Below are 57,671 nucleotides of genomic sequence, written 5' to 3'. Positions count from 1 at the left end.
TGGATTGGAAAGTAACGGACGAACAGAATCTATTCTTATGAGTTTACCACCTGAAGCCAATTGGGTATATGACTATCAAGCAAAGTCAGGATCAAGAGAAGAAGAAACATTATCCTTATTGAAAAAAGGAGTGGATTGGTATAAAGGTTGAAATTTAAACAAATGTGATTGTTGTTTAATTAACTTTAATTAAAGGTGACATTTCCCATCGCTTAATATAACATTGCAGACCTGTATTAATAACTCGTCATTGTGAAATTTAATTTGTTATAGAAAGCGATGGATATTATCACCTTTACTGACAAAAAACATAGTCTACTTTTATTGTTCTTATTGCTGTCTACGATTGTTTTTGGTTTACCTTCAAATGATCCAATCATTATAGATCAGCCTAGAGTTGATGAAGATACTACATACAAACATGAAACAATCATAATAACAGCAGAGCAATTTACAGTATCCTCACATCTTAAGTTTGAAAGTTGTGATGTTACTGTTGAATCCTCTTTATTGATTTCTGAGGATGGAGCTCACTTAGAATTTAATGGAGGAGCGTTACAAGCCAATAATAGTATTTGGCAATTAGATGGTCATGTCGATTTTGATCAACATGGTCAAGATAAATTATATGTTACATTTAATAGTGTAAGTATTTTCGAATATAGTAATCAGATTCACTATAAAGGTCCTAATAAGGTAGTTTGGGATGTTACTGGTGAAAGTTGTATTTCTTCAGCCAGTGATGCAGTCTTAGCAAAAGGTGGGAATGACCACCGTCCTGAAGACGTTCCCGAATGTGATGAATCTCCTAACCCACCCAATGGGGATACTATATTTTACACAGGTGAAGAGGCTAGAATTTCTTCAGATACAAAACACAAAGATAAAGTCGTTATCATTTCAGCAAATAACTTCTATGTCGACGGAAAGTTTGAACTAGAAGATTGTGAGACGATCATTACATCGATGTACCTGACTTCTAATAAACACCTTAAGTTTAAAGGTGGTTCGTTAGAAATTACAAGTAGTGATTGGACTGTTAATGAACATACTGACTTTGAATCGGATAAGAAAGACGATCCGATGCAAGTAGTTGCAGATAATTGGGCATTGAGAATAAATACCGATAAAATGCATTTTAAGGAAGATGTAAATTGGGTTTATAATCAAGAAAATTCTTGTATGGATGGTGTTGAAAGAATAGAAGATAAATACCATGAACATATGCCTATTGATATCACTCAAATTAAGGATTGTGATAATTGGGATTTACCTGTAGAACTTATCTATTTCGAAGCTGAAGCATACAAAGATGGAGCTTCCTTGTTTTGGGCTACCGCTTCAGAAATCAATAGTGATTATTTTGATGTTCAATTTTCAAAAGATGGTAGAAATTGGGAGTCTTTAGAAAAAGTACCTGCAGCAGGTAATAGTAATGTTCAAATTGAATACCAATATGATGATTATACTGTACGTACAGGTGTAGGATATTATAGATTACATCAGGTGGATTTTGATGGACAATCTGAAATATTTGGACCTGTAGTAGTAGAGTTTTCAACTTCTAATATTGAGTTGGAAGGGGAAATATACCCAGTGCCTCAGTCTGCAGGTAGCACTGTGCACTTGTCTGTGAATAATAACCTGCCATACGATATTCAGATCTTTAATCATTTGGGTCAATTAGTATTTTACTCAGAAGATAATGTGAACAGTATTCATCTAGAAACACCTTGGGGTAGGGGTATTTTTATTGTTCATATTGTTCAAGGTGCAGATAAGGAAATTGTGAAATTCCAATTGAACTAAACTTTCTGGAATAAAGTAGAAAACATCATTTTTGAAAAAGCTTTATACGCTATTTTCTGTTGAAAATGATTTCCATTTCGAATCATTTCTTCATAATCATAAAGCTTGCTGTTTTGAAGGTTTACAGTGATCTTAAAGAATAAAACCATGCACTTATGCAGTGTTTGATGAAACACCTTTTTAAGTGGATGTGGATCAATACGGAAATCTGTAACGATCCATTGTCCATTTTGATTTAATAATTCATGCGATGTATTGATGAACGCTGTAAGTTTTTCGTAGGTTAGAATATCTAAGAAAAAATTGGTGATCAATACATCGTATTTATTTTTATCAGGATTTATGACCTCATAACTGTCTTGGATAAAATTTATAGAGCAACTGACTTTTTTGTCTTTCGCTAATTCTATCATCTCTGAAGAAAGCTCAACATAAGTAATGTCGTTTGGCTTAATCTGTTGATCAATAAACGGTAGTATTTTACCACTGCCACCACCTAAAATTAATACTTTTCCTCCCATTTTTACTTTCTCAAATGTTTGATGTTGGATATCTATTATAGAATTTCCAAAGACTATTTTAGCAAGCCTATCATAAACTTTCGCAATAGGATTAAAGTGATCTTTTTTCATGAAATAAACAGATATATAGCGGGAAACAGAAAAACAAAGTCTCCAAAAATTCTAAAGTAATCATCTTTAGAAAAGAAATTCGATTTGATATAGATCAGGCCTAAACAGCTTCCCATCAACAAAAGAACAATCAAAGCAGAATATAATTCAGTAGGCAGAATATAAAATGAGATTCCCATTAGCAGTATAAATAGAAAGGATAGAATGTTGATTCTGTATTTCATGTTGTTATATCCTAGCTTTCTAGTGCCAGAAAGTTGTCCATCTTTTGTGTCTGTTTCAAAATCAAATAAGGCAAATTCCAATAGGTTGATAGATGCCAATGTGAAGAAAATTCCGGTAAATAAATACAGCTGAGGAGTAGCTTCAGTGCTGAGGCTAAACACAGGTAAAGAAATACCTGCAGTGTAAATAATAGCAACAGTAAACTCTTTAAACGTTGCAAAAGGAAGTACTTTTAGATTGATGATAACTAAGTACAAAGAGACGATACTAGTGAGTATCAATCCATGGTAAAATAAAGAAATAGGTAAGTAGAGGAAAGTATTGGCAATTCCAATAAAGCCAAAGCAGAGACAGAATATTCCCAAAGTCTTTTTATTCCGTTGGTGAAAAGCATGTCTAAATGTATGTGCTGTATGCTGTATTGAGTGGGCATCTAAAAGGTGATCTAAAGTGTAGATGACCCAAACAGCAGTTCCCAATGAAATAAATACAGATATAGGAAGCACAATGCCATTAATTACTGCAAGAAATTTACAGCAAATAATGGCACCGATGGCTACGTCCAAACTTAATGCTTGAATGTAATGATATAAATTTTTTAAGTACTTACTCACTAGGGTGTTAGTAATTTCTTATATACTTGAGATCTTGTCGGGTCTAATTCTAATAACAGCTTACCTACTTGATCGGCTTGTTCTTTTGTTGCTTTTGCAAAAAGGTTGGTAATTTCAGCTCCTTTTGCAGCAAAAAATACATCCATTGTAACAGAAATAGGAATAGCTTTTCTAACGCCTTTTAATTCATTTAACCCTGCCAATATATTTTCTCTAGCTTGGTTTGGATCATCACTGAAAATATCTAAACCTTGTCTATGATAGGTATATAGAAACTTCCTGAAATTTTCGAATTGAGGATCCATGAAATCTCTTGCGATATAGTATCTATCTCTTTTGTCGCCAAATGCACTCCATCCCGGACGCCCATTTTGCTCAGAATAGTTCGCAATTTCTAGCGCTTTCTCATAATACTGAGATCCTCCATTTAATCCGAAAGAGTCATAATCCATTCCTAAGCAGATATAAGCATAAAAACTTAATAGCGAGACGATTTCAGAAGTGTATACCCCTCGGGTGTAAACCAATCGATCGGAATCATTATAAGAGAATTGCCATTTGTTATCTAAGAAGTTTAGAATTGAGCTTTCGAATGAAGTGCCATATACAGGACGAATGGATTGAATTTGAACATCTGCAGAATAAGATTGTGCAGTGACATCCGACGTATTGGCTAAAGTAATCTGTATGTTCAGTTTTATTTTCTCATTATCTTCAAAACGATCGTCTGTCCATTCCTGATTCTGCATAAACTGTTGTAATGCATTTTGTAAATCAGTAAAGATTTGTGTCTCATTGGTTTGAACACGTTCTCCATTGACAGTGATGGTTGGTTGGAACTCTTGGGACCATCCACAAAAAGAAAATAATATAAGACTAAAAAATACGACTACTCGTTTCATTCGGTATGGATTCAAATTATAGATGACAAATTAACCTTTTCTCTGAATAATTTCATCAACAATATGTTCAGCAACTTTCTTTTTGGATAAAAGAGGAAGTTCTACTACTTGCTCAGTAGATACAATATATACTTTATTCGTATCGTGACCAAAACCTGCTCCTTTCTCTTTTAAGCTGTTTAATACCACAAAATCTACATTTTTCTTTTGTAGTTTTCCTTTGGCATTATCTAGCTCATTATCTGTTTCTAATGCAAAACCTACAGTAATTTGTTGAGAAGTTTTCTTCTCACCCATAGTTTTAGCAATATCAATTGTTCTTTTCATTTCAATTCCCATATCTCCATCTTTCTTTTTAATTTTTGATGAAGAAACTTGAGAAGGAGTATAGTCTGCTACTGCAGCCGTGAAAACACAGATATCAGTAGACTCAAAACGTTCGTTTACAGCTTCAAACATATCTTGAGCTGATTCAATATCTACAATGGTTACTTGTTTTTGTGATGTGGAAACGTTGACAGGACCAGAAATAATAGTGACTTCAGCTCCTTGTTTAGCTAATTCGTCTGCAATGGCATATCCCATTTTACCTGTCGAGCCGTTGGTAATAAATCGAACGGGGTCTATACGCTCTTTAGTTGGCCCTGCAGTTACTAAAGCTTTTTTACCTTTTAATGGAAGATGTTCTGTTTTCCCGAAGAAAGTTTCTACTGCATCAATAATATGTTCAGGTTCGGCCATTCTGCCTTTCCCTACCAAACCAGAAGCTAATTCGCCTTCTTCTGCATCTACTATAATATGCCCATAACTCTCCAATGTATTGATATTTCTAGTCGTCGAAGGATGAATAAACATATCTAAATCCATAGCAGGAGCAATCATCACAGGGCACCTTGCAGATAAATAAGTGGCCATTAATAAGTTATCGCATAAGCCATTGGCCATTTTAGCCATTGTATTTGCTGTTGCAGGAGCGATAATCATAAGATCAGCCCATAAACCTAATTTAACATGTGAATTCCATTCTCCTGTTTCCTCATTTGCATATTGAGATAATACTGGGTTTTCGGATAATGTAGATAAAGTAACTGGAGTAATAAATTGTTTGGAAGCCTCAGTCATAATTAGCTGAACTTCTGCCTTTTGCTTTTTGAGTAATCTCACTAATAAAGCAATTTTATATGCGGCGATGCCTCCTGTAACGCCTATCAATATCTTTTTACCTTCTAGGATCGGGTTCATTTGTATTTGTTCGGTTTATGATCGAGAAGTAAAAATAAAAAAAAACTTCCTAATCTACATTCAGTAAATTAGGAAGCTTGTCTCACTTGAGTTGATTTATGGCTTAGTAAGCGTCGTCAACTTTTGTGAAAAAGATTTTGTCTTCGATCAACTCCTCTGTTGCAAGAGTTGTTGGCTTTGGCATACGCTCATAGAAACGTGAAATTTCAATTTGCTCACGGTTCTCCTGTACTTCTTCTAAGTTATCTACAGTTGTAGCAAACTCTGATAACTTAGCGTTCAACTCATCTTTCAAACGAGAAGAGATTTGTCTTGAACGTTTTCCTGTAATTACGATTGACTCATAGATGTTTTTAGTCTCTTTCGTCAAATCTGTTAAATCACGAGTGATTAAAGATGCGTTCGGCATTGATCTATATAAAATTTGTAATCGAATACTTTATTATAAGCTCGCTAATATATGGGATAAAAACATAATCCCCAAGAATAATATTAGTAATCATCTCATTTCTTGAAAAATAGCATTTCATTATTAAATGAGTGTGAATTAAAGGATCCCTATAGAAAAAATATTACTTAAAATTTGGAATTATGAAATCATTGAATTAATGTTGTAGTGTAATAGTTAAATAGTACACTAAAAACATAATCATGATCAATATTAATAATCTAACTTTCGGGTATTCAAAGAGGCATATATTGTATGATGCTCTTGATTTAGAGCTGAAAGAAGGAAATATATACGGGTTACTTGGTGAGAATGGTGCTGGTAAATCAACTCTTCTAATGTTAATCGCAGGTTTAAAGAAACCATTCGATGGTACAGTGAACGTGGGTGGTTTTTTTGCTGATAATTCTTCGCCAGAGTTTCTTCAAGAGGTTTTCTTTATTCCTGAAGAAATGACTTTTCCCAATGTTACTATTGATCAATACCAAGGTGTACTAGCCCCGTTCTATCCTAAATTTAATAAGTCAACTTTCTATGAAATGCTGACTGAATTTGGTTTGAATGGGCAGTTGAAAATGAATAATATGTCTTACGGCCAGAAGAAGAAGGCATTGATTTCATTGGGATTAGCTTCAAATACTAGATTATTATTGATGGATGAGCCTACCAACGGCTTGGATATTCCTTCTAAGAGTCAGTTTAGAAAAATGGTAGCGAAACATATGAGTGATGATAGAGTATTTCTTATTTCAACTCACCAAGTACGCGACCTTGAAAGCTTAATTGATCCTATCGTCATTGTAGATAATGGTAAAGTAGTGTTTAATGAAACTTTAGAAAATATTAGCGATAAGTTATTATTTACAACAGCAGAGAAAGTGGAAAACTCAGATGTTATCTATACAGAAAATGGTGTAGCAGAAGATAAAGTAGTGGCTTTTAATCATTCTGGAATACCAAGTAGAATCAACCTTGAATTACTCTTTAATGCTGTTTTAACAGAGAAAGAGAAGATGAATCAAGCATTACCAACTCATTTTATCAAATAACTAGTGTCATGGAATCTAAATTTAATATCAATAGAATATCAAACTTATTTAAATACGAATTAGTATTGCTGCAACAGCCACTTTTACTCTCAGTAGTAGGTTTTGCGTTGTTTATTATTGCTATTTGTGCATTGTCTAGTACACTGGAGCCTAGAGGTGTAGTTACTCATCAAACATTAGGAACAATATATGGTTTGGCAATTGGATTGGGAGGACCTATTATTTCATCCTTTTCATTCCATCGTATAGCTACTAAAGGAGGAGCATTAAATTACTTGTCATTGCCTGCATCTAGGGAGGAAAAGTTTTTTGTAACGTTCCTTTCCACAGCATTTTTCTATCCTATCACAGTTACGTTAGTGTTTCTAGTCGTAGAATTAGGAGCCAAATTGGTTTGGTCATTATTTGGAGGTAGTATTTTCTTATTTACTGTCAATGATATGATCAGTGCTGAAGGTTTGTTAGGGTTTACAATGAGTTACTTGTTTGTACACTCTTTCTACTTCTTGGGTTCGTCGTTGTTTAGAAGATATGCTTTCCTTAAAACAACAGTGATTGGTTTTGGATTATTTGTTGGTTTTTGGGTAGTAGGAGTGATTGTCTTCTTATTATTCTTTAGTAATGGACAGTTCGAAAACATGGATTACAGTCTTCAATTAGACGAAGAAACACTACAAGGGACGATCAAGTATGTGTTTCAAGTGGGAGTCAGTTTCACAATTCTAGCATTGTGGATACTATCCTTCTTAAAATTTAAAAGAGCAGAAGTTTAAATATGGAATTTTCAAATAATAAAGCCATTTACCTTCAAATCATGGACCTTATTCAAGAAAAGGTTCTGAAAGAAGTTTGGGTAGAAGGAGATAAAATTCCTTCGGTCCGACAAATGGCCATAGAATTAGAGGTAAACCCAAATACTGTAGCCAGGTCTTATGCTGCACTACAGGATGATGGGGTGATCTTTAATAAAAGAGGAATTGGCTACTTTATCTCAGAAGATGCTACTGTAATGGTAAAGCAATTAGAGAAATCGGAATTTATGAAAAAGGATCTACCGAATTTCTTTAAAAAGCTTCAGTTACTTGGAGTGTCTTGGGACGAGCTAACAGAAATATATAAAGAACAGAGTAAATAGTTTTCTACTAGTGTCAAATTAAATAAAAGTAGAGTAAGTAAGAGCAAACTTACCGATAATGGTGTCAGATTAAATAACAACAACTAGCCCTTTCATAGGTATTGCCTATCGAAAGGGTTTTTTATTGCCTATTAATGAGCTGGTAATAGGAGGCAATTGATTAGAAATAAAAGCCCCTCTAAAAGATAATTTATCTAATAGAGGGGTGTATTATTTATATCCGATAATCAAAACCTAGTTTTGTTCTGACTTCATTGCTTCTGTTTGTTTCATGATCATTTCAATGATTTGATCTACTGAGAAAGAAGCCGCTTTCTGTTTTGGAGGATACTCCATTAACGAAGACATAAACTGACCAACTTTATCTTGTGCCATATATAAGTAAGGAACATGGTCGAAGTACCAATCCCAATATGCGTTTGAATCAATATCCGCTCTCTCATAAGGATCGCGACGTAAGTTGAAGATTTTTGGTAATCTTAATGGTACAAATGGTTCAGACCATACGGCCATTTGATGTGCTCTTTGCTCCATAAATACTACTTTCCAATCGTCCATACGGATAGCCGTTAGCTGTGCATCGTCATTGAAGTATAAGAATTCATGACGAGGTGACTCAACTTTACCTTCACTTTCTAAGTGAGCAACTAAATCATAACCGTCTAAGTGTGCTTTAAATTCTTTACCGTTTGCTTTCACACCACCTTTTAATAGGTCTTCTTTGATGTGATCGTTACCTGCATAGTGAAGAATTGTAGGTACCCAGTCTAAGTGAGAAACCATACCATTAGATACTTGTCCTGCTGGAATGTGACCAGGGTATTTTACCATACAAGGAACTCTGTATGCACCTTCCCAGTTTGTGTTTTTCTCACCACGGAATGGAGTTACCGCAGCATCAGGCCAAGAGTTGTAGTGCGGACCGTTATCTGTAGAATACATCACAAAAGTATTTTCTTCTACTCCTAACTTCTCAATGAAATCTAACATCTGACCGATTACTTGGTCATGAGAAACCATAGCGTCTGCATAGATACCTTGTCCTTTAGATAACCCTTGTTCTTCTTCCGAAATATGTGTTCTAAAGTGCATACGAGTAGTATTGAACCACACAAAGAAAGGAGTATCTGAATCGACTTGCTTCTTGATAAATTCTTGAGCTACACCCATTACTTCATTGTCGATTGTCTCCATACGTTTCTTAGTTAAAGGACCCGTATCAGAAACTCTACCATCTGCATAAGAATGGATCACACCTCTTGGACCGAATTTCTTTTTGAATTCAGGGTCTTTAGGGTAGTCTGGTAATTCTGGCTCTTCTTCTGCATTTAAATGGTACAGATTACCGAAGAACTCATCAAAACCATGGTTTGTAGGAAGGTCAACATCTCGGTCTCCAAAATGGTTTTTACCAAATTGACCTGTAGCATACCCTTCTGCTTTCATTAATTCAGCTAGGGTAGGAGTGTCATCAGTTAAACCCTTTTCAGCACCTGGAAGACCTACTTTGGTCATACCTGTACGGATACCCGATTGTCCAGTAATAAATGATGATCGACCCGCAGTACAAGACTGTTCTGCCATGTAGTCGGTAAATGCGATCCCCTCTTCGGCAATTCTATCGATGTTAGGCGTTTTGTAACCCATCATTCCTCGGTTCCAGAATGATAAATTATACATTCCGATATCATCCCCCCAAAGGATTAGGAAGTTTGGTTTTTTAGGATCTTTTTTCGCAAAAGCTTGCGTACTAGCAAAGCCCATCACAAGGGCTGCAACTGTAAGTAAAATCTTTTTCATATCAATTTATAAATGTTGGTCAGTGTGTCAGTAATTCTTTTGTAAACTGTATTTTTACTAATCACATTTCGAAATACGTAGTTTAATATCAAACAAGTTATATTGTTTAACTGTTTTAAGTCAAACAAAAGTAAATTGATATGTTATTTTGTATATTTTAAGATATGAAACGATTTTTATTGTCTTTTGTCAATTTTTTATTATTGATTGATGTGTGATAATTTAGTTAGTTTTTATACAAAAAAGTCTTCATCTAAGACCTTAAACTTAAATGAAGACAATTGTCGCTCGAAGAATTTTTTTATTTTTTATGGGCTACATAAGAGATTTTCTTTTCTTTCACATGGTTGGTAAATGGGTTGATATCAGAGGCTAATTTCATTGCAAAAAGGATAACAAATAGAATCAATAACTTTTTCATGTTTTTAAATTTAATAGTGAAGAAGAAAAGGCCGCAATAGTAAAACGACCTTTTACTAGTACTCGCTTATGAATTTTAATCTTAATTTCTAACAATAAATCTTTCTACTTTTTTCAAACCATTAGCTGTTGTGATACTTAAGAAGTAGATACCATCTGTTAATGACGAGATATCAATATTATCTAAATGATCAGCTTCTAGTAACATAGATGTAAAACCATTTACATTATAGATTACAGCTACACTATTTTCTAACACTTCTTCATGATTAATTCTGGCAGTAATATGACCATGTGCTGGTACTGGAAATACATTAATATCTAAATCAAAGCTCTGTGCAGTATTTTCGATAACAACAACATCTGAATATTCAAAAGCACCGTCGAAATCAATTTGTCTTAATCTAAAGATGTTATATTGAGCGGCTTCTTGTGCTACTACTTCAAAATCATATTCAATACTAACATTAGAATTACCGTTACCTTCAACAGTTCCAATAACTTGGTAATCTCTACCATTTGATGAAGCTTCAATTTCGAAGTGACTATTATTGATTTCTGTTGCAGTTTCCCAATACAGACTTACTGAACCATCCTCGTTTCGCTCACCTTCAAAATAAGTTAACTCAACAGGCAAATCGTGGTTGTTTGAACCTCCCAATGTAAAAGGAGAAAAACTTGAAGCTGGACTTGATGCTAAAACACCAACATTTGAACCTACAGTGTTATACACTTGAGCACCTTGTGATTCCCAATGCGAACCGTCGTAGTGCATTACTTTTACATCAGAGATATGTGTATTTTGGATACCACTATTTGCATCATAAGATAAAGTAACTGCTGCTGAAGCTGAACCACTAATTCTGTCTACATCCCAATATTCAGTTGAACTTACTGCGTCTACACCTGCCATAGGATCTACTGTTCTATAGAAAGTATGTGGGTTATTGTGGTACTCTACTCTAAAAACTGTACTTGAACTTGCTGTCGGTTGACCTACACCTGCCTCTCTTAACGTACCGCCTTTACCAACTGGCATCATTAAGAAGAAATTAGAACCTACAATACTGAAATGTGATTTTAAAGCAGATGTAAAGTTGATCGTTTTTTGAATAGGACCATTAATATGTGAAGCATCTGAACCACCTGAAGCATGACCTGTCCAAGTATATACTGCATTGTTTACAAAAGAGAATTCATTCAGATTTAAAATATTAGTAGTCGTTGTATTTAAAATTCCATTTGTTAAGATCAATGCACTAGAGTTATAAGTACTATTCACAATGTTGATAGGCTCACCTAAAGTAACTGAACCTCCAGTCGTATTCATTGTCAAAGATCTTACAACATTATTTGATGCTTGTAAACTGAATGTACCTGCTGCATTACCTGCAAATGCTAAATCTACAGTAGGAGAAGTTTCCGAAGCTAAATCAGCATATATTTTTACATCAGTAGTAATTGAATCTGCAATAATTAAGTCATTACCTTGTGTGTAGATACTAACGCCAGTATTGGCAAGGTTTGCAGTTAAAGCTGTGTTACCATTTAAAACAATTGAATTAATATTATTAGGGATAGCATCTACAGTACCTTGAGCAACTGTTTTTGGGTTGTTACCTGGTAAAGCATTAATCTGTGCTAATGTAATAAGGTTATTAGAAGCACCACCTGTAGAAAGTGTAACGTTATCTTCTACTGTAATTGCTCCAGACCAGTTTAATCCACTATATCCATTAGAACCAACACTTGGTACAGCAAACTCAGCACCTTCTTCTAAAACAATATCTTGAACATTTACATATAAACGACCACCCGAATGGTTGTCAGCATTAAAGTTACCAGAACCTGAAACGATTACTGTACCAAAATGACATGTAGTTCTATAAGCTGTATTATTTAATGTCCCATCTACGAATAACGTATCGATCACTACGTCAGGATCAAAAGAATTATTTCCAATATATACGTTTTTTCCACTTTGTATTCTAACGTTATATCCACCTGTCCAAGAAGGTAAGCTATTTCCATCTTCATCAACAAAATCTGATAAGCTACCTCTTGTACCTATATATATAAAGCCAGATGCAGAACTTGATACTGAGTAAGTTTGAGCACTAATAGTTAATTTTGTAATAAAAATTAGGAATAACAGGAATAAAATCTTTTTCATCTTTCGAGCGAGTTAAATAGTAATTAGGTTTGCATTTATTTACGGTAACTTATCTCAAAAGGATGGAAATGTCATGAGTAATGTATGTACTCAGACTATTAGTTTCAGGGGGTAAAATGACGTTGTTAAATTTTCTTACATGCTAAATTTGAAATATTTTAAGAATAAAAGTCTGAATATTAGTGTTTTATGTGATTTTTGTTGTAATAACGGTTTTTGTGTACATATGTATGATAATCAATGTTTTGTGAATAAAAATCTATTTTTTGACTCAATTTTACAGGAAAATACATTATTAAAAATTGTACTATTCTAATAAAACTATTTCAGAATACTAAGCTGTTTTAATGATGCAAAAGTGGAAATATTAAGTATGTAGTGTTTTTGATAAAAAATAAAATAACATATTAAGCGTGATGTGTTTAAATAATTTCGTTAGCTATCATTGAATTTATTATAATTAGTTTCAAGTAAACAGAGAATAGAGATTGATGATGCTTTTGGAAGTAGTTGTCAATGAGTATTTTATTCATTTTGTGATATTTAGAGGAATGCTAGTGATTTTCATATAATCACTTTTTTTCTATGCTGAAGGTGGTTATTTTCATAGTATTATTTAACCCAAACTATTAATGATGTTTTCTATTTACTATTACCAATGGGATAGTAGAGCATTAAAAATATTCCTTATGCTCCTACTGTCTATGGCTTTTCGATTCACACTAGCTCAGCCATATGTTATCAATACCAATTCTTCTGGAGGTATACAAAATTCTGGAGGTATTTCTGTTTATAATCTAAGTGCACCAGCGGGTACAGCACCAGAGTTTTATGATCATGGAGAATCCTTTACAGGACAACCCGGAGACTTTAGTTCGTTAGTATTAGCTTCTGATGGATATATTTATGGTCACACAGAAGGAGGCGGAGAGCATTACAGCGGTACTTTCTTCAGAATAGATCCATCAACTAATACTGTAACTCAACTGTTTTCATTTGATTACAATGAACATTATCCTATATATAATATGGTGGAACATAACCAGATTCTTTATGGTATTATGAGACGCCGTAGTAGTGAAGATGTAGTATTTGCTATTAAACTTAGTGATCCAACCCACTTGATTCCACTTACTAACCTTACAAGTATTTTTAAGATTAAAAGAATGGGGGGAGGCTTTTATAAGCTTAATAATAAATTATATGCCACCATTTTTGATGGACTGGATGGATCAAGTGTTGTTGGCGGTGGTGTTTATGAATACGATTTAGCGACAGGTAATGATAGAATATTATGTAGTAATCCTTATGGCTACTCATTAGCATCTGGTGCACTTGCTCATCGAAATGTGCAAGGAAGAGATAGATTAGTTGTAGCGAACTCTGCATCACCTTTTGGAGGTGGAGGCTTTTATGAAGTCGACGCCGAAAGTGGATTTATTCACGAGATAAAAGTAGTAAGAGATCGACAATTCTTGGGAGATAAATTTTCAGGAGTATTCAGAAACTCATCGGGTACTTTGTACTCTAGATCTTTTGCAGGAGGTTCAGCTGGAGTAGGTACTTTAGTAAGTATAGATCCGGATGATAAATCTGTTACCAAAGAATTTACATTTGGTAATGCAAACGGTACAGCTATATCAGGATTAGTACCACATGGTCATAACCTTATTGGTATGACACAACCTGCAACAATCACTTTTTCAGGACCAGATAGGGGAGTTATTTACCAATATGACCGTCACGGTAATTACAAAGAACTTTATCACTTCAAGGATTCATCATACCCGACAGAATTTTTTATTATCACAGATGATGATGGAGGAACGATGTGGGGCATCACAGAATTCGGTGGAAAAAGTAACCAAGGAGCAATTTTTAAATATCAATTAGCAACCAATAAAATGGAAGTAATTGCCAGTTTTGGGTCAGATACCGGTTTTATTCCTGAGACAAGGTTAACTCCGTATAAAGACGGAAAATTTACTTTTTCAAATCGAGATGGAGGTATTAATAATTATGGTACATTAGCTTCTTTTGATCCTTCTTCAGGCAATATTGGTCATCTATATTCAACAGGAAATAATTCGTTGGCCAAGCAAGGATATTCCAATGGAGCTTTTTTAGCATCCAACGGAAAATATTACGCAATTGAAAGAACAGGAGCAACAGCATATGATGTTTATAAAGACTCCTTATTCTATAGAGACCGCTTGGTTGAGTTTAATGATGAGTTGGATTCTGTGATAATATTGTCCGGAAGGTTTAAAAACAGACTTTTCGAAGCGACAGAAAAAGCACCATACAATATCATTGGTGAAATAATTGAGATACAAGGCAAATTAGTGTTTACATATACCAATTTCCTTTATACTTATGATTTATCTACAGGTCAGTTTACAGAGTTAATAGATCTTAGAAGTAAGAGAAATGTAGATAACAATGATGCAGCATGGGATTGGGGTTTCTTATTTTCTTCTTCAGTTACTAAAAAAGACGACGATACGTATTATTACTCTACACAAGGTTCTGGAGAGAATGTAATAGCAACACACGGAGGAACCATACTGAAGTTGGATGTGTCAAGTTCACCATGGGTGATCACACATGAATATACAATTGATGTATTTGTTAGTGATTCAAGAGAACGAACAAAAATTGAGTTAAGAGCATCAGGAAAAGGAGAGCCAGGCATAAAAGGTAAAATGTTGATTTTACCAGGGTCAGGAGGTGATCCAGATACATTAGTTGCAGCATCTGAATACAATAGTCCAACTACCATGGGTTGTATTCTTGCTTATCCAATGGGTGAGAATGGAAATCGAATAGGTGCATCACATATCATTAAACAATTTCCTGAGACAGGCTTTGATACGGAGTTAAATTCAGTAGCCAATGATAGTACACATGGTTGGTTCCCAATGTCAGACTTGGCTTATCATGATAACAAAATATATGGTTTTACTAAAGGGGGCGAAACAGGAAATTATGTAGGGTCCGACCATCGAGGTACTGAAAGAGGAACTCCTGCATTCCAAGGAACATTCTGGAGTATAGATAGAGGAAATAGTGATGCATTTGAATTGTTATATACTTTGGATCAAGCAACGGGAACAAATCCTTTACAGACTAGTGTAAATATTGTTCAGTTATCACCTATCACTGGACAAAGGCTCAATGCAGATACCTTAGGCTGTGATATTTCTACAAGAACATTTAAGGTATATGGACATGATAGAGGTGACCTGCAATGGTGGTCTTCTAATCCAAATGTAACTTTAGTAGCGGGACAGACCAATGGAGATAGTGCCACTTTCGATTTTAGTGCATTAACTTCCAACTTAGAGCAAACCACTACAATTAGTGTTTCAGCTTATAATGCCAATGCAGCAAGTGGATATCAATATGGAGATACTGCTTCATGGGATGTTCATCAATTTGTTCAGCCTTCAATTGGAGATATACAGCCATCGGTAGATTTACATTGTCCTACACAACATGCTAGACTTACTTTATCTAGTTATGCTCATGTAGACTCTTTCTATTGGGAATTACCAACGGATATCATAGCATTGACAAGTCTCCATGGTGATGAACTTCAGGTTGATTTGAGTAGAGAAGGTTTTGGTACACACAGAATTGTTTGTCATGCATTTAATGGTTGTGGGCAACAAGTTTCTGATACATTAACTTTTGATGTTTACGATCCTAATGCAGTACCGACTATCACAAATACTGATTTAAATGTATGTATTGGAGGAACGATTAATTTCACAGCCACAGCTAGTAACCCATCCCATGAATTCAATTGGACATTACCAACAGGGGCAGTTCTTGCCAGCGGAGCTCAAGCAAATGCGGCTACCGTTGAAGTAGATTTCACTGGGGTACAAGAAGGTACTTATCCAGTATTAGTTAGTGCAAAAAGTACTTGTGGATTAGGTACAGCAGATACCGCCTATGTTCATGTATCTAAAGCACCTTTAATCTCTGAATTAATTGCCAATAAGACATTGTCTTGTGGAGATGCAGAAGTAACGATTGTTGCAAGACATTTATTTGCCAATGGATTTAGTTGGACCATTCCAGATGGAGCAGTTGTGGTCGGAGATGAAACTACTGATATTCTAACCTTAAATGTAGAAAATGTAGACTCTGATTCTATCAATATCTCTGTTACAGCAACAAATGCATGTGCTGGAACTAACTCCAGTAATTCATTGAAAATTGCGATTCCAGCCTCACCAAGTATAGGAGGTATTACGGTTTCTTCAACAGAATATTCCGTAGCAGATACCGTTCAGCTTACAGCCTCAAATGTTACCGGGGGCGGAAATTACAATTGGAATATACCAGAAGGATGTGATGTTATTGGTAATGATAATGAACAGACCATAATGTTTACAGTTAGGGAAGCTAATGTAGGAGACCATACGGTGTCAGTACAGGCATCGAATGATTGTGGTGCTTCTAATCAAGAAACGGCAACTATTAGACTTACTTCTGTAAACTCTTTGGAAAATGAGTTGTCTTCTAATGTTTTAGCTTATCCTAACCCTTCTAATGGCACCTTCTCACTACAAGGTTTAGATGCAAATGAAATTAGTATCGTTATTAGAAATACGAGTGGACAAGTAGTTGAAAGCTATACAGGAATACCAAAAGAAATGAAGTTTAGACGTTTACAAAATGGGCAATATTTTGTGAATGTATATACTAAAGATTTGGATTACGGTACAATACCTGTCATTATTAATAAGTAATATTGATTAGAAGAATAAGTGATAGTACTCTCAATTAATTATTGGGAGTACTATTTTTTTATGTCAAAACTTCGTAGTTTCAATAAGAATTTTTCAATCTGTTTATCTGAAATATGTATACTAATCGGAATATTAACTACAAACTTTTCTTAGGTAGATCATTAACACCCATATTAGCATTGGCAGGGTATGCCTTAGTGGTAGTCGTTCTTTATGAATATATTGGGTTTATCTACTTTAAGTTACCATGGTCAATTCTATCTGTTGTAGGTACTGCGGTAGCATTTTATGTTGGTTTCAAAAACAACTCTGCTTATGCTAGAACATGGGAAGCCCGTAAAATTTGGGGTGCTATTGTAAACAGTAGTCGTACTTGGGGTATAATGGCCAGAGACTACACCACAAATATTTTTGTAAGTGATCAGAACCCATTGTCCAAAGAGGAATTACAAGCCATTCATAAAAGATTAATCTATCGACATATTGCATGGGTGTACCGCCTGAGAAGGCAATTATGGAAATCTCAACCTTGGGAGCATAATCATCCAATGACTACAGATATCAGAAAAAAATTAGGTGATAATTTCGCAAGCTTAAGTGAGGAAGAAGAGCTAAGAAAATTCTTACCAGACCATGAGGTTGATGCCTTACTTAAAAAGAAAAACATCTGTACTCAAATAATAAGTAATCAGTCAAAAGATATTTTAAAACTTAGAGAGTTAGGGTTAGTAGATGACTTTAGACATGTTGAATTTCAGAAGCTATTACAAGATTTCTATGTTCAGCAAGGAAAATGTGAGCGTATTAAGAACTTCCCTTTACCAAGGCAATATGCAAACACGTCAATGGTACTAACTGTATTATTTGTGACTTTACTTCCTTTTGGAATGGTAGCTCAGTTCTCGGCTTTAGGAAATGGTGCAGTTTGGATGACAGTTCCTTTTACAGCTTTAATTGGTTCTATCTATATCCTAATGGAACTTGTAGGAGATTTTGCTGAAAACCCTTTCGAAGGATTAGCATTTGATACTCCAATGACGAGTTTATGTAATACGATTGAGATCGATATGAAGGAGATGATTGATGATCCAAAAATCCCTGAGAAATTGAAGCCAAAAGATAATGTCCTTCTATAAAAAAAGAACGATATCAATTGATTTGATATCGTTCTTTTTTGGTTTAGACTTTGTCTTTACCCATAGTGATTAACGCGTAAGCAATAGCACCGATTAGTGGTGGAACCATAAAGCCCATTGCAGCGATTTCTAAATATGTAATTGCTTCCATCGTAGTTGGAGGTTAAGTAATTTCAATATTTTTCGGCACAATAATAATGAATTGTTAACCGTAATCCAACCAGAAAGCTGATTTTAATCACCCAATTTTAGGAAAGATCTTTTAACTGTTGGAACAGTTCTTTTTGCTCATCAGTAAGCCCTGTTGGAACTTTCACATTATAAGTGATATACAAATCACCAAACGATCCATCCTTTTTGTAGATAGGAAAACCTTTACCTCTAAGTTTTACTTTTGTTCCGTTTTGAGTTTCAGGTTTCAAGTTCAGTTTTACCTTTCCATCGAAAGTATCAACCATCAATTCACCACCTAAAACTGCACTGTAAAGATCAACATCTACTGTTTTGTAAAGATCATTTCCTTTTCTCTCAAATCCGGTATTATTTGTAATGTGGAAAGTCATTAGAAGATCTCCTTTCTCTCCGCCATTAATACCATCTTTGCCATGTCCCTTAATCTTAATAGTTTGTCCATCCTCAAGCCCTGCAGGTACAGTTACTCTGATGTTTTTACCATTAATTTTATAAGTTTTCTTCTGTGTCTCGTAAACATCTCTTAGTTCTAAGTTGATATTTACCTTGAAGTCTCCACCTTTTTTAGGTCTTGGCTGACGACGGCCACCACCGCCAAACATAGAGTTAAAGAAGTCAGAAAAGTCTCCACCCCCTTCAAAACCACCAAAGCCACCGCTGCCTTGTCCAAAACCACCGAATCCACCGCCGGTACCCTGGCCAAATCCTCCGCCAAAGCCACCACCACCGAATCCTTGTGACTCGAATTGATCAGCATGTTCCCAGTCTTTACCGTATTTATCGTATTTCTTTCGTTTATCTGGATCGCTTAACACCTCATTAGCTTCATTTATTTCCTGAAACTTTTTATGTGCGACTTCATCATCAGGGTTTTTATCTGGATGGTATTGTCTTGCTAATTTTCTATATGCCTTTTTTATTTCGCTTTGGTCTGCACTTTTATCTACACCCAAAACTTTATAATAATCTATATATGCCATTTTATTTTATTCAAATTTATCGTTGTAAGTACAAAAATAACGTTTTTGTCTAATTAAAAACATTACCACTCTTATTTATACGTCTAAGTGTGCAGAATGTTCGCACAGTAAGACCGGAAATAGGAAAATAGATAGTTTTTATTATAATTTAGTTAGTTTTTTATATAAAAATAGCTGATACATCATCAATAAATGTATCAGCTATTTTTCATGAAAATATGTATTTTCTATTTATATAATCTTCCTTGATAGGTGTCTCTTTCCTTTAATCTCTTTTCGATCATGAGTTGAATTTGGTTAGGACGTATTCCCCAATTTGGTGCTATTCGTAAATTTTGAGGGGTATCACTACTGAATCTCTGTATAGCCATATCAGGTCTTAATTGCTCAAGAAAATCAACCATAAAGTCTACATATTCATCGGGTTGAAATAAAGGGAACTGATCAGGGTTTTCTTTATACTGTTTGGCCATAATTGTTCCTTTTACAATCTGTAGCTGATGGAATTTTACAGAACCTAAAGGTAAATCAGAAATGATCTTAGCTTGAGCTAATGTTTCTTCTCTAGATTCTCCAGGTAAACCAAATAACATATGCCCTGCCACAGGTAAACCTCGATCAACCACTTTTTGAATAGCCTCTACAGAATCTTCAAAGGAATGACCTCTGTTGACTTTATCTAGAGTCTTGTTGTAACAAGATTCAATACCAAACTCAATAAAAATTAGATACTTTTCGGCAAGTTCGCTTAAATAATCTAATTGTTCATCAGATAAACAATCGGGGCGTGTACCAATTACAAGTCCATCGATTTTATCATGTTTGAGTGCTTCAGAATAAATTTCCTTTAGTTTTTCCACTGTACCATAGGTATTGGAGTAGGCTTGGAAATAGCCAACAAAAGCCTTGGCACTATGGTATCTTCCTGGTAGGAATTCCATTCCATGATCAATCTGTTCAGTTATAGTTTTCATACCATCATGAAGATAGTTGGGCACAAAACTATCATTGTTGCAAAATGTACATCCGCCGAATCCTAAAGAGCCATCTCTATTGGGACATGTAAAGTCTGCATGAATAGAAACTTTTTGGATTCTACCACCGTATTGTTGTTTCAAATAATCGGAATAGGGGAAATACCTTCTGCTACTTAAATTCATTTTTGATTGATCATGTTGTATACACAAATTTACTGATTATGAGATTACTGTAGCTCGTTTTGCCTTACGAGATTTGTAGTCACTTATTTTACTAAATAACGTTACCCCAAACATTGTTGCTATAACACTGATGTATCCCAAATAATTGTAATGTTCTAAAGATGAATCGATAGGATTTGTGGTGATAATTAATCCTGCTGCAAAAGATGCTAAACCTTGTGAAAGATTCTGAACAGAGGATCTGATACTCATAAAACTACCTCTTTTTGCAGGGTCAGTTGTATTTATTAATAATGCATTAGCAGGAATTGATCGCGCTCCACAGATAAACATTAAAGTTGAAAATACTAAAATGGCAGGGATACTCATTCCTTCTGCATGTGTTAATACTAAGGCTGGGATTAATGTGATAAATGAGATGATCACAAATACCAAGTACTTACCATACTTATCAGACCATTGTCCAATCTTTGGAGAAAAATATAAAGTCGCCAATCCACCTGAAAAATAGATCCAAGTTAACTGTTGGTCCTCAAACCCTATGTTATTTACTAAGTAAGGAGAAAGGAAGGGTATCAAAATAAAATGTCCAAAGAATACTAGACTCAAAGCTGTTAATCCCTGTACTTGCTTTTTGTTGAATAATACTGAAAGTAAGGGGTGTAAAAATTCCTTAATACAGCGAGGTTTCTTTACGTTACTTAAGTGAGCATCTATTTTAGGTAATTGTTTATAACATAATACCCAAAGTACAGAAGCAATGACAGCAATGATAATAAACGGTGCATGCCAGTCTATCTTTACTCCAAGATATAACCCAATAGGGACACCAATAGTTGATGACACAGCAAAGCCTGTCATTAAAATCCCAATACCTGAACCTCTTTTTTCTTCAGGTAACATATCTCCTACAATAGTAAATAAGGCAGCGTTAATTAATCCACCAAATACTCCTGTAAATGTTCTTGCTAATAAAAGAAACTGATAGGTGGTGGCTAACCCACATAAAATAGTTCCTATGGTAAAGAAGAAATATATAGTGAGAAACATCTTTTTCCTTTCGAACCTGTCGATAATGAAAATCGATACAACACCTGAAATAGCAGCAGCTAATGTATAAGATGAAACAACCGCACTCCATTCAAGTGGAGTCATTTCAAATACTTCTTGCAATGTATGTCCTAGGGGCATTAATACAACGAAGTCTAAAATATTAGTAAAACTTACCGCTGCTAGGAGATATAGTGTCAGTTTCTCATGTTTAGTTAAAATCATTTTAGTTTGGTTAATTGTTAGTAGAAATTGATAGTTTCTTACCAATGCTCTTTGTAGTGATAATGAAAATCTAAAACAAAGGTAGTGGTAAGTTAAACAATCCTACTTGTTGCTTACATTTTATTATGATCGTGTTAAAAGTTTGTGTTTAAACAAAATTTGATGATTTTTGCCATATATCCAATTTAAGATACATTTGATAACAATATTTTTCTTGATAAAATATTATGTTAGATAGTAAACAACTGTAATTAACATAGAAAAGCCTGTGATTTAGGTATAATCACAGGCTTTTATTTTCAATATTTCTCTGTATTTAAGCTTTTACCTTAATGGTTTTCACTGAAACAACTTCCTCTTCCTCATATTCATTAAGGTGTTCCATTGCCTCTTTTACCATCTTTGGAGATCCGACATAAAACGGTGTTCTCTCATGGAAATGTTCTGGTTTTATCTCTAGAATTCTTTGGTAACCATCTGTAGCCATACCACCAGATTGCTCAGCTAAGAAAGCTAAGGCGTTGCATTCATAAAGTAGCCTTAATTTGCCCTTTTTATATTTAGAAGTAGACGGGTAGATATAGATACCACCTTTTAGTAGATTTCTATGAAAATCACCCACTAATGATCCAATATAACGAGCAGAAAACTCTCTCTCTTTACAAGTACTTAGATAAGACTTCAATCCTTCAGGGAAAGTATTATACCCACCTTCATTGATAGAGTAGATACTTCCATCCTCTTTACACTTCATATTTGGGTGTGATAAGAAGTATTCACCCAAAGATGGTTCGTAAGTAAAACCATTTACCCCATAACCAGTAGAATAAACTAACATGGTAGAAGAGCCATACAGGACATAGCCTGCTGCGATTTGCTCAGTTCCTTGTTGAAGCATATCTTCTTTGGTAGGAGGGCGGCCAATAGGAGACCTTCTTCTGTAGATTGAAAAAATGGTACCTACTAATACATTAACATCAATATTAGATGATCCATCAAGAGGGTCTATTGCCACAACGTATTTTGCATGGTGATTGCCAGTGTCAATGATACCATCTATTTCTTCTGAAATGATACCACAAGTTTCTCCACCTTTAGAAAGTGCTCTTGTAAAGCGGATGTCAGCAATCATATCCAATTTTTGCTGGGCTTCTCCCTGGACATTATCACTTCCTACACCACCTTCAATACCGGCCAGTCCGGCTCTATTGATTTCGCGGTTAATAATTTTAGCAGCAAGGGCAATGTCTCGTAATAGTTGTGATAGCTCACCGGTTGCATAAGGGAACTGCTCCTGCTTTTGTTGAATAAAGCGGTCTAAAGCAGTACCTACAGATGCTGTAAGTTTATCCATCATAAGGTGAATAATTTAATATGTGTTTAATAGGTGTGTTTTATTGGTTCTGTAAAAATAATGATTTTTATCAAGTATTTGCAATCGGTTGTGTACTAAAGGGCAAAAAAAGACCGACACTACCATACATTGTACAGAAGTGTCGGCCACACACATCACAAAAGTACCAGAAAGACTAAGCTTCTGACGCTTCTGAAGACGCAGGTTTTTCTTCTTCTTTTGAAGGAGCTTTAGCAGCTTGTGCTTCTAATGCTTCAATTCTAGCCTTCAAAATTTCTACCTCTTCAGAATCACCTCCCTTGAACATTGATTTGATTGAATCCAAATCAAAATTCACAGATGAAGTAAATTTGTCTACAAGTGTTTTTACTTGAGACTCAAATTCGTCTTTTTTAGCTTCTGTGTTGGCAACTAATTCGTCTACAATCTTCTTACCTTCTTCTTCAGTAATTTTTTCTTCAGCAATAAGTTTGTCGACTACCTCGTTAACTTTTTCAATTGTGTAAGCTGTAATACCAACACCTGTGTAAACGATTTTTTTTAGTAATTCTTCCATCTTGTTTTGTGTTATTATGTGATTTGTCCGAATTGCAACACAGTTTGTAAACTGCTTGCACAAAGATACTTAAAAATAAATGAATGAACAATCATTTTATGTTCCGATATTACATTTATTTGATATTTTAATTTACGAAACTTTTAAGTGTTTGTTTAGATATTCACATACTTTATTTATAGCATCCTCAGATTCAGGAATAAATCTCCAAAACAATTGCCACCAATGCATAAGGTCATCCCATTTTTGGAAAGTAACATCGACTCCTGCGGCTTTCATTTTCTCTTGAAGCCTAAAACTATCACTGTACAATACTTCATTGGTAGAAGCTTGTATTAAGATAGGAGGAAAGCCATCAAACTCCCCATACAAAGGGGATACCATCGGGTCTTCTAATGATTTCGATCCTGCATATACCTCTGCCCATCGTTGCATTTCTTTCACTTTTACGAAAGGGTCAGAAAACTTATTTTCTTCTGCAGATTTGCCCGTATGTTTCAAATCTGTCCATGGAGATAGACATACACCACATTTTGGGAAAGGTACATTTTTCTCTTTCAAGTAAAATAAGAGTGAACACACTAGGCCACCACCAGCAGAATCTCCAGCAATAGCAATCTCATTTGGAGCAAAACCATTATCTAATAGATATTGATACCCCTGAAAAGCATCTTCAATGGCCGCAGGACAAGGGTAAGTTGGTATTTTTCTATAGTTGACTAATAATGCAGTGGTTCTAGTTTCATCAACAATTTTACCCACTAAAGATCTATGTGTTTGAGACGAACCGATAGCATACCCTCCGCCATGTAGATATAGTAAAGCTCTTTTGGTTTTTGTAGGTCGTACTGGTTCGATCACTTCTGCAGAAAGTCCATTTAACTCAAACTTTTTAGCTTTAACTCCCCAAGGTAATAGTGAAAATATGGCAATAAATTCCGTTGTTTCCCTGAGCATTGTAAGATTGATGTTCTGACTAGGAAAAGCTATTGCACTAAGATTTAATGTTAATTTAAGTAATCTGTGTTGTATAGAGGTCATTCTATTTATTTATGATTTATCTGCTATCCATAATTATTAGATAGTTAGTATTAAAATGAGTGGCATACCCATTTTAATACTTCAAGAGATCATTACGATCTTTTATTTATTTTACTAACTCAACTTTTATCGAGTCTTTTATTTCTTTCGGTCTTTGAGATTTAATATCAAAAGAAACTAAAGTGACTTCAGCTGCTAATGCTTTTTTATCAGTTCCTTTGATAAAAATTTCATGTTCAAAGGTTAAGCTTTTTGTTCCAATTTTGGCAACTCTAGTCTTAATCTCCAATACCTGATTCATAGTGGCAGGGTAGAGGTAGTTGATATTATAATTAGCAATCACAAAGGCAGTTTCTTCTTGAGAAGCTACTTCTAAGGAAGCATTGTTTTCAAAATGAGACCATCTGGCTTCCTCAAGAAATTCCATATATCTCATATTATTTACATGTTGGTAGCTATCAATGTGATAGTTTCTGACTTTAATTTCTTTTGTACTAACTCTGCAGTCCATTAGTTGTAAGTTTAAGCATTGAATGATTTGTATATCAATCGTTTCATTTTAAATGAATGAATATACAATTATTTTATGAATAACCTAAATAGGAAGATTTTGTTTGCTTAACAGCTGAGTCATCATGGTATGAATGTAATTCATTACTTTTTTTTCATACTCTACAGGAGCAGTTGTGATAGACCTTGCATGTTCGGCTTTATCGACGAACCATATGAACTTAGCCCCTTGAGATTTTGCATCATATAATTCCTGAGACATTTCCATGGGAATATAGGTGTCTGCTTTTCCATGGATGAATAGAACAGGCACTTTAGATTGTCGAATTCCTTTTATTGGAGATGCATCAGCGAAGTAAAAACCTGCTCTTATTTTAGCCAAAAGGCTGGTGGTGTCTACAAATCCAATATTAGGCATTCCAAAATCTTCTTTTGCTCGCAACACTAAAAGATTTTTAGTATCTGAAAATGCACAGTCGGAGATATAGAAATTGACAGAATGGGTGGTTTCATTAATGCCAGAATGGGAACAAACAGTTGCGGCTCCAAGAGATTCGCCATGTGCTGCTATAATATCAGATGGTTTTTTCTGTTTCGTCCATTGGACAATTTTTTCTAGATCTCTACTCTCAAAGTAACTGAAAGAGACTTCATTTCCTCCAGATAGACCATGTTTTCTGTGATCATACAGAACGACATCAATACCATTCTTTAAATAGATTTGAGCATAGCGCATCATTCTCCAACGGTCATGCGTAACGCCGTGGACCATAATCACAGTTAGAGGAAATTGTTCGTTGGATACTTTTAAGTAAGAACCTTTTAATTGGTACCCATAGTCAGAATCAACGGTAAAGTCTTCTCTGTTGACTTCGGCTAATAATGTGGTATCAAAAGACCCATTTTGTTTTTCTTCTTCTAGATGACTTTCACCTTGGTAAGTTTTTATTAATACAGACTGATTGTAAGAAAAAAATGATACAACGATGTAGATTAAAATAATAGAGAGTGAAACACCACCAATAATTTTCTTATTTCTCGAGGATAACGGGATCATTATGAATGTTCTTGAATGATAAATTTAATGTTGTTATACAATTTAAAGAATCTTTGAAGAAACCGATTATTTATAAGATATTTATAAGTGATAAACACATTTATTTATTGAAATTAGAATAGTGAGAAACCATTTTTTTATCTATATCCTTCTTGTCGCTTTTGTATTTACTGCTTGTTCAGAAGAGGAAGTGCAACAAGAACAGATTGATCAAAAACAACTACCTAAAAAGGATCTCAATTGGGAAACGGTATTTGAAACTTCCGATGGCACCAAGACAGTGACCTATCAGGAAGGGATTGCCTATTATAAAAAATTAGCGAAGCACTTTGATCAGTTCCATTTGTTGAATTTTGGTACTACTGATGCAGGCAAACCGCTTCATCTGGGTGTTTTGTCACCAGAAGGATCCTATTTACCTTCTAATTTCAAAACCAAAAATGTTTTATTGATCAATAATGCCATTCATCCTGGAGAACCTGATGGGGTAGAAGCTTCTATGATGTTAGTTAGAGACATTCTTGAGAAGAAAGTAGATTTTGAGTTGAAGAATACCATCATAGCCATTATTCCTTTTTATAATATTGGTGGTGCATTAAATAGAAATACAGGTACAAGGGCCAATCAAGATGGACCAGAAGAATATGGTTTTAGAGGCAATGCCCAAAATTTGGATCTCAATAGAGATTTTATAAAAATGGATTCAAAAAATATGTGGGCCTTTGCAGAAATTTTCCGCCTTACTAAACCAGATTTATTTATTGATACCCATGTGAGTAATGGAGCTGATTATCAGTATACACTCACCTATTTGGCTTCTCATGAAGATAAATTGGGTGTTGTGGGAGAATTTGTAAGAGATAAAATGAATCCCTACATGGAACAAGCGATGGATAAAGACGGTTATCCTATTGTTCCTTATGTAAATGTTTGGGGAACAACGCCTGATAAAGGATATGTTCAATTCTTTGATTCACCAAGATATTCATCAGGATATGCAGCCTTGTTTAATGTACCGAGTTATGTGGTAGAAACTCATATGCTCAAACCGTATAAAGAACGAACTCTAGCCACTTATGGTTTCTTAAAGCATGCGGTGAAATTCCTTGAAAGTAATGGTGAAGCCTTAAATTTAGCGAAGAAACAACAATTTTCTTTAGATAGTATGGCTACAGCATTGCCTGTCAATTGGGAAGCTGATATGACACAAGCAGATACTTTATTATTTAAAGGTTATGAGGGCGTTATGAAAAAGAGTGAGGTGAGTGGTTTTTCAAGATTATTTTATGATCGTACAAAACCATATGAGAAAGCTATTCCTTATTATAATGCTTTAAAAGTTACTGAGGTTGCTACAATCCCAAATTATTATGTAATCCCTATGGGATGGTCAAAAATTGTTGATTATCTAAAACAGAATAATATTAAAGTAAAGCAATTCAAAAGAGATCAAGCATTAAAAGTAAAGGTGACCTATATCGATGAATATGAAACGGTGAAAACTCCATATGAATCCCATTATCTACATTATAATATTAAGACTTCTACTAGGGAAGAAGAAGTTAAGGTACGTAAAGGAGATTACATTGTGAAAACGAATCAGCCGTTTGTTCGTTTTATAATAGAGACACTTACGCCATCAGCAAAGGATTCTTATTTTGCTTGGAACTTCTTTGATGCGATTTTACAGCAGAAGGAACATTTCTCGGCGTATGTTTTTGAAGACAAAGCGAAGCAATATTTGGACGAAGATCCTGAATTAAAAAAAGCTTTTGATGAAGCTTTGAAGAAAGATGCTTCTCTAAGAAAAAATGGATACAAACAGTTAGAATTCATTTATGACCAAACCAACCATAAAGAAAAGTCATTTATGAGGTATCCAATTTACAGTGTATATACAGAAAAATAATAAATCATGGAATATCAACACTTAAGACCTACGGAATTAGCCTTCTTAACACACCTTTCCAATGCAGAAGGAAAAGTGTTGATGAGATTTACCATAATTAATTTGGTCATGGAAGGAGTGTTAGAAGGAAAGGTAAAACACACTGAAAATGGTACCGTGACTAAATTAAGTAAAGGAGAACAGTTTTATAGCTTTACACCAAGAGCCTATGAGAAGATTTTCCTGTCATATTTTAAAGATGATCAGGAAGATATTTATACAATCAAGACTTTATTACAAAAAGTAAAGGAAGATATCTCACCAAAGGATTTCTTAAATAAGTACATAAAACAAGAGCCTTCGATACAAAAATATCTTGGAAAAGGATTTCTAAATCAACTTTCGTCTACAGTAAAACTATCTTTAGAAGGGAAGAAGATGGTCAGTAACCTATTAGCGTATTTAAAAGAAAGAAACAATACCTACAAGTATACCATGTCAGAAAGTAGAAAGTTGGCTGTCCTCCAAGAAATGGGGTCGTTAGCTTTACTATTACCTTCTTTTGATCAAGAGATTTTACCTCAGTTTAAACTGCTTATCAAATCTAAGATACAAACCGCCGGAGATGAGAAAATAGATGATTTTGAAAATTACTTTGATGAAGCCCCACTATTTTTAGGATCTCTACAGCTTATTTATAAAATAGGAGGGATTGATGAAAGTGGAGATACCGATAGTCAAGACGATGGTGGAGAAGGAGCATAAACAATTAACAAATGAAGAAAATGAAAATAAAAGATATTGATACTAAGAAATATGTAAAAGGCTTTCAGGAGAACCAATTTCTTGAAAAACTAATCAACATAGCTAAAAAAGCTGGAGAAAAGGTCGTATATATTGGTTTGGTGTTGTTCTTTATGTACATCGATACAGAGACACCCAAAAAGGCAAAAGTAGCAATTGCAGGGGCATTAGGGTACTTACTGATACCTTTCGATTTAATCCCCGATTTCATTCCTATTGTAGGTTACTCAGATGATTTTTCTGTAGTATTAGCCGCAGCAAGTTATGTGGCAGTTTGTTTAAAGGAAGAACATTTAAACCTTGCAGTAAAGAAAATGGAAGAATGGTTCGATGATTTCGAAGCTTCAGAGGTAGAAGGACTTAATGCAATGATTTATAAAAAAGAAAAATAATACAGACTTCTGAGAAGTGTTATAGCCCTAGTTCTTGAACATAGGGCTTTGTTATGTCTTTTACTTCCGCCCAAGTTAATGTTACCTGTTCTGGACAGTGCTTACTTTTGCATTTGTTGCTATCGAGTGGAAATGTAATTCCTTTTGTGTCTATACAGAAATTAGAAGTAACGCCTTTCTTAAGTTTAATATCAGAGTATTTGTGTTTGAGTTTATTGAAAATGGCGTTTTTATAATCAATTTCATCATCAAATAAGTCTTTGAGACGGATGACTTTATTTTTCTGAGAATCAAAGTTGTAAGTCATTTTGATGATTTTAATTCCATCAAAACCATTGAAATAAGTATCTTTTTTAAAAGAGATACTCAGAATACCATTATTGTTGTGATGTACTTGATAATCAAGGTTTAAATAACTTAATCCCATAGCCCCTTTTTCTGATTTTACATCAATAATCTTTGCTCTGAAATTATTGATTGCCATAATCATGATTCTTTGAATATCGAGGTTGATTTGATGCTCAATGTCTAGCTTCTTTGAACAGATAACTTTTGGGTAGGAGATATTCAATTCATAGTGCATCGATGAATTCAGTTTATTAAACCCCTGTTTCTCTATTTCCATGGCATAGAAACTCAGGGCGCTGTTCAACACTGAAATTTGCTTGAATGATGTGTTGAAAAAAAGTACTATGAATAAGATTACAAATCTCATAAAAATTGTAGGCCTCGCTAAATGTAAAACAAATTAAAGGCCGAAATATTGTATTTGGGTCAAGATATTTAATCTAATGAAGGAAGCTGTAGCTTATTAAAGGCACTTTCTTCTTTCATCAGTTGCTCAATTTCATCAGTAGTCCTTGGGGCTCTTGCAGATAAATTTACAGGTCCTTCTTTAGTAATCAAAATATCATCTTCAATTCTTATCCCAATTCCCCACCATTTTGGATCACATTCACTATTTATAGGGATATAGATTCCAGGCTCAACAGTGACCACCATTCCTTCTTTTAAAGTGGTGTAATGTCCTTTATCATGTACATCTAATCCAATATGATGCATCAATCCGTGAGGGAAATATTCATTATAAGCTTCTGGGTATTCGATGATCTTTAATTTGGTTAATGCTTTACCAATAATTTTAGATGACAACTCATAGATCTCATTGAAAGAGGCTCCCTCTTTACATGCTTGAATACATTCGTTTTGTGCTTTTAATACGATATCATAAAGTATCTTCTGCTCTTTTGAGAATGTTCCATTTACAGGAATTGTTCTAGTCACATCAGCTGTATACCCTCTATACTCAGCACCACAATCCATAAGAATGAGTTCGCCATCTTCTACATGTTGCTTATTATTAGCAATGTAATGTAGCATACACCCATTTTCTCCCGCACCAACAATACTTGGATAACCTTCATATTCGGCTCCATATTTTTTATAGATAAACTCATGAATACCCTGGATCTCTGTTTCCGACATTCCTGGTTTCATCGCTTTCATAACTTCTATCTGAGCAATGCATGAAATGTCGATAGCCTTTTCTAGAAGTTGTATTTCTTCCTCTTTTTTTATTTCTCTTAGATCTGCCATCAGACTGTCGAGTAACATAAGAGAAATATTAGTGGTTGGTAATAGCTCGGCAATTTTGACTCTTTCTTCTGGAGATTGGGCAGAAACGAAATCAATAATAGTAGGATCTAATCTTAGTATCATCGCATCTCTAAGTTCCATACCTACAAATTGAGCCACATTTGCTTGATTTTGAAGTGTAGTACCTCTCATCATATTGTAAATATGTTCACTAGCTGGATGGAGAAATGCAGGGTAATTTGCTTGTTTTTTGAAGGTGGAAATTAAATCAAATAGATCATATGGATCATAAATATTATTTTTTACATCTCTTGGAGGATCGAAGGTCAGTACCTTTTCAAAAGTAGAAAAATCGATTTCCATTCTTTTGAGTTGATGATTTGAAAAAACACATGAAACATCAAGAGCTTGGTGTACGCCTTCTACACCTAACCTTGTGCCATTCCATTTTTCATCATATTTATCTTTAGGTTGAACAAAGAACAGTTCATTACACTTGGTTCCATCAGATAAGGTATACGGCTCAGAGAAGATAAATAATACTGCATTTGGTTCTCTATATCCAGTAAGGTAGAATAGATTAGGGTCTTGATGGTACACATAATTTACATCATTGGCTCTATTCCGTATCGGGTTGGCAAAAAATACGGCAACACTTTTAGGAGGCATTTTTTGTCTAAGTGATTCTCTTCTCTCTACATGAAAGTCTGATGACGTATAATCTTTTGGAGCATACTTGTATTGTGCTTCCGTAATGATGGGTAAGAAGAATAAAAAGGTGATGTAAAAAAATCTATTCATTAAAAATTACTATTTGGACATTAACCTAAACCAAGATAATCATTGTAAAAAGAAAAGTGAATGACTTTTATAATTAATTGAAAAGTCATTCACTTTCTTAGTAGTATTAGTCAATGGATACTACAAAGGTATATTACCATGTTTTTTTCTTGGAATCTTATCCACCTTGTTTCTTAGCATATCAAATGCAGCAATAAGCCTTTCTCGAGTATTTTCTGGTTTAATTACTTCATCGATATAACCTCTATAGGCGGCTCTATATGGATTGGCAAACTCTTCGGTATACTCTTCAATTTTTTCTTGGAGTTTTGCTTCAGGATCATCTGCAGCTTTAATTTCTTTTCGGAATATTATTTCTGCAGCACCTTGTGCACCCATTACTGCAATTTCAGCTGTTGGCCAAGCATAATTAAGGTCTGCTCCAATGTGTTTAGAGTTCATTACATCATAGGCTCCACCATAGGCTTTTCGCGTAATCACAGTAATTCTTGGAACGGTTGCTTCACAGAAGGCATACAAGAGTTTCGCTCCATTGGAAATGATACCATTCCATTCTTGATCCGTACCTGGTAAAAAGCCAGGAACATCTTCGAATACAAGTAGTGGTATATTAAACGCATCACAGAAGCGAACAAAACGAGCCGCTTTTTTTGAAGCATCATTATCTAATACTCCAGCGAGTACAGCAGGTTGGTTGCCGACTACCCCAATACTTTTTCCTCCCATACGAGCAAAACCAACGACAATATTTTCGGCATAAGCTTCATGTACTTCAAAGAAAGTATCTTCATCAATGCAGCCTAGAATGACTTCTCTAATATCGTATGGTTGATTGGGGTTGTCTGGGACAATATCTGCCAACTGTTTTCTAACTTCAGATTCTTTTGTCTTATAATCATATCTAGGGGAGTCCATCTCACAGTTTTGTGGAAGATATGATAAAAGTGTTCTAATATTTTGGATAGCTACTGCTTCGTTGGCTGCAGTGAAGTGAGTAACACCACTTTTGATGGAATGAGCAGATGCCCCACCAAGTTCTTCAGAAGTGACTTCTTCATGTGTAACTGTTTTTACTACGTTAGGTCCTGTTACAAACATGTAAGATGTATTCTCTACCATCATGATAAAATCTGTGATTGCAGGAGAGTATACAGCTCCACCGGCACAAGGCCCCATAATACAGGAGATCTGAGGAACTACACCAGAGGCTTGTGTATTTTTATAAAAAATATCAGCATATCCACCTAATGATTTTACTCCTTCTTGGATTCTAGCTCCTCCAGAATCATTTAAACCAATAATTGGAGCACCGTTTTTCATCGCCATATCCATGATTTTGCAAATCTTTTCTGCATGCGACTCCGAAAGGGATCCTCCAAATACTGTGAAATCTTGAGAGTAGACATAAACAAGTCGACCGGAAATCTTACCGTACCCTGTGACTACACCATCTCCAAGGTAGTGTTCTTTGTCTAATCCAAATTGCACTTCACGGTGTCTTACAAACTTTCCTACTTCATGGAAAGTATTGTGGTCAAGTAGCAATTCTATACGTTCTCTTGCAGTTAGTTTACCTTTTTTATGTTGTGCTTCTATACGTTTTTCACCACCGCCTAACTCAGCAAGACGGTTCATTTCCTCCAAAGTTTGAAGCTTATCTTTCATATGTGTTGTTTTTGTGTGTTCTGTTTGATGTGTTTATAAGCTAGTGAAACTTAGAGAAAAAATATTAAAAATCAGAAACAAAGGAGAAATATTCTTCATGAAAATAAAAAAAGCTATCCATTACAGATAGCTTTTTGATGAATATAAGAGGAGAACTTATTCTTTAAGTTCAGTGTAGTTTTTTACGCTACCCAATCCATTTGCTGAAATTTTACAAGTATTATAGGCATTCACTTTCATGTTTCCGATACCATTACATTCAGCGACCATATCACGGACAACGAGATCTCTTGCGTCTACGCTGCCTACACCGTTAGCCTCTAAATTAGCTGTAATTGCATTTCCACTTAGTTTTAATTTACCTACACCTGTAAATTCAAGATTTAATTCTTTACAGTTAATTTTAAGATCAGTAGTTCCTACTCCTGTATTTTCAAAAGTAAGTGTATTAAACTTTAATTCATTTTCGTTGGTAATTTCACCAACCAATGTAGTTTCTAGTTTTTCTAGATCTTCAAATTGAATAAAAACGACCAAGTCTTTCTTGTTGGTTTTACCATTTTTGTCGTCGTCTTTGGAATTGCTAATTCTTAATTTCTTTCCGTCTTGAATGGTTTTAAACTCGGCAACATCTTTTTCTTTCCCCTCAATAAATACTTTACAAGTAGAACCTTGTTTGAAGACAACATCAAATGCCCCTTCTAATTCTAATGTATTGAAGTCATTAACGGAGATCGGTTTTGTAACTTTATTATTACCCTGAGCGAATAAGTTGAATGAGAATAATAGAAAAGCGAAAAGTAAGGAAGTAAAAGATTTCATTAGTATTTGATTTAAATTTTAATTTAAAGACAACCTATGAAGAAGAAGGTTGCATGAGAAGTTTAGATTTGATAAATAATTGAAGTATTAAATAATTTAATTTACGACAGGAAGTTATAAAAAATTATGTATGATGGGATAAAAAAAGGATCACAAATTTCTCTGTGACCCTTTATTTCATTTAAATTTTTTATTCGTCTCCTCCAAAATGAAGTACTCCACTCAACCCTAAAGTAGAAAGGTGAGCATCACTACTAAGGTCCATCGCTTCCCATTCTAATCTAACTTCAAACATTCCAAGCATTACACCTGCACCTACACCCCAAAGGAATTTTGTTTCATTATCGCTATCCGATGCAGTTTGTCCACCAGAAACAGAGTTGTCATACTTTGCAAAGAAAGCACCCGCTTTTGCGAAGCCGAATATTGGACCGATTTGCAGTTTACCTCTTGCTGCTACATCCCAACCTGTAACTTTGGACTCATAGGTATTTCCACTACTAGAATCTTTTACTTTACCTAACGATCGGTAGCCGCCTTCAATACCAAGGAACTTATTACCAACGCCTGCAAATACTTTCCAGGCAAGAGCATTGTCATTTACTTTAAAGTCATCACCAGAAATATCAGTGAGTTTATGCTCTGCGAAAGTGTTACCAACACCGCCTCCAATTCTAAAAGATTGTGCTGATGTAACATTGATTAAAGTGAGTGAGCATAAAAATGCGAATAGAAATGAAAATAGTAGTTTTTTCATGAGTTATTAAAATTGATAATTATTGAAGAGTTACTATCCAATAGACAGTTAATTGATTTAAGTTGACAAAATATTCAATTGATTTTTAATTGGTTACACAATCAATAAACTAAAAATAGCTTCAAATAGTATCATTTATGATTACATTTTTAAAACTTATAAGTTCAAAACAAATTCTTATTGAAAAAGTATTATATGTCACTTAGAAAAACACTGAAATATATTTCATTTTCTATCCTTTCTGTTCTTGCTTTTATTGTGATAGTTGGGCTATTATTTATCACTTTAAGTCCACAGTTTGGAGGGACACATACAGAAGAAGATATTAAAAGATATACAGCCTCAGGGCATTATGATGATGGTGAATTTATCAATTTGACAACGACTACCATGGATATGAATATGGATAGTATTTGGTCAACATTAAGAGAGTTCATGGCAGGTGTACCTAATGATAGACCTGCAAGAAACATCGAAGTGTTATCAATGGAAGTGGGTGATGTAGTGAACAATGATACGCTAACTAGAGTAACATGGTTTGGTCATTCTGCTTTCTTGGTAGAAATGGCAGGGAAAAAGATCTTATTAGATCCAATGTTAGGAGATGTTCCGGCTCCACATCCATGGTTAGGTCAATCGAGATATTCTAAAGAATTACCAATATCTATCGAAGATATGCCACATATCGATGCTGTTTTTATATCTCATGACCATTATGATCATTTAGATTATGAGAGTATCGAAAAGTTGAAAGGAAAAGTAGATCAATACTATCTGCCATTAGGTGTTGGTGCTCATTTTAGAGCATGGGGTATTCCAGAGGAGAAAATCCATGAATTAAATTGGTGGGACGAGGCTGAGTTAGGTAACATCAAATTAGCATTTACTCCATCAAGACACTTTTCTGGAAGAGGACTTACAGATAGGAATGCGACATTATGGGGGTCTTGGGTATTGATGTCAGAAAAAGATAGATTATACTTTAGTGGTGATGGTGGGTATGGAACTCACTTTAAAGAGATTGGTGAAAAGTATGGTCCGTTTGATTTAGGTATGATGGAATGTGGTCAATACAATGTGAAATGGGCACAGATACATATGTTACCAGAAGAGTCTGCTCAGGCTGCAGTAGATATTAATGCTAAACTAATGATGCCTATACATTGGGGAGCATTTACTTTAGCACTACATTCCTGGACTGACCCTGTGGTAAGAGTGAAGAAAAAAGCAGATGAATTAAATATGCCAATTTCAACTCCAAGAATAGGAGAACCTATAGTTTTACATCAGGAAAAATATCCTATTTCTTCTTGGTGGGAAAACTACTTGTAGATATAAAAATAAAGGGATTCCAATGTTAGGAATCCCTTTTTTGGGTAATAAAGAATTAGTCACACGTCTATTGCTTTACTTTGTATGGCGTCTGATTAATAGCATCAATGATTTCTTTTTCAGAAGCCTTGCTGTTATCAAACCATACAGTTACCGAGGAGCTTTCTAAATTGGGTTGCATTCCAAGATATCCATCTACTTCTTTAAGAGAGTAGTTTACAATCCCCGTACAACAACTTGATTTAAAGCCTTTCAGTTGATATGTTTTTTCTGTTTGCTTTACCGTAATGGATGATACTTTTTCAGTTGTATTCCCATTAGATGTACTACAACTACTGATAAAAAGTAATCCAACGATAGTGATGATGATGTTGATTAGTTTCATTTTATATTAGGTTTAAATAAGGAAGTATTAGAATAAAGATATTTAAGAAGGCGATGCCCCATAAAAATCTTTTAGATTGGAAAAAATGGAATGCTCTTTTTTCTGATAGTGCTAACTCTTCATATTCTATATTACTAGTGCAACAGCTCTCTTTCTTGTTTGGAAAATAGGCTTTGTACAAATTATAAATTGTTAGCATTAAACTACTTCCAATTAATAATGGCTTGATACTTATCAGCCAAGTTAATGTTGATGCAGAAACCCCCATTAGTCCTACAATAGCTAACAAGGGCCCTACACAACAGGTAGAAGCAAGTAAGGCGGTAAATACCGCCAAACCTGATTTTAAAATATTTTGCATTAGCTAAACATTATATTGAAGAAATAACCTGCAAGGATCATCCCTAAGCCAATGGTACTGAAGAAAGTGATAATTAATTGCTTCTTCATTACTTTCTTTAGAAGTAAAGCTTCTGGTAAGGATAAGCCAACGGCTCCCATCATAAAGGCGATTGCTGTTCCCATAGGTACTCCCTTAGCAATCAATGAGTCAATGACAGGTAAGATACCTACGGCGTCAATGTATAATGGTATTGCTGTTAAAACCGCAATTGGTACAGCAAATGGATTGTCAGCATTAATGTATTTTTCAAAGAAAGATTGAGGAACAAATCCATGAATAAATGAACCGATAGCCAAACCAACTAAGATATATGGAATCAGTTTCTTTAATGTCTGAACTGTTTCAGCATGAATTTCAGGTAATCTCTCACCGAACGATCTTTCGTCATTATCCTCTACAGCATGTGTCTCCGCTAAGTTTTTTACCCAGTCAGCCACATATTTTGCCATACCGATTTTATCTAAGATGATACCACCTACAACACCAAGTAGAATTCCGAAAAGCACATAGATAATGGTAAACTTCCATCCATAAGAAACAATAAACATTGCAATAGCCACTTCATTTACCAAAGGTGAAGTAATCAGGAAAGAAAGTGCAATACCTAAAGGAATTCTTGATTGCATCATCCCCACAAAAAGAGGAATAGATGAACACGAACAGAATGGTGTTACAGCGCCTAAAGAGGAAGCAAGAAGGTTACCAATACCAAACTTTTTATTTTTCTCTAAGTAGGCTCTTATCTTATTTAATGGAAGATAACTTTGAACGATCCCCATGATATAAGTAATAATTATTACTAAGAGAATGATATGAGTAGTTCCTACAAGAAAGTAATGTAAGGCACTACCAAAAGTTGATTCAGGTGCTAAACCTATTAATTGATAAACTAAATAATCTGCTGCTTTTATTAATAAACTTTCCATGATACTATGCATTTAAGATTTTCAATAATTCTTCATCTGAATGATGTTTTTTATAACTGTAAACTTTATCGTTTACCACAACTGCAGGAAATTCTGAAGTGCCATACATCATTACTTGTTCTAATTCTCTGAGGTCTTCTACTTGTACAGCGATATTATTTTTCTCTGCAACTTTTTCGACTCTCTTCTTTATGATCGGATTAATCATACAGCAATCCTGATGAAGAATTTTGATAATCTTTTCCATGACTTGTTTCTATTAGAGTGAATGAGAAATTTTAGAGGAGAGCTATTATGCAAGCATAGCTGCTACATCCTCATCTGTATTTTTTTGGCGGTAGTTGAATACTTTTCCATCAATTACCAAAGAAGGAAACTCTGTAGTACCGAACTGCATTGTTTCAATCATATCAGTTACATCTTGAATAGCTACTTCAACATTTTTTTCTGCAGCCACTTTTTCAATTTGTTTTCTGATTCTTGGGTTAACACCGCAGCATGATTGATGTAAAATTTTGATCGTTTTCATAGGAATTTATTTTTTAAATTTTGATTGTTTTAAACTGTTTTCACCTATGAAGTATGGGAAGGAGTTGAAAAGACACACATTTTAGAAAAAAAATAAAAAAAAACTTCAATCAGTTTGTTAACTAATTGAAGTTTAGTGTTTTGTGGTTTTTTTCTATTCTTTATAAATCTTCTAATAATAGATTTTTTCTTGTTGTGATAAATTGGACAGCACCAGGCACAATTTCAATGTCAAGTTCTGTGATGTCTCCAATTACTTCTCCATCTAATTGGAGAAGTTGAGGGTTTTTAAATTTAATCTTTGCTTTTTCAGCAGAATAAACGTTGCCATTAGCATCTTCTAAAAAGCTCTCATCAAATTTTGAAAGACCTACGATAATAAGATCTTCAAAATTCATTTCTGGTATGGCTACCAATTCAAATTTACCATCAAAAGGATTACTAATACTATTTAGAGGGACACCTGTTCCAAATTTTCTAGCATTACATATCGCCATCATAATACCTGTTTCGTCATACTCTTCACCGTCAATCTCTATGGTGTAATCGAATATGTTTGTCTCTCTAAGTTGTTCTAGGAAATACTTAAAGTAGGTAGTCATACCTCTATTGGGATCTTTAGAATACCCATTAACAATCTGAGCATTTACCCCAATATCACCTATATGAAGACAATAATGTTCGTTGTTGACTTTTAATAAATCAAGCCCTACAGATATTTTAGACATCAGAATATCTTTTAGGGCTGACATTGGATCCGGATCAACAAACAACTCTACAGCCATTCCATTTGCAGAACCTAAAGGAATAATGCCCAAAGGAATTTCACTATCTAATAATGCTGTAGACGTAAATAAAGTTGTGCCGTCACCACCTACAGATGCCACTCGACTGGGTTGGTAATGGTCTATCTCTTTTTTGAGATTTTCTAAATCATCCTTACCCGTAGTCCTAAAGATATGGTAATGAATATCATATACATCTAATAGGGCTGTAGCTTCCTTAAGGAAAGGTTCTTTATCGATATCACCAGAAATAGGGTTGACAACAAATAATAGTCTCATATTTAATAGTTTGACGTTAATCGGTCGAGGTAAATTTAAATAGTTAATTTAATGAACTTTCATTAAAGTTGATCTTTATTCTTCACTTTAATCAATTCTAAACTATCTAAATTTAAACAAGATAGATAACCATGATATTTTCTTTGTTCTGTAGTTGGTGTTTTCAAATATGCACAGCCTGAATCTAGATTGATAATCTTTCTTTTTTCTTTGACCATCTTTTCTACTTCATAAATAAATTTAGGCGTATGCCCATGAACTAATCGTTTCTTCTTCAAAACTTCATTAATACGTTCAATAGGAGGCAAAGGCTTTCTAATGGTTAACATTGCGTCAAAGTCTTTTTTAGGCTTTTCGGCACTAAAATTAAATCCAGCATGCACAAAGTGATAATCTTCAATAATGATATGATAAGGCAGTTCATTGAAGAATTCTTTATGGTGCCAATATAAAACGCCATCCTCACTTAGAATACTCTTTCTAGGTTTTGTGAAAATCCTTGTGATGAAACGTAAAAATTTAGGCTTATAAGTTTTCTGCTTGTCAATCAGGTTCTGCTCATGGTTCCCTCTGATTGTATATATATGATAACCGTCTTTTTGTAAATCGAGAATATAATCGATCACTTCTTTGCTGTAAGGACCTTTATGGATATAGTCTCCGAGTAAAACAATAAAGTCGTTAGTAGTAATTTTTAATTCGTCTTCTAATAAATATTTCAAGGTGTGGTAACAACCATGAATATCACCAATCGCAAATCTTCTGACGTATTTGTCCGTCTTTAATTTTAACTTTTTCAAAATAATGATCTAATATCTTTTTTCTTATTGGATTCAAAGGTATAATTTTGAGCCGTGATCACATAGAAAAATATCGAGATCTAAGAATAATTATATTGTAAGTGATTGATTATTAGATGTTATTCACAGACTATAAACACTAATTCAGATAAAATTGTTGATAACTATTGTATTATAAAGCATTGATCTTGTATAATTTCAAGTAAATCAATGACTTATCAACAGGTATGTAAATGAATCTGAATAACAATGTTGATAATTCACCGTTTTGTTGATAAGTGTATATAAACTAATAAATACAACTTTTAGTGCATGAAGAATCCTATTACAGCCCTATCCTTATTAAGAAACTACAAGGTTTCTAATATTTCTGGTGATGCCGCGGCGGGTTTCGCGACTGGAATTATGTTAATTCCTCAAGGGATGGCATACGCTGTTATTGCAGGATTACCTGTACAATATGGATTATATGCCTCATTGATTGCTCCAATTTGCTATTTCCTTTTTGGCACAACACAAAAGTTGGTAGTAGGACCTGCTGCTTTAGATTCTATGCTATTAGCTTCAGGTATTGCTTCTTTAGGAGTGGTAATGTCTAGTGAGGAATATGTGGCTAATGTGATAGTAGTTGTCTTTTTTGCAGGCATTTTACAAGTAATTGCAGGCCTATTGAAGTTTGGATTTATTGCTAATTTCTTTTCTCAGCCCTTATTAAAAGGGTTTACGACTGCAGCAGCTTTACTTATAGCCTTTAGTCAGGTAACCCATTTATTCGGGTTGGAGAAGGTAGAGGCATCATATTTTCATCAGGAGTTGTATTATATGATTTCTGAAGCTTCTCATATGCATTTTCCTATATTAATCGTTGGTTTCGGTACTCTATTGGTCATTTTCTTAGCCAAAAAAGTGAATCTACAAAAGATATCTACACCTTTAATCGTAGTGATTAGTATACTGTTGAGCATGTATATGGATTTTGAAGGGATGGGAGTAGGCGTAGTAGGGAATATACCAAGTGGTTTGCCTCAACTTATTCTTCCATCTTTTGAACAAGTCAACCTTAAAGAATTATTACCTATTTCTGTGATTGTCGCTATTATCGGTTTCACTGTATCCAATAGTATCATTAAAAGCGTTGAGGAAGGGAATAGTAAGATTAATATCAATAGGGAATTCATTGCTTTAGGATTGTCTAACAGTATTGGTACTTTGTTTGGCGGATATCAGGCAAGTTCAAGCTTTTCTAGAACAGCGATTAACCAAGAGGCAGGAGCAAAAACTAGAGCTTCAAATATAATCTCTAGTGTGATGATCGCCATTGTACTTCTTTTCTTTACAGACATCTTTTACTACTTACCGAAAGCAGTACTCGCTGCAGTAATTATTGCAGCAACGCCTTCTTTGTTTAGTTTTAGTTACTTCAAAGAAATTTATTTCCTTAGAAAAAGAGAATTTGTAGTCAGTATCCTAACTTTTATATTAACGATAGAATTTGGAGTTATTGTAGGATTAAGTAGTGGAGTAATTGCTTCACTAGGGGTATTTATGTATCAAACTTTAAAACCACATTTGGCTGTTTTAGGGAAAATAGAAGACACTAGAATTTATAAGAATATCCTAAGGTTTGATGGTGCAAAAGAAGAAAATCATATTATTATTTTTAGAGTAGATGCTCCATTGTATTTCAGTAATATCAGGTTTGTATTAGATGAAATGAAACGGGAATTATCAAAAAGAACTGATATTCATGCTATTGTAATAAAATCGGAAAGTATTAACTCTATTGATATCACCGCTTTAAATGAATTGAAGCAATTTATCCATCAACAAAAAAGAAAAGGAATAGAACTATATATGTGCTCTGTAGTTGGCCCAGTGAGAGATTTGCTTTATAAAGGAGAGGTTGTTGAACAGATGGGGGGCAACCAATTATTTCTATACTTAAATGATGTGATAAAATATATCAAAGACAAAGAGGCATATAATTTCAAGAATAAAAAAATAGCTAACCAAAGTAGTAAAGAGTAAACTATTCTTTGATTAGCTATTATTAAAAATATATAGAAACCTATTGATTTAACTTCGCTTTTGGTTTGTATTTGTCTACGCTAAACCCAAATATTGCTCCACAGATACCTCCCATTAAATGTGCCATCTGAGAGATATTATCAGCACTAAACGCATTAACTACTTCTTGCCCTAAGAATAAGATTACAATAAGGATGAATGTTAGTGGAATTGCTCCTTTTTGAACATTCACAACAGAACTCAAAAGAATAAACATAAATACAATGCCACTGGCACCTAGTAAACCACTGGATAAGAAGATGGCGTTGATTAAACCTGTTACTAGTGCCGTAATAGACATCATGGTCAGTAACTGTTTACTACCGTATTTTTCTTCGAGTATAGGTCCTAATAATAGGATATATGTGAAATTACCAAAGTAGTGATCCCATCCTCCATGTCCAATCACATGACTGAAAAGTCTGAAATAGGTTAATGGGTTGGAAAAGCTCATGGAACTAAAAGTGCCTACACTAAAAATAGGTGTGAGATCAAATCCAATATTTTTTAATATCATAAAAGCAGCACAGATAAATGTAAAAGTCAATGTTACCGGTGCATTATATTGTATGCGCATTTTTTTCTATTTATTTAGTTTACCCTCCACAGCCAATAATCTTATTAAATGAAGGCATTTCTTGAGTATCGATTAATTGATCTTTTTCTTTATTTAGATCTTGTTCTTGATTGACAAAAATATGATGTATTACTCCTCCACAATTGTCTTGTGATGCAGCTGTTACACTCTTAAGACAGTTATTTTCTCTGTTTAGACGTAGACAACCTAAAAAGGCAAAAAGTAAGGCTTCTTTGTGTGTTATTATTTTTTCTGATGGAAGAACTACTTCAACAGTGGTACAATAGGAGCGAATACGATCTATCAGATAGTCATTATAAGCACCTCCACCTGTAATCAGTAATTTTGGTTTTCCGAAGTGTATTTTTGATAAGTTATTCGCATTCTGTATTACCTGATTGACTTGATAGGCAGTATGTTCTATACTGGTAGCTAAACGGTCCTCTAAACGATCAATCTGATTTAAGATAGGTAAGTAGTGTTCTTCTACCCATTCTTTTCCCAATGATTTTGCTCCAAATGAAGAATAGAAGTCTAGCTTATTTAATGCATCAAAAATATTTTTCTGAACATTACCTCTTCTTGCCATTCCTCCTTTATCATCATATTCTTTTCCTATTGAACGCATATAGACATTTAGAGGCATGTTGGCAGGGCAAGTATCAAAAGCGATGGTTTCATTATCGACTTCATAAGATATATTCCCGATTCCTCCCAGATTTAAACGATAATGGTATTCATTAAACAGTAATCGGTCGCCTATCGGTACCAATGGAGCTCCCTGACCGCCTAATGCAACATCAGCAACTCTAAAATCATTGATCACATTGTGTTGAGATGCAGCAGCTATTTCAGGGCCGCCGCCAATCTGTGAAGTAATACCTATTTCAGTCTGATGGAAAATCGTATGACCATGGCTACAAACGTAGTCTACCTTTAATTGATGCTCATCAATGAAACATTTTGCCAATTGTCCTAGTTTCTTCCCAAGATCACGGTCTAATTTTATATATTCAAATGCAGAAAGATGTTCGGCAGTATTTAGGCGTTGTTTCCACTCCTCATTCCAATCATGGCTTGAGGTATAGGGCATATAGTAACGCCATTGTTTTTGTCTGTCTTTCCAAAATTCGGCATAACAAAGGTCAACACCGTCGAGGCTTGTACCTGACATTATACCTATCATACGAAATTTGTTCTTACTGCTCATTATTTGTCAAATTAGATCCTTTAATTTCGTAACTCTAAATTTATTTTGAAAACAAAAGAGACATGAATACACATACTTACGTAGAAATTATTACAATCGGGGATGAAATCCTCTATGGACAGATCACAGATACCAATTCTCAATGGATGGGAACGGAGTTAAATAAAATCGGGTTTAAGGTTATCCGTAAAACTTCAATAGGTGATACAAGAGAAGAGATACTCAATATCCTAGATGAAGCTCAGAAAAGAGCAGATGTGATTCTAATAACTGGAGGTTTAGGACCAACAAAGGATGATATTACAAAAAAAACAATAGCAGATTATTTTGGAGTGGATATGACTTTTCATCAAGAAGTCTACGACAATATTGCAGAGCTATTTAGAAATAGAAATAGAGAATTAACGGAACTGAACCGTTTACAGGCAGAGGTGCCAAGCAATGGAAAGGTACTGATGAATGAAGTGGGTACTGCTCCGGGTATGTGGTTTGATTCTGGAAATAAAACATTTGTTTCGATGCCAGGGGTGCCAAGAGAAATGAAGTTTCTGATGACTAATCATGTATTGCCACAGCTTCAGAAGAAATATGAGACTCCACATATTGTGCATAAGATGCTTAGAACAATGGGTATCCCAGAATCGGTTTTAGCACAGACCATTGAAGACTGGGAAAATAACCTTCCTGAGTTTATCAAACTGGCATATTTACCAAGATTTGGTCAAGTGAGGTTAAGACTAACAGCTGTGGGAGAGGATAAAACAGAATTGGATTATGCAATTAACGAACAAGTAGAACTATTAAAACCTTTGTTAGGTGACAAGCTATTTGCAGAGGAAGATGTAGAAATTGAAAAAGTAATCATGGACAAGATGATTACCAAAGGATTAAAATTAGCAACAGCCGAATCATGTACAGGTGGTTTACTTGCTCACCGAATTACCAAAATGGCAGGATGTTCTGCATTTTATAACGGAGGCATAGTATCATATAGTAATGACGTTAAGCATTCTCAATTGGGAGTATTGAAAGAAACATTAGAAAGTTATGGTGCGGTAAGTGAACAAACAGCTTTACAAATGGCAGAAAATGTCAAAGAAAAGTACAATTCTGATTTTGGGATTGCAACTACAGGAATCGCCGGACCTGACGGAGGAACGGAAGAAAAACCTGTCGGTACCGTTTGGATAGCTATTTCAACACCAACAGAAACAAAAGCTAAGTTATTACAATTGACAAAACAGAGAGAAGTGAATATCACTGCAACTACAAATAATGTACTTCAATGGCTCAATGATCACTTATAATAAGGTGTCATTTTGTGAAAAATTATAAATTTTCAAAGTCCAATTCTTATTTAAATTAAGAGTTGGACTTTATTTTTTTAGTATTGATTATTTGTTAAAATAGTAAATGTAGTATTATTAAGTAATTGATATATAGTTAGTTAAAAATGTTTGTCGTAATAATGTAGTATTAAAAGTGTAAAAAAGTGACTTATTATTTTTTTGATTTATTATGATTATCTCGATTGTTGTATCATGACGTTTAGCTAACCGACATAAAATTAATTTACTAATGAAATGAAATCGAAACTATGAAACTATAAGAACTATTATTTTCCACTATTATATAGAAAGAATCGTCCTTATTCATCTTAAAAAAACATCTATCTATTATGCTCTATTATTAAGGATGGTGCTATTTTCTAATTTACAAAGAAGTGCTATACATACTCTCTGAAAGCACTTATGCTCTATTTTTTTAAAATATATTCATTGACTGAAATGCTAAAAGTACAAATTTTTAAGCGGCTACAGCTTTTAATGACTACCTTAGTTATTATGCTTGTAGGCTTGAGCTCTGCGTATGCTCAAGATAAAATAGTAAAAGGAACAATTATCGGAGGTGATACAGATACACCACTTCCGGGTGTGAATATCACTATTAAGGGAACAACAACTGGTACAATTACAGATTTTGATGGTAATTTCAAATTAAGCGTACCTCCAACAGCTCAATCTTTAGTGTTTACTTTTGTTGGTTATAAGACAAAAGAAATGGCTATCGGTACTCAAACAGAATTCAACTTAACGCTTGAAGTTGACCAAGAACAACTTGAAGAAGTTGTAGTTGTAGGTTATGGTGTACAGAAAAAATCATTAGTAACAGGTGCAATTGCAAGTGTTGATGCTGACGATATTGTAAGTTCAGCAGTAACAGCAGAGCAAGCATTACAAGGTAAGGCAGCGGGTGTTACGGTAACTCCTCAATCGGGTTCTCCAGGTAACGGAATTAAGATTCGTATTAGAGGTGCAAGTTCAAATGGTAATAGTGATCCATTATATATCGTAGATGGTATGAAAACAGGAAACATCAGTTTCTTAGCTCCATCAGATATTGCTTCAATGGAAGTACTAAAAGATGCAGCTTCATCAGCAATTTATGGTTCAGAAGGTGCAAACGGTGTAGTAATCATCACTACAAAATCAGGTGATAAGAGTGGTCGTTCAAGTATTGATTACTCATTCCAATATGGTATCCAAAGCATTGGTTATAAGCCTAACATGATGAATGCAAAACAATATGCTCAGTTTATGCAAGAAGCTCATGATGGTCAGGATTATTATATTCCAAATCCAGATGATTTCAATGAAGGAACGAATTGGGTAAATGAAGCGACGGAACAAACTCCAATGGTAAATCACAACTTATCATTCTCAGGTGGATCAGATAAAGGGTCATATTTATTGAGTGCTGGTTATACTTCTCAAGATGGTATTATCGGTGGCGATAAAGCAAGTTATGAAAGAATCAATGGTCGTTTGAATGTAAACAGAGATGTAAAAGAGTGGTTAGATGTGTCAGCAAATGTTGCATTTACTAGTTTCTCAAGATCATCAATTACAGAGGACGATGGCTTTAATGGTATTGTAAATAGCGCGTTAATGATGGACCCAACTGGCCAAGCTAGATATGCTCCAAATGCACTGACTCCTTATATGCAGGATAAACTATCTGAAGGAAGGATTTTAACAAGAGACTCTAATGGTAACTACTATGGTCTTTCTAACAATGACTTCTTGAAAGGAGAGATTTATAACCCGTTAATCCGTTTGGAAAATGAGAAAGGTATTTACTCTGAGAACAAAATCTTAACAACTGGTTTGGTGAATCTTAAGCCTGTAAAAGGTTTAAAAATTAGTTCTCGTATCGGTGTAGATGCAGCATATGGTAGCTTCAACTCTTGGAATCCATCTTACTGGGCTAACTCTAACTCAGAAAGCAACGCGCCTACAGTAACAGCAAATGAGCAAGTTTGGTCTACATGGTTATGGGAAAACTTTGCTACTTACACTAAGAAGTTTGGAAAGAACTCATTCACTGGTTTAGTGGGTATGTCAGCACAAGAAAACAACTATAGAAACCTAGATACTAAATCAGGTAATATGGTGAAGGAGAATGACTTATTCAGATACCCTGATTATGTTACTACTAGAGATAATGATAGAGTAACTGGTCGTAAGGAAGTAAAAAGAATGAACTCTTATTTTGCAAGATTATCGTATGATTATGATAACAGATATATCTTAGAAGCAACTTTCCGTAGAGATGGTTCATCATTATTCGGACCAGAAAATAAGTGGGGTAACTTCCCTTCAATCTCATTGGGTTGGAACGTATCAAATGAAGCATTCTGGAACATCGATAAAATTGATTACTTAAAAGTAAGAGGTAGCTGGGGTCAAAATGGTAGTTTATCAAACTTAGGCGTAGATCAATATCGTTCGTTGATTACAACTACTAATATTGCGTACCCAGATGCAAACGGTTTGTTACTAACAGGTGCTGAGCCAGCATTATTGGCTAACCCTAACTTAAAGTGGGAAACTTCTGAGCAAACAAACATAGGTGTTGATTTAAGAGCTTTTGATAGCAAATTATACTTCACTGCAGATTACTATAAGAAACTAACTAAAGATCTATTAACTCCATCTACTCCAGCTTTATCATATGGTAACAATGCTCCATATGCGAATGCAGGTACTGTTTCTAACGAAGGTTTTGAAATGATCTTAGGTTATAGAAACAGTGAGAAGGAATTTACATATGATGTAAGCTTCAACGGTGCGTTTAACAAGAACGAAGTGGTAGAAGTAGCAGATGGTTTAACAAGAATTGAAGGTGCTTCATTACCTACAATAGGTCCAGTTACTTATTTTGAAGCAGGTCAACCAGTATGGTACTATAGAGGATATCAAAATGATGGTATATTCAGAGATCAAGCACATATTTCTAGCTGGCTTGAAGAGAATAATATTACAGACGATCCAAGTAATTTCAGTCCAGGTGATCCAATCATCAAGGATGTAAATGGTGATGGTTCAATTAATGATCAAGATTTAACGAATATTGGTTCTCCACACCCTACGTTTATCTATGGTGCTAACATAACTGCAGGTTACAAAGGGTTTGATTTAAACATTTTCCTTCAAGGAGCAACAGGTCATCAAAACTTTATTGGATTTATGAGAGCAGATAATAATGCTGTAAATAGATTGAACAGCGTGACTGAAGATCGTTGGGTAAATGATGGAGATGTAGCGACATATCCAAGAGCAGGTTATAATAATGATACTTACTTCAAGAGTGATTTATTAGTACAAAATGCTAGCTATTTAAAGATCAGACAAATTCAATTAGGATATACTTTACCTTCATCGATTGCTAAGAAAGCATTCATGACTAGAGCTAGGGTTTATGTATCGTTAAACGACTTCTTCACATTCACAAACTACGAAGGAATGGACCCAGAAGTGGGTAGTAACAACAACAACGCTCAAGGTATTGACTTTGGTACTTATCCAGTTTCAAGAAAAGTATTATTCGGTCTTTCTGTATCATTCTAATAACTTAAGATTTAACTAATAATGAAAATATATAGCTTCAAGAAGTTACTTGCGGTATTAAGTGCTTCTGCAATGCTCACAGCATGTTCTTCCGACTTCTTAGATGTAGAACCTTACGGTAAATCAGATACATCGACGTATTATCAAACTGATGATGAAATAGATTTAGCACTTACAGCTTCATATGATATGTTATCATCAGATCAGCTGCAAGGATGGTCAAGTTGTTATGTCATTAAAAACTTACCTGCTGATGATGTGAATTGTGGAGGAGGTGGAGCTTCCGATCAGGCTCAATATCAAGAAATTGATGACTTTGAGTGGCATGCTGAAAATGCAGGTATTAGAGCATTCTACCATATTAATTATTATGGTATTTACAGAGTTAATCAAATTATCACAAATGCTCCTACTGAGGGCAGAAGTGATTTGATGAATAGAATGATTGCTGAAGCAAAATTCTTAAGAGCATATTTTTACTTTGAGTTGGTAACAGCTTTCGGTGATGTTCCATTATGGTTAGAGCCACCTGTTGAGTTAACTGAGGGTAAAGAAAGAACGCCAAAGGCTGAAGTATATGCTCAGATTGAACAAGATTTAACAGAAGCTGCTGAAGTATTACCAAATAAATCAGTTTTTGATGGTACTGGCGATGCATTCAGAGCTAACAAACAAGCTGCATTAGGGTTATTGGGTAAAGTGCGTGTATTTCAAGGGGACTTTGCCGGTGCAATTGCTCCTCTTGAAAGCGTTCTCCAAGTAGAAGGTTCGGAAGTAGCGTTAGAGTCAGACTTTTCACAGTTGACATTGAAGTCTACTGAGTTTGGTAAGGAATCATTATTTGAAGCTTCTTTTATTTCGAATCTTGATACTTGGGGTACAACTCAATGGAATAGAGATGCTCATGATAACCGTCATATTCAGTTATCTGGACCTAGACAGTTAGATGATATTGAAGGTGCGACACCTATCAAGTCAGATAAACTTAGATCTGGATGGGGATTTTTGCCTCCTACACAATCATTATTTGATTCATTTGAAGCAACAGATGGTAGAAGAGATGCGACAATCTTAGATGATGAAGGTTTAGCAAGACTTTATGGTCAGGTATTCACAGACGGTTGGGATACTGAAGGTTTAGTTAGAACAAAATACACAACTTTTGATTCTGAAACTACAGACGAAGGTGGTGCAACTCCTGAGTTGAATTATACGACAAACTGGAGATTATTACGTTTTGCAGATGTGATTTTATTAGCGGCTGAAGCTTATTACGAACAAGGTAACGAGTCGGATGCAAGAGCTATGTTGAATAAACTTAGACAAAGAGCTGGAGGTTTAGCAGATTATGATGCAACGGTAACTGGCGACGCATTATTTAATGCTATTATGAATGAAAGAAGAGTAGAATTAGCTTATGAAGGTTCTCGCTTCTGGGATTTAGTTCGTTGGGGTTTAGCTGACGAGAAACTAAAAGACAGAGGTTTCCAAAAAGGTAAGCATGAACTTTTCCCTATTCCATTAGCAGAGATAGTGGGTAATCCAGGCATTACCTCAGCAGACCAGAATCCTGGTTACTAATCTGTATTGTTCTCGAACGTTTGATGTTGGTCTTTGTACCAGCATTAAGCGTTCTCTTTTTATTTTCGAAAACGTATTGGACAGGACTAAGTATTGAATGATCTTATATTCTTATCCTATTCTAACATACGATAGATGTTGGATATTATCTTGTATGATATTCACTAAAAATTACTGTAGGTACCCTTTGGGTAGTTACAGTTTTTTTCGTTAGGTCTATTTTAATAATTAAAGAATTAGGTCTAAAATTGGAAGAAAAATGATCAAGATACATGGTGATATTGCTTGAAATACGGAAAGATTATTACCTACTACGCCTATAATAACCTTAGTTTTATTAGTGATGAGAGCAATAAGAAACCATATTTAATCTTTAACGACCTATTAAATAAGTTTATCTGTTTTTACTATGCTAAGTAGTTTGTTGTATTAATAAAATATATGTAAGTAGTTGAAAATCAATGTATTGCAATTGTTTATCGTAATAATGTAGTATTAAAAACGTAAAAAAGTGACCTCTGTTTTTTTCAATTTTTCTTGAATATTTCGATTGTTGTAAGTGTAAGGCTATGGAACTTGGCTATAAGTCGGTTGATATACTTATAGACTAAAGAACAGATGAAATGATTTGATATTATCTATAAGCATCAAACAAATTTAGTTTTTGAGAAACTGTTTCAACTATAGTATTGGAATGAAATGAAAGACTTCCTAGACATATATGCCTTACAAGGGAATTGTGAATGATGAGACGTCATTTATTAATATCACACGAATAATCTATTGAGATGTGTTATTTCCCTAAAAAATGTAGAATTATCTAATTACCCTTTTTAGAATGCTGAGGGTAGATAATTTATATTGAATAGAAAGAATTGGACCCTCTTTCTATCTCAAGTATTCTATTCAGATACGATAGAAATGAACAATGATCAGTTCATTTATTTACTGGGAATATCCAGTGGGTATTCCTAGTTTTTTTTAACATTATCGAACTATAACGGTGAATGATATCTATTAAAAAAATATAATTAATCTAATAGTGAAGATAATCTCTGTTAAGTCAGAATCAAGGTCACTTGTAAAGACAATACACTAACTAATTTTACAATTAATTTAATTTAAACGTAAAAATAACATATTAAATACAATGCGCTTTTCTTTAGCCATATGGATTATTTCTGTTTTGACTATCACAAGCCTTTTTGCACAAAATGAAGGTTGGGAGATTAAAGCAGTATCACAAAACAACTATCATGCTCAGGCAGTAGCCAATGGGATGATAGGAATATTACCATCAGAGAAGCCTCTTCAAATAAAAGAGGTGATCCTTAATGGCGTATGGGATATCTATGGTCGAGGTGGAGTATCTAATATTGTACATGGAATCAATTTCTTAAATATGGATTTAGGGGTGTCTACTCCTAAAAAAAATGATGTGAAATGGGTTTCAGAAAATCAACATATTAAAGATTGGTCCCAAACCTTAAATATGTATGATGCTACTTTTACTACTGCATTTAATTTCGATGATATAGTAGAAGTTAAACACCAATTGATAGCATTAAGACATTTAGCCTATACTGGGGCGATCTATATTGAACTTAAAGCAAAAAAGAATGCTTCAATTGTGGTCAAAAATCAGTTGATTGTACCTGACGTAAATTTACCAGGGAAGTCTATGTACCATAAATTTGGTGAACATGGAGATCTGATATTATCCTCTATTTCAGCTAAATCTCCAACTGGAAAATATGAACTAGCAGCTACCACTTCTTTTGTTTTCGATTCAGAAAAGAAACCTGATGTAAAAATGAAAGAAGTGAGTGAAAAGGAAGTGGAGGCATCTTTTACAATTGAGTTGAAAAAGGGAGAAACTTATAGTTTTACTCTAGTAGGTTCACAATGTAATACAGCTCAATCTGTAGATGCTATTAACGAAGCTGAAAGAAAAGCTATTTATGCCCACTTGGAAGGGTATGATAGGTTAAAAAGCAGACATGATAAAGCTTGGGAAAAGTTATGGGAATCTGATATTGTTATTGAAGGAGATAACAAAGCACAGTTGGATGTTCGTCAGCAGCTTTTCAATTTATATTCTTTTGAAAGAAAGGGAACTAGATTAAGTGTTTCACCAGTGGGTTTATCAGGAAATGGCTACAATGGACATGTATTTTGGGATACTGAACTTTGGATGTTTCCAACCTATTTACTTATGCAGCCAGAGTTAGCAAAAAATATTCTTGATTATAGAGTAGATAGATTAGAACAGGCCAAAAAGAATGCACTGGCTCATGGTTATGAAGGGGCAATGTTTCCATGGGAATCAGCACTTACAGGTGAAGAAGATACTCCAACTTGGGCTTTAACAGGTCCATTCGAACAACATATTACGGCTTGTATTGGCTTGGCTTTTTGGAAGTATTATCAAGTCACACAAGATAAAGAATGGTTAGAGACAACAGGGTATGAGGTACTTCAAAATGTAGCAGATTTTTGGGTGAGTAGAGTGGAGAAAGATGAAAATGGAGTTTGTCATATCAATAATGTAGTCTGTGCAGATGAATATGCTGAAAATGTAAATGATAATGCTTTTACAAACGCTGCAGCTATTCAAGTTCTAAGAGCAACGGTAAAGGCTGCAAATATATTGGAAAAACAACCCAATAAAGAATGGATGGAAGTAGCTAATGCCATACCTGTTTTGGTAGAAGAGGGAATTACCATGGAGTATGACGGGTACGATGGGAGAATGATTAAACAGGCTGATGTGAACTTACTTTCTTTTCCATTACAATACTATTCTGACAAAGCCCAAATCAAAAGAAACTTAGAGTATTATGAGCCAAAAATAACATATTCTGCACCGGCAATGTCACATTCAATTTTGTCTGTGATTGCATCGAGGCTAGGAGATGTAGAAAACGCATATAGATTATTCCAAAGAGGATATATAAAAAATCAAAAGCCACCATTTAATGTAATCACTGAGCAACCAGACAATGATTTAGCCTTTTTTGTTACGGGGTCAGGAGGAATGATGCAGGCGGTTCTTTTCGGTTTTGGAGGCCTAGAAATTACAGATAATGGGGTGACTCAGATACCATCATCATTACCGAAACAATGGAAATCAATGACCATTAAAGGGGTGGGTAAAGACAAGCAAACTTTTACAATAGTCAATAATGAACAGTAATTAACAATTTTGTATGATACATTTTAGAATAAAGAGAATTTTAATGGTTGGTGGCTTACTGGCCGGATTAACCACTTCACTTTTCGCTCAGGAAAGTAAGGAAGTGGAGAAAAAGATTGATGAAATTATTAAAGAACTTACAATAGACGAAAAAGTGGCGATGTGCCATGCACAATCAAAATTCAGCTCGAAAGGAGTACCTCGTTTGGGAATCCCTGAGTTATGGATGAGTGATGGCCCTCATGGTGTAAGAGCAGAAATTAATTGGGATAATTGGGGGTATGCAGATTGGACGAATGATTCCATTACTGCCTTTCCTGCACTAACAGCATTAGCAGCAACATTCAATGAAGATTTATCTTATGAATACGGTGTTGCTGTAGGGGAAGAAGCAAGATATAGAAAAAAGGATGTACTGTTAGGGCCGGGTGTAAATATTTACAGAACTCCATTGAACGGTAGAAACTTTGAGTATATGGGTGAAGATCCATATTTAGCCTCTCAATTGGTGGTTCCTTATATCAAAGGTGTTCAATCAAATGGTGTAGCCGCTTGTGTAAAACACTTTGTAGCCAACAACCAAGAACATTGGAGAGACCATATCAATGTAGAATTATCGGATAGAGCCTTACATGAAATTTATCTTCCTGCATTTAAAGCTGCAGTTGAAGAAGGTGAAGTTTGGTCAATGATGAGTGCATATAATCAAGTAAGAGGTCAATATTGCTCACACAATGAATTTCTAGTCAATGGAATATTAAAAGGTGATTGGGCTTTTGATGGAGCTTTAATTACTGATTGGGGAGCAGCACATGATACTAAGCAGTCTGCAGAGTACGGACTGGATATCGAAATGGGTACAGGTACCAATGGATTAACTTATTCTGAGAAGAACCACTATGAGAATTACTATTTAGCTGGAGCTTTTAAGGAAATGGTAAAAAATGGTGAAGTGAGCGAAGATGTTTTAGATGATAAAGTAAGAAGAATTTTACGTTTAATGTTTAGAACGTCATTAGCTGAAGGTAGACCTTGGGGTAGTGTAAACACTGATGCTCATCATGATGTAGCAAGAAGAGTTGCAGGAGAAGGAATAGTTTTATTAAAAAATGAAGACAATATTTTCCCAGTAGAAGCATCCAAGAAAACTAAAATTGCAGTAATTGGAGAGAATGCCACTCGTATGATGACAATTGGTGGTGGTTCATCTGAGTTAAAAGTAGAATATGAAATTTCACCTTTACAAGGTATTCAGGAAAGATTCCAAAATGCTGAAGTAGTACACTCTATGGGATATGCTTCAGGTGCTGCTCAATATGGTAGAGTATTACCTTCTCCTTACAATGCAGATTCATTGAAAAATGCCGCTTTAGAAGCAGTAAAGGATGCAGATATTGTACTATTCTTCGGAGGTTTAAATAAAAACCATAACCAGGATTGTGAAGGAGATGATAGAGTTGCTTATGACTTACCGTTTGGGCAGGAAGACTTAATTAATGCCATTGCAGAAGTGAATGAAAATATCGCAGTAGTATTGATTAGTGGTAACGCGGTCGAGATGGATTGGGAGAAAAACGTAAAAGGAGTGATGCAGGGATGGTACTTAGGAAGTGAAGGCGGTCATGCATTAGCAGATGTGATTTCAGGTGATGTTAATCCATCAGGTAAATTACCATTTACTTTCCCTAAGAAATTAGAGGATAACTCTGCACATCATTATGGTGAAATCTCTTATCCAGGAGATGGTACAAACCAAGAATATAAAGACGGTATTCTTGTAGGTTACCGTTGGCATGATACAAAGAAAATCGCCCCAAAATATGCTTTTGGATATGGCCTTTCATATACTTCATTTGAGATTGACAATATCAATTCCAATGAAAAAGTATTTGCAGCAAATGATCAAATCAACATCACTTGTGATGTAAAAAATACTGGAGCTGTTGATGGTGCAGAGGTCTTACAAGTATACGTAGGTAAGCCGAAATCAAAAGTGGATAGAGCTTTAAAAGAACTTAAAGCTTACAAAAAAGTTCACTTAGCGAAAGGAGCATCACAGCAAATAGAAATGAGTATCAATATTGATGATTTAAAATACTATTCTGAAGAAGATAAAGAATGGAAATTGGAAGAAGGACAATACATGGTTTATGTAGGTAACTCTTCAGACAATATCATCAAAAAGATCAAAATAACAGTAGGACAAAAAGTCAATTAATTTTAATCTTATCTGGACAATCCAATGTTTTTGATGTTGGATTGTCCACACTTCAACTGACTATTATTGAATTTATTCCTAACTACTTCTTTTCGGAGCTCTCTTTTATATCTGAAGACAATAGTTATGGTGAATTATATATAATTTATTTATCACCAAAATTTTAAAATATGAAAACATAAGAAATGAATTGCTACAAAGAAAACTAACTATAATTTGTAGTAGAGTGAAATCACTCATCCGACCAGCGCAGTGCTCATATTAGAATAGCACAATTTTAAACAAGAAAACTAATTTTTAAATGAATACGTCTAAACTATCTTTTTTTAGCGGGTGTTTATTAATACTCTCTCTAATATTCACACCCTTTTTTTTAAAAGCACAAGTCTCTTCTAATGGACTATTACAAGTAAATGGGAACAAAGTCGTTAATAGAAATGGTCAATCAGTAAGTTTTGCTGGACCAAGCTTATTCTGGTCAAATAATAACTGGGGTGGCGAAAAATTCTATAATGAAGGGGTCGTATCTTGGGTAAAACAAGATTGGAATGCCGGTATCATCAGAGCAGCCATGGGAGTTGAAGATGGCGGAGGCTATTTCGACGATCCGGGTAGTAACAAAGCAAGAGTAGAAACAATTGTAAATGCTGCTGTAGCCAATGATATGTATGTAATTATTGATTGGCACTCACACTATGCCAATGAACATGATTGGGCAGCTGCTTATGGTTTCTTCGAAGAAATGGCACAAAAATACGGTCACTTAGATAACGTTTTGTACGAAGTATTTAATGAGCCAAAGTATACTTCATGGAGTCAGGGAATTAAGCCGTATGCTGAGTCTATTATTTCTGCAATTCGTAAGCATGATCCTGACAATATTATTATTGTAGGTACTCCAAAATGGTCTCAAGATGTGGATGATGCAGCAAATGATCCGATTAATCAACCGAATATTGCTTATACATTACACTTCTATGCAGGATCACATGGTCAGTTCTTAAGAGATAAAGGAAACTATGCTTTATCAAGAGGATTAGCACTATTTGTTACAGAATGGGGTTCAGTAAATGCAGATGGTGATGGTGGTGTAAACTACGATGAAACATGGGCATGGGTCGATTGGATGAAAAATAATGGTATATCTCACTGTAACTGGTCTATCAACGATAAATCAGAAGGTGCATCAGCTTTATATCCAGGTGCATCAACTACAGGTGGTTGGTCTAACCTAACTGCTTCAGGAGCATTTGCGAAAGAGATCATGCAATCTTAC

Annotated in this window: 47 protein-coding genes (2 of these 47 running past the window's edge); 18 read left to right on the top strand and 29 right to left on the bottom strand. The window is 34.6% G+C overall.

All coding sequences use genetic code 11. The annotated features are described in order from the left end of the window. A protein-coding gene (hemF, locus tag HGP29_RS06505; protein WP_168881561.1) for an oxygen-dependent coproporphyrinogen oxidase crosses the window boundary here: on the top strand, positions 1-151 show its final stretch. 761 nt of this gene lie to the left of the window's left edge; the window shows 151 of its 912 coding nt (coding positions 762-912); the start codon falls outside the window, past its left edge; the stop codon is at positions 149-151. A 128-nt stretch (positions 152-279) separates the two neighbouring features. Then, positions 280-1,809 (top strand): T9SS type A sorting domain-containing protein, encoded by a 1,530-nt coding sequence (locus tag HGP29_RS06500; RefSeq protein ID WP_168881560.1) that lies wholly within the window; start codon positions 280-282, stop codon positions 1,807-1,809. Here the strand turns inward: HGP29_RS06500 and HGP29_RS06495 are convergent. The 5 genes from HGP29_RS06495 to HGP29_RS06475 form a co-directional block, all read right to left on the bottom strand. Next, on the bottom strand, positions 1,806-2,441 hold the full coding sequence (locus HGP29_RS06495) for a class I SAM-dependent methyltransferase (protein WP_168881559.1): 636 nt from the start codon (positions 2,439-2,441) through the stop codon (positions 1,806-1,808). The genes HGP29_RS06500 and HGP29_RS06495 overlap by 4 nt on opposite strands. Then, positions 2,438-3,280, bottom strand: a complete 843-nt coding sequence (locus HGP29_RS06490) for a hypothetical protein (RefSeq protein ID WP_168881558.1) — start codon at positions 3,278-3,280, stop codon at positions 2,438-2,440. Before HGP29_RS06490 ends, HGP29_RS06495 begins: the two co-directional genes overlap by 4 nt. Beyond that, a complete protein-coding gene (gene porD, locus HGP29_RS06485; protein ID WP_168881557.1) occupies positions 3,280-4,182 on the bottom strand; it encodes a type IX secretion system protein PorD in 903 nt (300 codons plus the stop codon). Before porD ends, HGP29_RS06490 begins: the two co-directional genes overlap by 1 nt. 30 nt (positions 4,183-4,212) lie before the next feature. After that, the gene (coaBC, locus tag HGP29_RS06480) at positions 4,213-5,424 is read right to left on the bottom strand and encodes a bifunctional phosphopantothenoylcysteine decarboxylase/phosphopantothenate--cysteine ligase CoaBC (RefSeq protein ID WP_168881556.1); all 1,212 of its coding nucleotides are present in this window, start codon (positions 5,422-5,424) and stop codon (positions 4,213-4,215) included. A 103-nt stretch (positions 5,425-5,527) separates the two neighbouring features. Continuing rightward, positions 5,528-5,833, bottom strand: a complete 306-nt coding sequence (locus HGP29_RS06475; protein ID WP_168881555.1) for a DNA-directed RNA polymerase subunit omega — start codon at positions 5,831-5,833, stop codon at positions 5,528-5,530. A 242-nt stretch (positions 5,834-6,075) separates the two neighbouring features. Between HGP29_RS06475 and HGP29_RS06470 the strand changes: the two genes are divergently transcribed. Genes HGP29_RS06470 through HGP29_RS06460 form a run of 3 tightly spaced genes read left to right on the top strand, consistent with a single transcriptional unit; the run spans position 6,076 to position 8,056 of the window. Further along, positions 6,076-6,921: an ABC transporter ATP-binding protein gene (locus HGP29_RS06470; RefSeq protein ID WP_168881554.1), complete on the top strand. Its 846-nt coding sequence runs from the start codon at positions 6,076-6,078 to the stop codon at positions 6,919-6,921. An 8-nt stretch (positions 6,922-6,929) separates the two neighbouring features. After that, complete coding sequence (locus tag HGP29_RS06465; RefSeq protein WP_168881553.1) at positions 6,930-7,694, top strand: hypothetical protein; 765 nt, start codon at positions 6,930-6,932, stop codon at positions 7,692-7,694. 2 nt (positions 7,695-7,696) lie between these two features. Beyond that, positions 7,697-8,056 (top strand): GntR family transcriptional regulator, encoded by a 360-nt coding sequence (locus tag HGP29_RS06460; RefSeq protein WP_168881552.1) that lies wholly within the window; start codon positions 7,697-7,699, stop codon positions 8,054-8,056. 234 nt (positions 8,057-8,290) lie between these two features. On the opposite strand, the gene HGP29_RS06455 is transcribed toward HGP29_RS06460, so the two are convergent. Both HGP29_RS06455 and HGP29_RS06450 read right to left on the bottom strand, forming a co-directional pair. Continuing rightward, a complete protein-coding gene (locus tag HGP29_RS06455; protein ID WP_168881551.1) occupies positions 8,291-9,856 on the bottom strand; it encodes an arylsulfatase in 1,566 nt (521 codons plus the stop codon). A gap of 502 nt (positions 9,857-10,358) precedes the next feature. Next, positions 10,359-12,449: a T9SS type A sorting domain-containing protein gene (locus HGP29_RS06450; RefSeq protein ID WP_168881550.1), complete on the bottom strand. Its 2,091-nt coding sequence runs from the start codon at positions 12,447-12,449 to the stop codon at positions 10,359-10,361. Between the two features lie 632 nt (positions 12,450-13,081). Here HGP29_RS06450 and HGP29_RS06445 point away from each other — a divergent pair. Further along, positions 13,082-17,212 carry a choice-of-anchor tandem repeat GloVer-containing protein gene (locus HGP29_RS06445; RefSeq protein WP_168881549.1) on the top strand — a complete coding sequence of 1,377 codons (4,131 nt, stop codon included), beginning with the start codon at positions 13,082-13,084 and terminating at the stop codon, positions 17,210-17,212. A 113-nt stretch (positions 17,213-17,325) separates the two neighbouring features. After that, positions 17,326-18,348 (top strand): bestrophin family protein, encoded by a 1,023-nt coding sequence (locus HGP29_RS06440; protein WP_168881548.1) that lies wholly within the window; start codon positions 17,326-17,328, stop codon positions 18,346-18,348. Positions 18,349-18,596: 248 nt separating this feature from the next. On the opposite strand, the gene HGP29_RS06435 is transcribed toward HGP29_RS06440, so the two are convergent. The 8 genes from HGP29_RS06435 to HGP29_RS06400 form a co-directional block, all read right to left on the bottom strand. Continuing rightward, positions 18,597-19,520 (bottom strand): DnaJ C-terminal domain-containing protein, encoded by a 924-nt coding sequence (locus HGP29_RS06435; RefSeq protein WP_168881547.1) that lies wholly within the window; start codon positions 19,518-19,520, stop codon positions 18,597-18,599. Positions 19,521-19,747: 227 nt separating this feature from the next. Further along, positions 19,748-20,680: a TIGR01212 family radical SAM protein gene (locus HGP29_RS06430; RefSeq protein WP_168881546.1), complete on the bottom strand. Its 933-nt coding sequence runs from the start codon at positions 20,678-20,680 to the stop codon at positions 19,748-19,750. A 36-nt stretch (positions 20,681-20,716) separates the two neighbouring features. After that, the gene (locus HGP29_RS06425; protein ID WP_168881545.1) at positions 20,717-21,955 is read right to left on the bottom strand and encodes an MFS transporter; all 1,239 of its coding nucleotides are present in this window, start codon (positions 21,953-21,955) and stop codon (positions 20,717-20,719) included. 316 nt (positions 21,956-22,271) lie between these two features. Then, positions 22,272-23,312, bottom strand: a complete 1,041-nt coding sequence (fbp, locus tag HGP29_RS06420) for a class 1 fructose-bisphosphatase (RefSeq protein ID WP_168881544.1) — start codon at positions 23,310-23,312, stop codon at positions 22,272-22,274. Positions 23,313-23,484: 172 nt separating this feature from the next. Then, the gene (locus HGP29_RS06415) at positions 23,485-23,865 is read right to left on the bottom strand and encodes a phasin family protein (RefSeq protein ID WP_168881543.1); all 381 of its coding nucleotides are present in this window, start codon (positions 23,863-23,865) and stop codon (positions 23,485-23,487) included. Between the two features lie 132 nt (positions 23,866-23,997). Then, on the bottom strand, positions 23,998-24,822 hold the full coding sequence (locus HGP29_RS06410; RefSeq protein WP_168881542.1) for an alpha/beta hydrolase: 825 nt from the start codon (positions 24,820-24,822) through the stop codon (positions 23,998-24,000). A 190-nt stretch (positions 24,823-25,012) separates the two neighbouring features. After that, positions 25,013-25,417, bottom strand: coding sequence for an acyl-CoA thioesterase (locus HGP29_RS06405; protein WP_168881541.1), 405 nt, complete (start codon positions 25,415-25,417; stop codon positions 25,013-25,015). Between the two features lie 84 nt (positions 25,418-25,501). Next, a complete protein-coding gene (locus HGP29_RS06400; protein ID WP_168881540.1) occupies positions 25,502-26,473 on the bottom strand; it encodes an alpha/beta hydrolase in 972 nt (323 codons plus the stop codon). A 121-nt stretch (positions 26,474-26,594) separates the two neighbouring features. Here HGP29_RS06400 and HGP29_RS06395 point away from each other — a divergent pair, with 121 nt between their 5' ends. The 3 genes from HGP29_RS06395 to HGP29_RS06385 are packed head-to-tail and all read left to right on the top strand — an operon-like array spanning position 26,595 to position 29,557. Further along, complete coding sequence (locus HGP29_RS06395; RefSeq protein WP_317169938.1) at positions 26,595-28,382, top strand: M14 family metallopeptidase; 1,788 nt, start codon at positions 26,595-26,597, stop codon at positions 28,380-28,382. Positions 28,383-28,388: 6 nt separating this feature from the next. Then, complete coding sequence (locus HGP29_RS06390; protein ID WP_168881539.1) at positions 28,389-29,126, top strand: hypothetical protein; 738 nt, start codon at positions 28,389-28,391, stop codon at positions 29,124-29,126. Between the two features lie 20 nt (positions 29,127-29,146). Then, positions 29,147-29,557: a YkvA family protein gene (locus tag HGP29_RS06385; protein WP_235958266.1), complete on the top strand. Its 411-nt coding sequence runs from the start codon at positions 29,147-29,149 to the stop codon at positions 29,555-29,557. A gap of 19 nt (positions 29,558-29,576) precedes the next feature. Here HGP29_RS06385 and HGP29_RS06380 read toward each other — a convergent pair whose 3' ends face one another. The 5 genes from HGP29_RS06380 to HGP29_RS06360 all read right to left on the bottom strand — a co-directional run bounded on the left by HGP29_RS06380 (position 29,577) and on the right by HGP29_RS06360 (position 35,198). Next, positions 29,577-30,182, bottom strand: a complete 606-nt coding sequence (locus HGP29_RS06380) for a PdaC/SigV domain-containing protein (RefSeq protein ID WP_168881537.1) — start codon at positions 30,180-30,182, stop codon at positions 29,577-29,579. Between the two features lie 158 nt (positions 30,183-30,340). Next, positions 30,341-31,954, bottom strand: coding sequence for an aminopeptidase P family protein (locus HGP29_RS06375; protein WP_168881536.1), 1,614 nt, complete (start codon positions 31,952-31,954; stop codon positions 30,341-30,343). 120 nt (positions 31,955-32,074) lie between these two features. Continuing rightward, positions 32,075-33,619, bottom strand: a complete 1,545-nt coding sequence (locus HGP29_RS06370; protein WP_168881535.1) for an acyl-CoA carboxylase subunit beta — start codon at positions 33,617-33,619, stop codon at positions 32,075-32,077. A 156-nt stretch (positions 33,620-33,775) separates the two neighbouring features. After that, on the bottom strand, positions 33,776-34,441 hold the full coding sequence (locus tag HGP29_RS06365; RefSeq protein ID WP_168881534.1) for a head GIN domain-containing protein: 666 nt from the start codon (positions 34,439-34,441) through the stop codon (positions 33,776-33,778). A 190-nt stretch (positions 34,442-34,631) separates the two neighbouring features. Continuing rightward, positions 34,632-35,198 (bottom strand): outer membrane protein, encoded by a 567-nt coding sequence (locus tag HGP29_RS06360; protein WP_168881533.1) that lies wholly within the window; start codon positions 35,196-35,198, stop codon positions 34,632-34,634. A gap of 195 nt (positions 35,199-35,393) precedes the next feature. Here HGP29_RS06360 and HGP29_RS06355 point away from each other — a divergent pair, with 195 nt between their 5' ends. Then, positions 35,394-36,530: an MBL fold metallo-hydrolase gene (locus HGP29_RS06355; protein ID WP_168881532.1), complete on the top strand. Its 1,137-nt coding sequence runs from the start codon at positions 35,394-35,396 to the stop codon at positions 36,528-36,530. Positions 36,531-36,597: 67 nt separating this feature from the next. Here HGP29_RS06355 and HGP29_RS06350 read toward each other — a convergent pair whose 3' ends face one another. The 7 genes from HGP29_RS06350 to HGP29_RS06320 all read right to left on the bottom strand — a co-directional run bounded on the left by HGP29_RS06350 (position 36,598) and on the right by HGP29_RS06320 (position 40,636). Continuing rightward, complete coding sequence (locus HGP29_RS06350) at positions 36,598-36,915, bottom strand: heavy-metal-associated domain-containing protein (RefSeq protein WP_168881531.1); 318 nt, start codon at positions 36,913-36,915, stop codon at positions 36,598-36,600. Between the two features lies 1 nt (position 36,916). Then, positions 36,917-37,276 (bottom strand): hypothetical protein, encoded by a 360-nt coding sequence (locus tag HGP29_RS06345; RefSeq protein ID WP_168881530.1) that lies wholly within the window; start codon positions 37,274-37,276, stop codon positions 36,917-36,919. Then, positions 37,276-38,244 carry a permease gene (locus HGP29_RS06340; RefSeq protein WP_168881529.1) on the bottom strand — a complete coding sequence of 323 codons (969 nt, stop codon included), beginning with the start codon at positions 38,242-38,244 and terminating at the stop codon, positions 37,276-37,278. Before HGP29_RS06340 ends, HGP29_RS06345 begins: the two co-directional genes overlap by 1 nt. A gap of 4 nt (positions 38,245-38,248) precedes the next feature. Further along, entirely contained in the window at positions 38,249-38,491 is a 243-nt protein-coding gene (locus HGP29_RS06335; RefSeq protein WP_168881528.1) for a thioredoxin family protein, read from the bottom strand. A gap of 45 nt (positions 38,492-38,536) precedes the next feature. Then, positions 38,537-38,773, bottom strand: coding sequence for a thioredoxin family protein (locus tag HGP29_RS06330; RefSeq protein ID WP_168881527.1), 237 nt, complete (start codon positions 38,771-38,773; stop codon positions 38,537-38,539). A gap of 160 nt (positions 38,774-38,933) precedes the next feature. Further along, complete coding sequence (locus HGP29_RS06325; RefSeq protein ID WP_168881526.1) at positions 38,934-39,836, bottom strand: diacylglycerol/lipid kinase family protein; 903 nt, start codon at positions 39,834-39,836, stop codon at positions 38,934-38,936. A 62-nt stretch (positions 39,837-39,898) separates the two neighbouring features. Continuing rightward, the gene (locus tag HGP29_RS06320) at positions 39,899-40,636 is read right to left on the bottom strand and encodes a metallophosphoesterase family protein (RefSeq protein WP_168881525.1); all 738 of its coding nucleotides are present in this window, start codon (positions 40,634-40,636) and stop codon (positions 39,899-39,901) included. Positions 40,637-40,948: 312 nt separating this feature from the next. On the opposite strand from HGP29_RS06320, the gene HGP29_RS06315 reads away from it, so the two are divergent. Continuing rightward, on the top strand, positions 40,949-42,664 hold the full coding sequence (locus tag HGP29_RS06315; protein WP_168881524.1) for a SulP family inorganic anion transporter: 1,716 nt from the start codon (positions 40,949-40,951) through the stop codon (positions 42,662-42,664). A 40-nt stretch (positions 42,665-42,704) separates the two neighbouring features. Here HGP29_RS06315 and HGP29_RS06310 read toward each other — a convergent pair whose 3' ends face one another. Beyond that, positions 42,705-43,280: a rhomboid family intramembrane serine protease gene (locus HGP29_RS06310; protein WP_168881523.1), complete on the bottom strand. Its 576-nt coding sequence runs from the start codon at positions 43,278-43,280 to the stop codon at positions 42,705-42,707. Positions 43,281-43,299: 19 nt separating this feature from the next. Continuing rightward, entirely contained in the window at positions 43,300-44,490 is a 1,191-nt protein-coding gene (locus HGP29_RS06305) for an anhydro-N-acetylmuramic acid kinase (RefSeq protein WP_168881522.1), read from the bottom strand. 62 nt (positions 44,491-44,552) lie between these two features. Between HGP29_RS06305 and HGP29_RS06300 the strand changes: the two genes are divergently transcribed. The 6 genes from HGP29_RS06300 to HGP29_RS06275 form a co-directional block, all read left to right on the top strand. Continuing rightward, positions 44,553-45,797 carry a competence/damage-inducible protein A gene (locus HGP29_RS06300; RefSeq protein WP_168881521.1) on the top strand — a complete coding sequence of 415 codons (1,245 nt, stop codon included), beginning with the start codon at positions 44,553-44,555 and terminating at the stop codon, positions 45,795-45,797. A 480-nt stretch (positions 45,798-46,277) separates the two neighbouring features. Continuing rightward, complete coding sequence (locus HGP29_RS06295; protein WP_168881520.1) at positions 46,278-49,400, top strand: SusC/RagA family TonB-linked outer membrane protein; 3,123 nt, start codon at positions 46,278-46,280, stop codon at positions 49,398-49,400. 21 nt (positions 49,401-49,421) lie between these two features. After that, the gene (locus HGP29_RS06290) at positions 49,422-50,981 is read left to right on the top strand and encodes a RagB/SusD family nutrient uptake outer membrane protein (protein WP_168881519.1); all 1,560 of its coding nucleotides are present in this window, start codon (positions 49,422-49,424) and stop codon (positions 50,979-50,981) included. A gap of 1,150 nt (positions 50,982-52,131) precedes the next feature. Continuing rightward, positions 52,132-54,177 carry a glycoside hydrolase family 65 protein gene (locus HGP29_RS06285; RefSeq protein WP_168881518.1) on the top strand — a complete coding sequence of 682 codons (2,046 nt, stop codon included), beginning with the start codon at positions 52,132-52,134 and terminating at the stop codon, positions 54,175-54,177. A gap of 13 nt (positions 54,178-54,190) precedes the next feature. Further along, positions 54,191-56,395 (top strand): beta-glucosidase, encoded by a 2,205-nt coding sequence (locus HGP29_RS06280; protein ID WP_211093216.1) that lies wholly within the window; start codon positions 54,191-54,193, stop codon positions 56,393-56,395. A gap of 301 nt (positions 56,396-56,696) precedes the next feature. After that, positions 56,697-57,671, top strand: the 5' portion of a protein-coding gene (locus tag HGP29_RS06275; protein ID WP_168881517.1) for a cellulase family glycosylhydrolase. Its footprint extends 2,301 nt past the window's final position; the window shows 975 of its 3,276 coding nt (coding positions 1-975); the start codon lies at positions 56,697-56,699; its stop codon lies off the right edge, out of view.

The organism is Flammeovirga agarivorans (assembly GCF_012641475.1).
GTDB lineage: Bacteria > Bacteroidota > Bacteroidia > Cytophagales > Flammeovirgaceae > Flammeovirga > Flammeovirga agarivorans.
The sequence above is the reverse complement of the archived record's forward strand: the minus strand, read 5'-3'. Positions and strand labels throughout refer to the sequence as shown.

Excerpts from the sequence above, each read along its gene's own strand:
- HGP29_RS06365 (WP_168881534.1), bottom strand. The coding sequence starts at position 34,441 with ATGAAATCTTTTACTTCCTTACTTTTCGCTTTTCTATTATTCTCATTC.
- HGP29_RS06470 (WP_168881554.1), top strand. The coding sequence starts at position 6,076 with ATGATCAATATTAATAATCTAACTTTCGGGTATTCAAAGAGGCATATA.
- HGP29_RS06390 (WP_168881539.1), top strand. The coding sequence starts at position 28,389 with ATGGAATATCAACACTTAAGACCTACGGAATTAGCCTTCTTAACACAC.
- HGP29_RS06325 (WP_168881526.1), bottom strand. The coding sequence starts at position 39,836 with ATGAGACTATTATTTGTTGTCAACCCTATTTCTGGTGATATCGATAAA.
- HGP29_RS06280 (WP_211093216.1), top strand. The coding sequence starts at position 54,191 with ATGATACATTTTAGAATAAAGAGAATTTTAATGGTTGGTGGCTTACTG.
- HGP29_RS06410 (WP_168881542.1), bottom strand. The coding sequence starts at position 24,822 with ATGCTCAGGGAAACAACGGAATTTATTGCCATATTTTCACTATTACCT.
- HGP29_RS06445 (WP_168881549.1), top strand. The coding sequence starts at position 13,082 with ATGATGTTTTCTATTTACTATTACCAATGGGATAGTAGAGCATTAAAA.
- HGP29_RS06310 (WP_168881523.1), bottom strand. The coding sequence starts at position 43,280 with ATGCGCATACAATATAATGCACCGGTAACATTGACTTTTACATTTATC.
- HGP29_RS06315 (WP_168881524.1), top strand. The coding sequence starts at position 40,949 with ATGAAGAATCCTATTACAGCCCTATCCTTATTAAGAAACTACAAGGTT.
- HGP29_RS06400 (WP_168881540.1), bottom strand. The coding sequence starts at position 26,473 with ATGATCCCGTTATCCTCGAGAAATAAGAAAATTATTGGTGGTGTTTCA.
- HGP29_RS06340 (WP_168881529.1), bottom strand. The coding sequence starts at position 38,244 with ATGGAAAGTTTATTAATAAAAGCAGCAGATTATTTAGTTTATCAATTA.
- HGP29_RS06385 (WP_235958266.1), top strand. The coding sequence starts at position 29,147 with ATGAAAATAAAAGATATTGATACTAAGAAATATGTAAAAGGCTTTCAG.
- HGP29_RS06425 (WP_168881545.1), bottom strand. The coding sequence starts at position 21,955 with ATGATTTTAACTAAACATGAGAAACTGACACTATATCTCCTAGCAGCG.
- HGP29_RS06370 (WP_168881535.1), bottom strand. The coding sequence starts at position 33,619 with ATGAAAGATAAGCTTCAAACTTTGGAGGAAATGAACCGTCTTGCTGAG.
- HGP29_RS06500 (WP_168881560.1), top strand. The coding sequence starts at position 280 with ATGGATATTATCACCTTTACTGACAAAAAACATAGTCTACTTTTATTG.
- HGP29_RS06375 (WP_168881536.1), bottom strand. The coding sequence starts at position 31,954 with ATGAATAGATTTTTTTACATCACCTTTTTATTCTTCTTACCCATCATT.
- HGP29_RS06435 (WP_168881547.1), bottom strand. The coding sequence starts at position 19,520 with ATGGCATATATAGATTATTATAAAGTTTTGGGTGTAGATAAAAGTGCA.
- HGP29_RS06405 (WP_168881541.1), bottom strand. The coding sequence starts at position 25,417 with ATGGACTGCAGAGTTAGTACAAAAGAAATTAAAGTCAGAAACTATCAC.
- HGP29_RS06450 (WP_168881550.1), bottom strand. The coding sequence starts at position 12,449 with ATGAAAAAGATTTTATTCCTGTTATTCCTAATTTTTATTACAAAATTA.
- porD (WP_168881557.1), bottom strand. The coding sequence starts at position 4,182 with ATGAAACGAGTAGTCGTATTTTTTAGTCTTATATTATTTTCTTTTTGT.
- HGP29_RS06415 (WP_168881543.1), bottom strand. The coding sequence starts at position 23,865 with ATGGAAGAATTACTAAAAAAAATCGTTTACACAGGTGTTGGTATTACA.
- HGP29_RS06475 (WP_168881555.1), bottom strand. The coding sequence starts at position 5,833 with ATGCCGAACGCATCTTTAATCACTCGTGATTTAACAGATTTGACGAAA.
- HGP29_RS06360 (WP_168881533.1), bottom strand. The coding sequence starts at position 35,198 with ATGAAAAAACTACTATTTTCATTTCTATTCGCATTTTTATGCTCACTC.
- HGP29_RS06430 (WP_168881546.1), bottom strand. The coding sequence starts at position 20,680 with ATGAATTTAAGTAGCAGAAGGTATTTCCCCTATTCCGATTATTTGAAA.
- HGP29_RS06285 (WP_168881518.1), top strand. The coding sequence starts at position 52,132 with ATGCGCTTTTCTTTAGCCATATGGATTATTTCTGTTTTGACTATCACA.
- HGP29_RS06455 (WP_168881551.1), bottom strand. The coding sequence starts at position 9,856 with ATGAAAAAGATTTTACTTACAGTTGCAGCCCTTGTGATGGGCTTTGCT.
- HGP29_RS06295 (WP_168881520.1), top strand. The coding sequence starts at position 46,278 with ATGCTAAAAGTACAAATTTTTAAGCGGCTACAGCTTTTAATGACTACC.
- HGP29_RS06330 (WP_168881527.1), bottom strand. The coding sequence starts at position 38,773 with ATGAAAACGATCAAAATTTTACATCAATCATGCTGCGGTGTTAACCCA.
- HGP29_RS06305 (WP_168881522.1), bottom strand. The coding sequence starts at position 44,490 with ATGAGCAGTAAGAACAAATTTCGTATGATAGGTATAATGTCAGGTACA.
- HGP29_RS06495 (WP_168881559.1), bottom strand. The coding sequence starts at position 2,441 with ATGAAAAAAGATCACTTTAATCCTATTGCGAAAGTTTATGATAGGCTT.
- HGP29_RS06350 (WP_168881531.1), bottom strand. The coding sequence starts at position 36,915 with ATGAAACTAATCAACATCATCATCACTATCGTTGGATTACTTTTTATC.
- HGP29_RS06290 (WP_168881519.1), top strand. The coding sequence starts at position 49,422 with ATGAAAATATATAGCTTCAAGAAGTTACTTGCGGTATTAAGTGCTTCT.
- fbp (WP_168881544.1), bottom strand. The coding sequence starts at position 23,312 with ATGATGGATAAACTTACAGCATCTGTAGGTACTGCTTTAGACCGCTTT.
- HGP29_RS06460 (WP_168881552.1), top strand. The coding sequence starts at position 7,697 with ATGGAATTTTCAAATAATAAAGCCATTTACCTTCAAATCATGGACCTT.
- HGP29_RS06335 (WP_168881528.1), bottom strand. The coding sequence starts at position 38,491 with ATGGAAAAGATTATCAAAATTCTTCATCAGGATTGCTGTATGATTAAT.
- HGP29_RS06380 (WP_168881537.1), bottom strand. The coding sequence starts at position 30,182 with ATGGAAATAGAGAAACAGGGGTTTAATAAACTGAATTCATCGATGCAC.
- HGP29_RS06355 (WP_168881532.1), top strand. The coding sequence starts at position 35,394 with ATGTCACTTAGAAAAACACTGAAATATATTTCATTTTCTATCCTTTCT.
- coaBC (WP_168881556.1), bottom strand. The coding sequence starts at position 5,424 with ATGAACCCGATCCTAGAAGGTAAAAAGATATTGATAGGCGTTACAGGA.
- HGP29_RS06345 (WP_168881530.1), bottom strand. The coding sequence starts at position 37,276 with ATGCAAAATATTTTAAAATCAGGTTTGGCGGTATTTACCGCCTTACTT.
- HGP29_RS06465 (WP_168881553.1), top strand. The coding sequence starts at position 6,930 with ATGGAATCTAAATTTAATATCAATAGAATATCAAACTTATTTAAATAC.
- HGP29_RS06300 (WP_168881521.1), top strand. The coding sequence starts at position 44,553 with ATGAATACACATACTTACGTAGAAATTATTACAATCGGGGATGAAATC.
- HGP29_RS06440 (WP_168881548.1), top strand. The coding sequence starts at position 17,326 with ATGTATACTAATCGGAATATTAACTACAAACTTTTCTTAGGTAGATCA.